34 protein-coding genes and 1 pseudogene are annotated in these 57,671 nt (G+C 69.7%); 15 read left to right on the top strand and 20 right to left on the bottom strand.

Annotated features, from left to right (window positions below):
- Positions 1–335 precede the first annotated feature (335 nt).
- Positions 336–845: a hypothetical protein gene (locus VFZ09_RS22345; RefSeq protein ID WP_329729671.1), complete on the bottom strand. Its 510-nt coding sequence runs from the start codon at positions 843–845 to the stop codon at positions 336–338.
- Positions 846–913: 68 nt separating this feature from the next.
- Positions 914–2,254, bottom strand: coding sequence for a short-chain fatty acid transporter (locus VFZ09_RS22340; RefSeq protein ID WP_329729670.1), 1,341 nt, complete (start codon positions 2,252–2,254; stop codon positions 914–916).
- Between the two features lie 195 nt (positions 2,255–2,449).
- On the opposite strand from VFZ09_RS22340, the gene VFZ09_RS22335 reads away from it, so the two are divergent.
- From VFZ09_RS22335 to VFZ09_RS22315, 5 genes are all read left to right on the top strand, one after another.
- Positions 2,450–2,782, top strand: a complete 333-nt coding sequence (locus tag VFZ09_RS22335) for a hypothetical protein (protein WP_329729669.1) — start codon at positions 2,450–2,452, stop codon at positions 2,780–2,782.
- 523 nt (positions 2,783–3,305) lie between these two features.
- The gene (locus VFZ09_RS22330; RefSeq protein WP_329729668.1) at positions 3,306–5,189 is read left to right on the top strand and encodes a protein kinase domain-containing protein; all 1,884 of its coding nucleotides are present in this window, start codon (positions 3,306–3,308) and stop codon (positions 5,187–5,189) included.
- 13 nt (positions 5,190–5,202) lie between these two features.
- Complete coding sequence (locus VFZ09_RS22325) at positions 5,203–6,513, top strand: AarF/ABC1/UbiB kinase family protein (protein WP_329729730.1); 1,311 nt, start codon at positions 5,203–5,205, stop codon at positions 6,511–6,513.
- 136 nt (positions 6,514–6,649) lie between these two features.
- Positions 6,650–8,194: a Tox-REase-5 domain-containing protein gene (locus VFZ09_RS22320; RefSeq protein WP_329729667.1), complete on the top strand. Its 1,545-nt coding sequence runs from the start codon at positions 6,650–6,652 to the stop codon at positions 8,192–8,194.
- A gap of 12 nt (positions 8,195–8,206) precedes the next feature.
- Positions 8,207–8,947 (top strand): Imm52 family immunity protein, encoded by a 741-nt coding sequence (locus VFZ09_RS22315; RefSeq protein ID WP_329729666.1) that lies wholly within the window; start codon positions 8,207–8,209, stop codon positions 8,945–8,947.
- Here VFZ09_RS22315 and VFZ09_RS22310 read toward each other — a convergent pair.
- A complete protein-coding gene (locus VFZ09_RS22310) occupies positions 8,944–9,351 on the bottom strand; it encodes a response regulator (RefSeq protein ID WP_047854956.1) in 408 nt (135 codons plus the stop codon). The two genes, VFZ09_RS22315 and VFZ09_RS22310, sit on opposite strands and share 4 nt — an antisense overlap.
- Positions 9,352–9,540: 189 nt before the next feature.
- Positions 9,541–11,664, bottom strand: a complete 2,124-nt coding sequence (locus VFZ09_RS22305) for a PAS domain-containing protein (RefSeq protein ID WP_329729665.1) — start codon at positions 11,662–11,664, stop codon at positions 9,541–9,543.
- 119 nt (positions 11,665–11,783) lie between these two features.
- On the opposite strand from VFZ09_RS22305, the gene VFZ09_RS22300 reads away from it, so the two are divergent.
- Both VFZ09_RS22300 and VFZ09_RS22295 read left to right on the top strand, forming a co-directional pair.
- The gene (locus tag VFZ09_RS22300; RefSeq protein WP_329729664.1) at positions 11,784–12,080 is read left to right on the top strand and encodes a hypothetical protein; all 297 of its coding nucleotides are present in this window, start codon (positions 11,784–11,786) and stop codon (positions 12,078–12,080) included.
- 166 nt (positions 12,081–12,246) lie between these two features.
- The gene (locus tag VFZ09_RS22295) at positions 12,247–12,930 is read left to right on the top strand and encodes a response regulator transcription factor (protein WP_329729663.1); all 684 of its coding nucleotides are present in this window, start codon (positions 12,247–12,249) and stop codon (positions 12,928–12,930) included.
- A gap of 172 nt (positions 12,931–13,102) precedes the next feature.
- Here VFZ09_RS22295 and VFZ09_RS22290 read toward each other — a convergent pair whose 3' ends face one another.
- The 5 genes from VFZ09_RS22290 to VFZ09_RS22270 form a co-directional block, all read right to left on the bottom strand.
- Positions 13,103–13,504 (bottom strand): response regulator, encoded by a 402-nt coding sequence (locus tag VFZ09_RS22290; RefSeq protein WP_329729662.1) that lies wholly within the window; start codon positions 13,502–13,504, stop codon positions 13,103–13,105.
- Positions 13,497–16,427, bottom strand: a complete 2,931-nt coding sequence (locus tag VFZ09_RS22285; RefSeq protein WP_329729661.1) for a response regulator — start codon at positions 16,425–16,427, stop codon at positions 13,497–13,499. The genes VFZ09_RS22290 and VFZ09_RS22285 overlap by 8 nt, the downstream gene beginning before the upstream one ends.
- 3 nt (positions 16,428–16,430) lie before the next feature.
- Entirely contained in the window at positions 16,431–17,591 is a 1,161-nt protein-coding gene (locus VFZ09_RS22280) for an FIST signal transduction protein (RefSeq protein ID WP_329729660.1), read from the bottom strand.
- Positions 17,592–17,623: 32 nt separating this feature from the next.
- Positions 17,624–19,441 carry a cytochrome C gene (locus VFZ09_RS22275; RefSeq protein ID WP_329729659.1) on the bottom strand — a complete coding sequence of 606 codons (1,818 nt, stop codon included), beginning with the start codon at positions 19,439–19,441 and terminating at the stop codon, positions 17,624–17,626.
- Between the two features lie 297 nt (positions 19,442–19,738).
- On the bottom strand, positions 19,739–20,707 hold the full coding sequence (locus VFZ09_RS22270; RefSeq protein ID WP_329729658.1) for a HAMP domain-containing sensor histidine kinase: 969 nt from the start codon (positions 20,705–20,707) through the stop codon (positions 19,739–19,741).
- Between the two features lie 235 nt (positions 20,708–20,942).
- On the opposite strand from VFZ09_RS22270, the gene VFZ09_RS22265 reads away from it, so the two are divergent.
- On the top strand, positions 20,943–23,981 hold the full coding sequence (locus tag VFZ09_RS22265; protein ID WP_329729657.1) for a helicase-related protein: 3,039 nt from the start codon (positions 20,943–20,945) through the stop codon (positions 23,979–23,981).
- Between the two features lie 38 nt (positions 23,982–24,019).
- Here the strand turns inward: VFZ09_RS22265 and VFZ09_RS22260 are convergent, their stop codons facing one another.
- Together VFZ09_RS22260 and VFZ09_RS22255 are read right to left on the bottom strand one after the other, a co-directional pair.
- Positions 24,020–25,042 carry a PAAR domain-containing protein gene (locus VFZ09_RS22260; protein WP_329729656.1) on the bottom strand — a complete coding sequence of 341 codons (1,023 nt, stop codon included), beginning with the start codon at positions 25,040–25,042 and terminating at the stop codon, positions 24,020–24,022.
- On the bottom strand, positions 25,039–26,289 hold the full coding sequence (locus VFZ09_RS22255) for a tetratricopeptide repeat protein (RefSeq protein WP_329729655.1): 1,251 nt from the start codon (positions 26,287–26,289) through the stop codon (positions 25,039–25,041). The genes VFZ09_RS22260 and VFZ09_RS22255 overlap by 4 nt, the downstream gene beginning before the upstream one ends.
- Before the next feature lie 525 nt (positions 26,290–26,814).
- Here VFZ09_RS22255 and VFZ09_RS51685 point away from each other — a divergent pair.
- Positions 26,815–27,105 (top strand): annotated as a pseudogene (locus VFZ09_RS51685) (WD40 repeat domain-containing protein); the annotation flags it as partial.
- A gap of 69 nt (positions 27,106–27,174) precedes the next feature.
- On the top strand, positions 27,175–28,659 hold the full coding sequence (locus VFZ09_RS22250; RefSeq protein ID WP_329729654.1) for a WD40 repeat domain-containing protein: 1,485 nt from the start codon (positions 27,175–27,177) through the stop codon (positions 28,657–28,659).
- Positions 28,660–28,662: 3 nt separating this feature from the next.
- Here the strand turns inward: VFZ09_RS22250 and VFZ09_RS22245 are convergent, their stop codons facing one another.
- Both VFZ09_RS22245 and VFZ09_RS22240 read right to left on the bottom strand, forming a co-directional pair.
- Positions 28,663–29,223, bottom strand: a complete 561-nt coding sequence (locus VFZ09_RS22245) for an SMI1/KNR4 family protein (protein WP_329729653.1) — start codon at positions 29,221–29,223, stop codon at positions 28,663–28,665.
- Between the two features lie 55 nt (positions 29,224–29,278).
- The gene (locus VFZ09_RS22240; RefSeq protein WP_329729652.1) at positions 29,279–32,806 is read right to left on the bottom strand and encodes an RHS repeat-associated core domain-containing protein; all 3,528 of its coding nucleotides are present in this window, start codon (positions 32,804–32,806) and stop codon (positions 29,279–29,281) included.
- Between the two features lie 557 nt (positions 32,807–33,363).
- Here VFZ09_RS22240 and VFZ09_RS22235 point away from each other — a divergent pair.
- Positions 33,364–35,937, top strand: a complete 2,574-nt coding sequence (locus VFZ09_RS22235) for a type VI secretion system Vgr family protein (RefSeq protein ID WP_329729651.1) — start codon at positions 33,364–33,366, stop codon at positions 35,935–35,937.
- A gap of 419 nt (positions 35,938–36,356) precedes the next feature.
- Positions 36,357–37,859, top strand: coding sequence for a PAS domain S-box protein (locus tag VFZ09_RS22230; protein ID WP_329729650.1), 1,503 nt, complete (start codon positions 36,357–36,359; stop codon positions 37,857–37,859).
- Between the two features lie 3 nt (positions 37,860–37,862).
- On the opposite strand, the gene VFZ09_RS22225 is transcribed toward VFZ09_RS22230, so the two are convergent.
- The 3 genes from VFZ09_RS22225 to VFZ09_RS22215 are packed head-to-tail and all read right to left on the bottom strand — an operon-like array spanning position 37,863 to position 39,498.
- On the bottom strand, positions 37,863–38,432 hold the full coding sequence (locus VFZ09_RS22225; protein ID WP_329729649.1) for a hypothetical protein: 570 nt from the start codon (positions 38,430–38,432) through the stop codon (positions 37,863–37,865).
- A 3-nt stretch (positions 38,433–38,435) separates the two neighbouring features.
- A complete protein-coding gene (locus tag VFZ09_RS22220; RefSeq protein WP_329729648.1) occupies positions 38,436–39,200 on the bottom strand; it encodes a hypothetical protein in 765 nt (254 codons plus the stop codon).
- A 55-nt stretch (positions 39,201–39,255) separates the two neighbouring features.
- Positions 39,256–39,498 (bottom strand): hypothetical protein, encoded by a 243-nt coding sequence (locus VFZ09_RS22215; protein ID WP_329729647.1) that lies wholly within the window; start codon positions 39,496–39,498, stop codon positions 39,256–39,258.
- A gap of 177 nt (positions 39,499–39,675) precedes the next feature.
- On the opposite strand from VFZ09_RS22215, the gene VFZ09_RS22210 reads away from it, so the two are divergent.
- The gene (locus tag VFZ09_RS22210; protein ID WP_329729646.1) at positions 39,676–40,341 is read left to right on the top strand and encodes a hypothetical protein; all 666 of its coding nucleotides are present in this window, start codon (positions 39,676–39,678) and stop codon (positions 40,339–40,341) included.
- 57 nt (positions 40,342–40,398) lie between these two features.
- Here the strand turns inward: VFZ09_RS22210 and VFZ09_RS22205 are convergent, their stop codons facing one another.
- Complete coding sequence (locus VFZ09_RS22205) at positions 40,399–42,162, bottom strand: ABC transporter ATP-binding protein (RefSeq protein WP_414640729.1); 1,764 nt, start codon at positions 42,160–42,162, stop codon at positions 40,399–40,401.
- Positions 42,163–42,301: 139 nt separating this feature from the next.
- On the opposite strand from VFZ09_RS22205, the gene VFZ09_RS22200 reads away from it, so the two are divergent.
- Both VFZ09_RS22200 and dnaJ read left to right on the top strand, forming a co-directional pair.
- The gene (locus VFZ09_RS22200) at positions 42,302–42,745 is read left to right on the top strand and encodes a hypothetical protein (RefSeq protein WP_329729644.1); all 444 of its coding nucleotides are present in this window, start codon (positions 42,302–42,304) and stop codon (positions 42,743–42,745) included.
- A gap of 145 nt (positions 42,746–42,890) precedes the next feature.
- On the top strand, positions 42,891–44,021 hold the full coding sequence (gene dnaJ, locus VFZ09_RS22195; protein ID WP_329729729.1) for a molecular chaperone DnaJ: 1,131 nt from the start codon (positions 42,891–42,893) through the stop codon (positions 44,019–44,021).
- 73 nt (positions 44,022–44,094) lie between these two features.
- Here dnaJ and VFZ09_RS22190 read toward each other — a convergent pair whose 3' ends face one another.
- The 3 genes from VFZ09_RS22190 to VFZ09_RS22180 all read right to left on the bottom strand — a co-directional run.
- The gene (locus VFZ09_RS22190) at positions 44,095–45,600 is read right to left on the bottom strand and encodes a hypothetical protein (protein WP_329729643.1); all 1,506 of its coding nucleotides are present in this window, start codon (positions 45,598–45,600) and stop codon (positions 44,095–44,097) included.
- A gap of 47 nt (positions 45,601–45,647) precedes the next feature.
- Positions 45,648–47,297 (bottom strand): cyclic peptide export ABC transporter, encoded by a 1,650-nt coding sequence (locus VFZ09_RS22185; RefSeq protein ID WP_329729642.1) that lies wholly within the window; start codon positions 47,295–47,297, stop codon positions 45,648–45,650.
- A partial coding sequence (locus VFZ09_RS22180) for a non-ribosomal peptide synthetase (protein WP_414640728.1) occupies positions 47,294–57,671 on the bottom strand: 10,378 nt, incomplete at its 5' end. The genes VFZ09_RS22180 and VFZ09_RS22185, both read right to left, overlap by 4 nt.

Raw genomic sequence — 57,671 nt, 5'->3', positions numbered from 1 at the left:
CTCGCCGGGAAGAAGAGGGGGTGTCGAGGGGTTGGCCGCCTGCGGGCGGGGGTCCGCACGCCGACGCTTCAGCACAGCCTCGCCCTTCAGGGCCGGAGAGCACGCCTGAAGGCGGCCCGCGTGTACCACGGCCCCGGTGGGGAAGTCGAATTCCCGTGAGAGTGATTGTCGCGGGAAGCCCCCCCTCCGGGAGCGGGACGGGGGGCGGGTATCGGGATCAACGGGGTTCAGCCCTCTCCCTCTGGGAGAGGGGAGGCGCCTTATCCCACAGGTAAGGTGGGCTTCTCGGGAAGACCCTCACCCCCACCCTCTCCCAGAGGGACAGGGAGTGCGGCTCAGAGCACCTTCACCTTGATGCTCTTGAGCTCCTGCTCGCCGCGCATGATGGTGACGGTCCAGTCACCGGCCTTGTTCAGGCGCACGCCGGTCCACTGGCGGGAGCGCCAGCCCTCGCCCTTGATCTTCACGTCCTTGGTCTCGCGGACCACGTTGCCCTGCTTCACCTGGACCATGAGGTCCTCGATGCTGTCGCCCTGGGGAACCAGGTAGGACTGCCACAGCATGACGTTGGTGCCGGCCTTGACGCCATCCGGGCTGGCCTCGACGGTGCACTCGAACTTGTTGGGGCCGTCCTTGGCCACCTCGGTGCAGAGCTTGGCGTCCACGAGCACGGGGCCCTGGCCCTGGCCCTTGTAGAAGTACTCCCAGGTGGTCTTCACCGCGTCGGCGGACGGGACCTTCACGGGCTCGTGGGCCGGGGCGCTCTCCACCGCGTCCTGGGCCATCGCCACGCCGCCAAACGCCACCACCGCGCACATCGCCAGCTTCTTCAGATTGCCTGCCATGGTGTCTCCCCCTCGATTCGGGCTGATGTGGGGCCAGCGCTCGCCGCCGGCCCGCTGGGGGCGAGTGTCTACCACAGGAAGAAGGCGAGGGTGACGAGCGGCAGGTACACGAAGAAGGCCACCAGCAGGAAGCCGAGGATGTCCTTGAAGTCGAGCCGCGCCACCGCCAGCAGGGGCAGGGCCCAGAAGGGCTGGATGAGGTCGGTGGCCATGTCTCCCCAGGCGTACGCGAGCACCACCTTCTCCGGCGCCACCCCGAGTGTCCGGGCCGCCTCCAGCAGGTAGGGCGCTTCAATGGCCCACTTGGAGCCGCCCGAGGGCACGAAGTAGTTCACCACGCCGCTGTACAGGTAGACGATGGCGGGGAACGTCTGCGGGGTGGAGAGCGAGACGAAGAGGTGGCCGATGCGCTCGGTGAGGCCGGTGGCCTTGAAGATGCCGTAGATGCCGGCGTAGAGCGGGAACTGCAGGACGATGCCGTGCAGCACGCTGGCGGCCTCCTCGCTGGCCTTGAGCAGCCGCGCGGGCGTGCCGTGCAGCAGCACCGCCAGCGTGAGGAAGAGGAAGTTCACCACGTTGAGGTTGATGGCCTTCCAGCCGCCGTTGAGCCACAGGTGGCGTCCGAACCAGAGCAGGCCCAGTGCGCCGAAGACGACGTTGAGCAGCGGGGAGAAGTCCATCCACACCGCGAGGCTCTTCTCGCGCGGGCGCACGGGCGGCTCGAAGTCCTCGAGCTGCTCCAGGATGGCCGGGTCCACGCGCACCGCCGCCCCGGGCCGCGGGTGCAGCGCCCAGGCCAGCAGCGTGAGGCCGCCCACCACCGCCACGGTGAGCCCGAGGTTGAAGGGGGAGAAGAGCGTGCGGTCGATGGGGATGAGGCCGAGCTGCTTCTCCAGGAAGTGGCCGGGGGTGGCCACCAGCAGCGGCGCCGAGGCGGACAGGCCCGCGTGCCAGGTGGCGCCCAGGCCGAAGTACGCGCAGGCCACCAGCAGCCGGTAGTCCACGTCCGGTTGCCGCCGCACCACGAAGCGCACCAGCATGGCGCTCGCCACCAGGGACAGGCCCCAGTTGATGTAGGCCAGCCCCATGGACACCGAGGCCATGAGCACCACCGCGCCCCGGGGGCTTCGCGCCAGCCCCGCCAGGTGCTCCAGCACCGCCCTCACCGGCCGCGTGAGCGCCAGCAGGTACCCGGTGAACATCACCAGCGCCATCTGCATGGAGAAGGTGAGCAGCTCCCAGAAGCCCCCTCCCCACGCGTCCACCACCTTCCCCGGCGGCGCGTCCGCCCACCCCATGGCCAGCCCCATGGTGAGCAGCGACAGCAGCACCGCGATGGCGAACGAGCTGGGCACGAAGCGCGCGGAGAAACGCCCGAGGGCCTCCGCGATGCGTACGAGTGTTTCCACGGCGCGCATCTGAACACGGAGCAGCACGCCTTCCGAGAAATCCGGCACGGGCTCGGGTTTCCACCGCGGCCTTCCGCGTGACCGGTGGCGCACACTTCGGGCGCTCCAGGTGTCGTGAATCCAGCGGAATGGACCCGTGGGACAGCCCCACGTGTCAGGGAATGCGCAGCCCCCCACTTGTCGGTCGCAAGTGCAATGGCCATCTGGCTCCCCATGGCCTACCGCGTCCATATCCCCGTGGAGCTGTGGAGCACCTTGAAAGCGCTTCCACCCGCACTCGTCGAACGGGTCCACCGCCGCATCGAGGACATCGCCCAGCTGGCCGAGGTGGCTCCTCCCCTCAACCCGCTCTGGTTCAAGCTCGGCGCCACGGACAGGCCCCTGCTGCGCTGCATCGTGGATGGCTACGCGCTCCTCTACGAGGTCGACGAGTCCTGCCGCACCGTCTCCGTGCTCGACGTCGAGCGCGAGGACACCGAGCTGGCTTCCCTCTCCTCGGACCTCCTGGCCGCCAACGGCCGTCACTGACGCGGCTTTCCCCCGTCGCCCGTTGCACCCTCGCCCCCACGGGAGAGGGGATGTGGATTCACCTGGTGCGCAGGACGCCGTACGCCGTCATCGCCCCCCTCGGCGATGATGCCCCGCACCCAGACGGCCCCCCCCGCCATCCCCAGTGCTCGCCGCGCGTCCCTCCCGGACGTAGCCACCGCTTCGCGCTCCTCGCGCCGGGGCGGGAGGACCCTCCGGTGCCGGGCTCGCGCAACGGGTCCGATTGTCGGACCAGTTGAGGACGTGCGCGTCCGGAGCGGGCCGCGCGCAGCGGCAGTGGATCATTCAGAGGTGGACTGGAAAGAGGCGGCGGAGCGGTAGAAGTTTCAGCCCGTCCGTGGTGCTTTTTACAGGCCTCCGAACGGTTGTCTGCACCTGGGAATGAGGGGATGCGCGCCGATAGTGTCCTACAGGCAGGGCACTTCAACCACTTCGCGACGTAGCAGGTGTGCGGACCCTGGTGGAAGGCGACGGCACGAAGCTGGCATGGCTTGGGGGGGCCGTGGAACCCGACTCCCGCCCGAACTGCGCCTGCCACCCTCCGCACCCGGAGCTGGCGGAGTGCCCCACCGTCGTGCGGCCTCCCGAGGCCCGCGTCTCGGCTCAGGTGACCCTGCCGCCCTCGGGCGAGCGGGGCGAGCGGTTCGTGGGCCAGCGCTTCGGCAGCTTCATGGCCCTGCGCGAGCTGGGCCGCGGGGGCATGGGCACGGTGCTGCTCGCCGAGCACGTCCTCATCCCCAAGCGCGTGGCGGTGAAGGTGCTCCACCGCCACCTCGCCGATGAGCCGGAGCTCGTCTCCCGCTTCCTCGCCGAGGCGCGGGCCATGAGCCTCGTGCAGCACGAGAACGTCGTCACCGTGTACGACCTCGACACGCGCGAGGGCCGCCCCTACTTCGTCATGGAGTACCTGGAGGGCCAGAGCCTCGCCGCCTTCGCGCGCGGGCCGCTCGAGCCGGCGCTGGCCGTGGAGCTGCTCGCCCAGGTGTGCGACGCGCTCGGGGCCGCCCATGCCCGCGGCATCGTCCACCGCGACCTCAAGCCCGCCAACGTCTTCCTCGTGCCGGGCCACCACGGGCGCCACCGGGTGAAGCTGCTCGACTTCGGCATCGCCAAGCGGCTCGTCCGGCTGGAGGGGGAGACGCCCACCCGCACCGGCGTGCTCATGGGCACGCCCGAGTTCATGGCCCCCGAGCAGTGTGGCGGCAATGACGTGGACGCGCGCACGGACCTCTACGCGGTGGGGGTGCTCGGCTACCTGCTGCTCACCGGCACCACGCCCTTCAGCGGCAGCAACGCCGCCGAGATTCTGGTGGCCCACCTGCAGCAGGCCCCGCGCCCGCCGCACGAGGTGCGCCCGGGGATTCCGCCCTCGCTGTCCGCGGTGCTGCTGCGCGCGCTGGCCAAGCGGCCCGAGGCGCGTTACGCCACCGCCGCCGAGCTGCGCTCCGCCCTGGAGGCCTCCATCACCCCGGCGCGCACGCCCGCGCCGCTGCCCGCGGCCGGCTTCTTCGCGCGCGTGCCGGTGCATGGCTCGCTGGGCATGCGCGAGTACCCGTGTGAGCGTGTGGGCCGCACCGGCCTCTTCGTGCGCACCGGAGACGAGCCACCTCCCGTCCTCTCGGACGTGTCGCTGTTGCTGCGGCTGCCCGGGGGCGAGCTGCCCTGCACCGGCAAGGTGGTGGGCCACGTGACGGCCGAGCAGGCCCGGGCGTGGAACATGGTGCCGGGCTTCGGCGTGGAGCTGCGCGACGCCACCGCCGCCTTCCAGCAGACCTTCGCCCGGCTGCTCGCGGGGGAGAAGACCCCGGAGCCCACGCCGCCCACCGCGCCCCAGGACGACGCCCGCGCCGAGCCCGTGCTGCGCGAGTTCCGCCAGCGCCTCGCCGGGGACCACTACTCGGTGCTGAACGTGCCCCGGACCGCCGATGCCGACAGCGTGCGCGCCAGCGCCCGTGACTCGCGCAACCGGTTGGAGCCCCTGCTTTCTCTTCCGCTCTCTCCCGGCCAGCGGGCCCTCGTCCAGCGGGCGCTCGGCAAGGTGGCCGAGGCGCTCCTCGTGCTCGGCCACCTGGAGCGGCGCGTGGAGTACGACGCGGAGCTGCGCAACCTGGAGGGGGTGGTGCGCTGCCTGGCCGCCGGCCTCACCGTCACCGCCCTGGAGGCGTGCCGCCGGCGCTTCCTCGCCCGCCACCCGCGGACCGAGGGCCACTCGGTGCTGCACCTGGCTTCCGGGGATGCCTTCCGCTCCGCTGGCCGCCTGCCCGAGGCCCTCGCCGCCTACGAGGCCGCCCTCCGGGTGGATCCGCTCCACCTGGAGGCCCTCAAACGCTGGCACGCCCTCCGGGTGAGGATGCGTGACCATGCGTCCTCCGCGCCCCCCCGTTAGTATGGGCGCGCCCATGGCCTCCGACCCCTCCGACTCCGATGACAAGCTTCCCCTGCAGGGGCGGTTCAACCGCTTCCGCAAGCTGGCCGGCCTCTCGGCGCAGATCAGCGCGGATGTGCTCAAGAATGGAGCGAAGCGGCTCGCGGGGCAGGATCCGGAGTTCCTGACCAAGGCGACGGCCGAGAAGCTCGTCTCCACCCTGGGAGAGCTCAAGGGCGCGGCCATGAAGCTGGGCCAGGCGGTGTCCATGGACACGGAGCTGCTCAGCCCCGAGGTGCGCCAGGTCATCGCCCGCCTGCAGAACGAGGCCCCGCCCATGCCGTGGGAGGTGGTGTCCCGTGTCCTCCGCGAGGAGCTCGGGGACGCCCCGGAGGCGCTCTTCCGCGAGTTCGAACAGAAGCCGCTCGCCGCCGCCTCGCTGGGCCAGGTGCACCGCGCGGTGCTGCACGATGGCCGCAAGGTGGCGGTGAAGGTGCAGTACCCCGGCATCGCCGAGACGCTCACCGGCGACATGGACAACCTGGGCCTGGTGGTGAAGACCGTGTCGAAGGCCTCGCGCCTCACGGACGGCACCGCCTACTTCCAGGAGCTGCGCGAGGAGATGTTGCTGGAGACGGACTACCTGCGCGAGGCCGAGCTGTGCACCGCTTTCGGCCGGGGCGCGGCGCGGCTGCCGGACCTGAAGGTGCCCGAGGTCATCCCCGAGCGCACCACCCGGCGCGTGCTCACGCTGGAGCTGCTCCAGGGCCGTCCGCTCAAGGACTGGGTGGTGTCCGGGCCGTCGGCCGAGGAGCGCTTCCGCGTGGCGCGCCAGCTCATCCTCGCCATCTACGGGCCTTTCTTCCTCAGTGGGGAGCTGCAGGCGGATCCACACCCGGGCAACTTCATGGTGCTGGAGGACGGGCGGCTGGGGGTGCTGGACTTCGGCTCCATCAAGCGCTTCACCCCGCGCTTCGTGGACGCCAACCGGCGCATGTTCCAGCACGCGGTGCGGCTCGAGTCCATGGACGTGATGGGGCTGAGCCGCGAGGTGGGCTTCACCTCGGAGCTGCCGGACGCGGAGGCGGCGCCGCTCATCCAGGAGGTGCTGCACATCGCCGGGCGGCCCATGCGCATCACGCCGTACGACTACGCCACGTGCCAGATTCCGCGGGACATGAAGCTGCACTTCGCACGCAACGCCCCGCGCTTCCTGAAGATCCGCCCGCCCGCCGAGGCGGTGATGTTCTTCCGTTCCACGGGGGGACTGGCGCAGAACCTGAAGCTCATCGGAGCACGGGGCGACTTCCGCGGCGTCTTCCTGGAGGTTGCCTCGTTGCTGTGAGCGGATGCCCCCTCTCCCTTTGGGAGAGGGTCGGGGTGAGGGTCTTCCCGCCCTGGAGTGACTTGACCTCCCCCATGACCGCCCTCTGAACTTCAGGGGGTCACCTGTCAGCCCATGCGGCTGGGGGAGGTGGGGCGTGTCCACGCGTCGTGTTGGTGCGTTCCCTCCGGGGGCGCGGCTGTTTCTGGCCCTGGTCCTGGCCGTGCTCCTCGGCGGGTGCGCCACGGGCCATCCGCGCGCGAGCCTGACGAGCGGCTTCGGGCTCCAATCGAGGCCCGCTTCGCGACTCGCTGTCACCGCCGTGCTTGGAGAGCTGGAGGGTGCCGCGGGCGGCTTCCCCGAGCAGACGGAGGACTTCTTCCAGGTGGTGCAGGAGGCCAGTGGCCTCGGGGAAGAGGCGCGTCACCCGGCGGGTGCGGCGCTCTACGTGGAGCAGGCGCGCCACCTGCTGAGGCAGCTGGCGAAGACGCCGGTGACACAGCGCAGCTTCGCTCCACGCCGGGCGCTGAGCTGGCTGCTGCGCGAGGTGCTCGAGGGGGGCGAGCGCGTGGAGTACGCGGACTTGAAGTGGCGCGCCGAGCGCTTCGTGTGGCTGGTGATGGTGCGTCCGGACGGCTACCTGGTGGCCGCGCTCGATGGCACGCCTCTTCAGCGCCGGGGACCCCTGAAACTGGTGGAAGGAGAGTGGACGGTGGGCCGCCTCGTGGTGGGTGGCTTCTACTTCTCACATGGGGGCGTCTTCTACCCGGTGACCGAGGCCCTGCGGCGCGAGGACAGCGAGCCCCTGGCCGAATTGGGCCTGGGGAGGGACCCGCTCAACGCCGCGCTGGATGGGGCCCAGGAGGCCCTGGCGGAGATGACGCTGGCGCTGGCGCACTCCGTCCTCAACCCCATCCGCACGCTGGAGGACCTGGGGCAGTTGCCCACGACGGTGGCGTACCTGATCGCCACCTCGCCCGAGTACTTCGCGCACTACGGGGCCATGTCGCGGGAAGACCAGATACGCGAGGCGGCGCGCCTGTCCACGCACCTGCTCCTGTTGCTCGGAGGCGCGAGGGCCATGGTGGGGCGCATGGGCGGGCTGGGGGCGGAAGTGTCAGGGTTGTCGCTCACGGCCAGGGGAGAGTTGGTGCTGGGGGAAGCCGTGGTGGCGGGCGCGGCGGGCACGGCGGGCGTGGACCTGAGTGCCTTCTCCATCCTCCACATGGCGGGGAAGGGCCGGGGCGGCAACACCGGGGGCGCGAGCGGCAAGGCGGGGAAGGCGTCCCAGACGGCTCCAGCGCGGAATCCCGGCAGGTGGACGTACAAGAAGCCCACCAATGAGTCCAAGCGCTCCCAGGACTACCAGGAGCAGGTGACGGGGCGGCCCGCGTGGTGGGTGTACATGATTGGGAAGGTGGAGTTCGACGGCATCAAGCTGGGAGAACTGCTGGAGGCCAAGGGCCCCGGCTACTGCTCCTTCTTCGAGGCGGATGGCTCGCCCAAGACCTGGTTCAGGAGGTCTGGCAAGTTCGATCAGATGATGGAGCAAGCCGAGAATCAGTCGAGGATGGCCCAACAGTTGGGAATGCCGCTGAGCTGGCATGTCGCCGATGCCAAGGTGGCGAAGTACCTTCGCAAGGTCTTCAAGGAAAACAACTGGACGAACATCACCGTCCACCACACGCGACCCGTGCAGTAGAAAGGGGCACGCATGCAAGAGGACTACTACGTCGGGGCGTACTGGGGACCGCGACAGGAGACGGCGCTGGAGTGTGCGCGGCGCGCGGAGCTCTTCTTCCACATGCTGGCGCGGTGTGACCCGGCGTTCGCTCAGTGGTACCGGGCGGGCCGTGGTTCACCGCGCGAGCTGCCAGGCTGGCCCGTCCGCCCGGAGATGAAGGAATTGGAGACCCTCCTCCTCAAGGGCAGGCTCCGCACGGACGTTGGCAGGGAGGTCATGGAGGACATGGGCTTTCGTCAGATGGCGTGGAACGCCAAGAAGGAGGCCATCATGCTCCGCTTTATTTGTGGCAAATACTCACCGTGGGGAGGGCCCAATTCGTGTGTGCTCAGCCCTCTTGGGAAGAGCGCCGTCTGGGAGCGATTGGTCCGCTCGCCCGTGCCGGCCGAGGTGCTCACCAGTGTGGCCACGGCGTGGGACCCCGACTACGCCATGGCCAGCTCCTCGCAGATGGTGGATCTCATCGAGAAGCGGAAAGGGGAGGTACGGGTGGGCTGGCTCACGTACCTGTCGCGCCGCCTGGGCCACCTGCCGCCGCTGCCCGCGCCCGTGCGCATCGAACCGGTGGGAACGCTGGGCTGGCTCCTCGTGCTCTCCCCCGAGCCCATGTCGGCGAGCAACCCCGAGCACGTGGCCTTCACCGCCCGCATCCGCGAGCTGCTCGACCGGGCGGGGCTCATCCAACGGCCCCAGCCCGGTCCGCCCGCCTAACGCGCTCCCGCCGCCGGCAGCCGGCTCTTCTTGTAGATGCTGATCAACTTCCTCGCCAACGCCTCGCCCTGGATGCTCTTGCTGATGTAGCCGTCCGCTCCCGAGGCCAGTGCCAGCGAGCGCAGCTTCGACTCGTCCGACGCCGAGTACAGGATGAAGCGCGTGGTGGCCGGCGCCTGGTTGCGCGCCAGTGCCAGCACCTTGTCCCCGCTCAGCGCCGGAATGTTCACATCCAGCAGCACCAGGTCCGGCATCGCGTGGCGCACCAGGTTGGACACCCCCAGCGAGGAACGGTGCGTCCGCACCTCGAAGCCGTAGGCGTGCAACGACCTCTCCAGCAACATCAGCTGATCCACATCATCGTCCACCACGAGGACACGAATCTTGTTCTCGCTCTCGGACATGGGCTCCCCTTGGAGGCTTGGCAAGATGATCTCCAGGATACCGCCTCGGGCTGCCCCTGGGAGGCCCACCCCCCCTCCCGGACGCCACCGAGGCCACAATTCCCCCCTCCTCAGCCCCGCGAGATGTGCAAAGCCGGTAAGTGTTCATGGACTCGAGTCCAGTGACCCGGGCAAAGCCCGGAAGACGGCTCACGCGCGCCGGGACGCCACCCGCGGCAGCCGGACGGTGAACACCGTGCCCTCCTCGCGCGTCGAGCGCACCTCGACGCCTCCCCCGTGCGCGGTGGCGATCTGCTGGACGATGTAGAGCCCCAGCCCCAGGCCCGCCGTGGAGCCGCCGCCGCGCGCCTGCCCCCGGCGGAACGGCTCGAAGAGGCCGGGCAGCACCTCCGCGGGAATGGGCTCGCCCTGGTTGCGCACCTCGAGCCGCACCCGCGCTCCCTCCCCGTGCAGGGCCAGCGTGATGGGCGTGCCCCCGGGGCTGTAGTCCACGGCGTTGCGCAGCAGGTTGCCGAGCAGCTGCGCCAGCCGGTCCTGATCCCACTCGCCCTGCAGGTCTCCCCGGGCCTCCAGCCGCAGCTCGCGCGCCGGGTGCGCCACCTCCAGCTCGCTCACCACCCGGCGGCCCAGCGTGCCCAGGTCGCACGGCGCCGGGGAGATGGGGATGCCGCCGCCCAGCCGCCCGCGCGTCAGGTCCAACAGGTCTCCTATCATCCGCGTCATCTGCTCGGCGTTGAGGGAGATGCGCTGGGCCAGCCGCAGCGCCCGCTCCGGCAGCGTCTCCTGGCGCAGCAGCAGCGTGGCCGACAGGGTGATGATGCTCAGCGGGTTGCGCAGATCATGGCTGACGATGCCGAGGAAGCGCTCGCGGAACTCGGCCGTCTGGCGCAGCTGCTCCTCGAAGCGCTTGATGTCGGTGATGTCCACCACCGCCGCGGCCACCATGCTGGGGGGGCCCTCCCTGTCCTTCACCGGGGCGTAGCTCACCAGGTAGTGGCGGGGGGCTCCTCCCGGGTGGGGGGAGGGAAGGGTGAGCTCCCCGTTGAGCTCCGGCTCGCCGGTCTCCAGGATTCGCCGGTAGATGGGCTCGATGTGGGGGGCGATGTGCGGGATGACCTCCCAGACGGTGCGCCCGAGCGTCTGTTCCACGGGGACGCCGTTGATGGCGGCCAGGGTGGGGTTGATGCGGACGTAACGCATGTCCCTGTCCAGGAAGGACAGGCCCACCGGCGCGGTGGCCAGCAGCGTGTCCAACAACGCCACGGCCTCCTCGCGCTCCTGCGCCAGGGCCCGGCGCAGCGCGATGTCCCGCGCGGAGAACACCGCTCCCGCTGGATTGCCATCGGGCCCACGCAGCGGCCGGGCCGTGACGGAGACGGGCAGCCGCGTGCCATCCGGCCGGTTCAGCCACAGCAGCTCGTCGCGCACCTGCTCGCCCTGGAGCGCGCGGTAGAGCGGCACCCGCTCCAGCGGCAGCGGGCGGCCCTCCTCGTCCGACAGCCCGTACGTCTCCACCCACTCCTCCGGGCCCACCTCCTTCAAGGGCACGCCGTGCTGGCGCTCGGCCTCCGCGTTGAAGAGGCGCAGCACGCCCTGGGCATCCGCCACGATGATGGCATCCCCACTCTGGGTGATGACGCCCTCCAGCAGGGCCCGCTGGCGCTCGGCCTCGGCGTGGGCGGCGCGCTCGCGCTCCAGCAGCGCCGTGCGCTCCTCCTCCGCCTCGCGGCGCTCCTCTTCCCGGCCGAGCTCGGAGTCGGCGACGGCATCCCCCATGGCGAGGTCCAGGCCGCGGTGCAGGACCCGCTGCTCGGAGAGGACGATCACCCCGCCGCTCTCCTCCAGCAACCCGAGGATGCAGTCGCGCACGATGCCGTACTCGCGGACGATCTGCGTGACGTCGTAGCCGAGCGCACGCCGCTGGGCCCGGTGCTCGCGTGCCGTCTGGCGCATCTGGTCGCGAATCGCGGACGGGGACTCGCCGCTGGCGAGGGCGCTCAGCAGCTCGCCCAGCTCGTCGAGCAGCTGCGGGAGTGTATCGCGGATGACGGAGCGCGGCTGATCGTCCACGGGGAAACGGGCGCGCACCTCGCGCTCGAACCGCTGGAGGATGTCCTCCCGCCGCTTGGCGAGGAGGTCGGCCAGTGCACCCATGGCCGTACAGCTAGACACGGTGGCGGCTCGCATGCCAGTGCGGCCACCGTCTTCCTGACGGGCATTGAGCAGGGGTCCGGGGCGCGCGGGGTTGGGCACATGGCGCACCTTCTCGAGGATGGCTTCGCGCTCGCTGTCCCGGGTCTGACGTGAGGCCATGACGTGTGGCGTAGCCCAGCCCAGGGGGGCGGGCAAGGACGCGAGGGGCCGGGACAAGCGCGGCCTCGTTCATGGGTACAATTCACTTTCCCCGCACTCCTGAGGACAGTGAATGGCAAATGTCCTTCTCCATTCACATCGACCAGCCCCTGGCTCCCCTGCTGGAGGAGTTGCCCCCGCCAGTCCGCGTCTCCCTCGAGGCCCACCTCCAGCGCATCGCCGAAACCGCTGAGTTCCTGCTTCCGGAGGACCCTCGCTGGGAAGACATGGTCCAGCCGGACGGAGACGGCCTGCGCACCTACGTGGCGGGCTGCTGCGTCCGCCTCCACCTGCTCCCGCGCCGCCGCGAGCTGGTGGTGGAGCAGATCGGCCGCGTCCGCATCCGCCTTCCCGACTCCCTGGCGCTCGCCCGGTAGGTCCACCTCCCCGCGAGCGGGCGGGTCGTATCCGGTTCCCTGCGCCCATCTGACGCCTGGAAGACAGAGTGGCGGGACAGGCTCACTCCAAAGCTGCACGCCCGGTCCTAGAATCCCCTGCGAGCGCAGCGGGTTCAGTAAGGGGTCGGGACGTGAGGAGTCACCTATGACTGGACGGATTCGAATCGGCATCCTGGAGGACCAGCAGGTCTTCCGCGAGAGTCTGATCGCGCTCTTCCAAGGCGCTGGCATGGACGTGGTGGCCCAGAGCCGGGAGGCCGAGGGCTTCCTCGCCCAGGTGCGGGAGGCGAAGCCGGACGTGGTGGTGGTGGACATCCGGCTCGAGCGCCCGGACAGCCATGAGGTCGGCGACGGCGTGAAGGTGGTGGAGGCGCTGCGCGAGCAGCTGCCGCGGACGCGCGCGCTGGTGCTGTCCTCCTACCGGGAGCTGCCGGTGATGGAGCGCTGCTTCCAGGCCGGGGCCGCCGGCTTCCTGTGCAAGCTCACCGTGACGAGCGCCGAGCTGGTGGCCGCCGTGGAGCAGGTCTCCCGGGGCGAGTGGGTGGTGCCCGCGGACTTCATGAGCCCGGTGCAGTCCGCCGCGAGCACCGAGCGCGCCGCCACGCCGTTGGACAGGCTCACGCTGCGGGAGCGCGAGGTGCTGAGCCTGGTGGCTTCCGGCGCGGACAACCTGCAGATCTCCGCCCGGCTGGGCATCACCGAGCGCACGGTGAAGGCGCACGTGTCCAACCTCTACCGAAAGTTGGGCGTGCAGAACCGGGTGGAGATGGCGATGATGGCCTACCAGACGGGCCTGTCCACGCCGGCGGACGCGCAGCACCACCCGTAGCGCGGCGGGACTCCCTGTACGCAAGTCCCCTGTACCGCGGCACACTTTCCGCCAGGGCCCCGCGGACGCATGCTCGAGGGTGGCACGGTACCTCCCTCTGTCCGTGCCACGGGTTGTCCAAGGTCCCCCAGGCCGGGGCAGGGCCGTCCCACTCTGCCCCGGCCGTTTTTTCTCAGGCGGGGACGGTCTGGTCCTTGTCGCGGAACGCGGTGAGCCGTTGGATGAGCTCCGCGCCCTGGACGCTCTTGGACAGGTAGCCATCCGCCCCGGAAGCGCGCGCGAGCGAGCGCAGCCTGGACTCGTCCGAAGCCGAGTAGAGGATGAACTTGGTGGTGCGGGGCGCGTAGCGGCGCGCCAGGCTCACCACCTGGTCGCCCTTGAGCGCGGGGAAGTTCACGTCCAGCAGCACCAGGTCCGGCTCGCTGTTGCGCACGAGGTTGGACACGCCCAGCGCCGAGTGGTGCGTCTGCACCTCGAAGTGCGGCGACAGGGTGCGGCGGACGAGCTCCAGCAGGTCCGGGTCATCGTCCACGACGAGGACGCGGACCTTGGGGGGGACGGCTCCATCAACCATGACTTCTCCCGAGATGCTTGCGAATGGTCTCGAGCAGCTGGTCGCGATCGAGAGGCTTGGTGAGGTACCCGTTGCAACCGGCGGCCGAGGCCTTCTCCTGGTACTCGCGCCCGGCGTGGGCGGTGACGGCGATGACGGGGATGGAGGCCACGTTGGGCAGCTGGCGCAGGCGGCGGGTGGCCTCCCACCCGTCCAGCCGGGGCAGGGACAGGTCCATGAGGACGAGGTCCGGCGTCTCCTTGGCGGCGCGCTCCACGCCCAGCTCCCCGTCCTCGGCCTCCAGCACCTCGAAGAGGCCGCCGAGGTAGCGCCGGACGATGTCGCGGTTCTGCGGGTTGTCCTCGACGTAGAGGATGCGCGGCAGGCGGCCGGCGCGCTGGGCGCTGTGCTTGAGGAGCAGGCCCTTGGCCTGGCCGATGACCTCCTCCAGCGCATGGCCGCCCTTCTGGACGAAGCCGGCGAAGCCGTCGCGCAGCACGGCCTGCTCCTCGCTGGAGAGCGTCTTGCCGGTGAGCACCACCACCGGGACGTGGAGCTTCTCGGCGCGCAGGCGGTGCAGCACCTCGAAGCCGTCCAGGTTGGGCATCATCAAGTCGAGCACCACCAGGGTGGGCGGGGAGACGCGGGCCTTGAGCAGGGCGTCCTCGCCGTTGTGGGCCTCGTTGGTGGAGAAGCCCGCGCGGCGCAGGGAGCGGCTGACGAGCTCACGGGTGGAGGCATCGTCGTCCACCACCAGCACCTCGCCCGCGCTGGTGGCCCCGCCGATGTTGCGGCGCACCACGTCCACCAGGTGCTCGGGCTCCACGGGCTTGATGAGGTACTCGCACGCGCCCAGGGAGAAGCCGCGCGCGCGCTGCTCCTCCACGGAGATGATGATGACGGGGATGCGCGCCAGGTCCTGCTCGCCCTTGAGGGTGGACAGCACGCTCCAGCCGTCCAGGCGCGGCAGGTAGATGTCCAGCACGATGGCGTGCGGGCGCAGCTCCCGCGCCTTCTTGAGCGCCTCCAGCCCGTCCGACGCCGTCACCACGGTGAAGCCCGCGGGCCCGAGCTGGCCGGCCACCAGGTGCTGCACGAGCGGATCATCATCCACCACCAGCACGGTGCCACCCTGCACCCGGTGCGCGTGCTCGCCCCCCACGTCCCGCGGGGCCACCGGCTTGTCCAGCTCGCGCGAGGTGCCCAGCGCATCCCCCTCGAGGATGCCGGTGAGCCGCACCGTGAAGGTGGTGCCGCGGCCCAGGGTGCTCGTCACCTCCACGCCGCCGCCGAGCACCTTGCTCAGCTCCTTGACGATGGCCAGCCCCAGCCCGGTGCCGCCCACCGTGCGCGTGGTGGAGCCGTCCACCTGGCGGAACTTCTCGAAGATGAAGGGCAGCTGGTCCCCGGGGATGCCGATGCCCGTGTCCTCGACGATGAAGACGGCCTCGTTGCCCTCCGCGCGCGCGGTGAGCGACACCTCGCCGGACTCGGTGAACTTGGCCGCGTTGGACAGCAGGTTGAGCAGGATTTGACGCAGCTTCAGCGCGTCCGTGCGCACGTACGCCACGCGCTCGTCGATGTCCGTGCGCAGCTCCACGTCCTTGCCCTTGAGGTACTCCTTCACCGTGGCCGTGCACTCCTCGGCCAGCTCCTGCATGTCCACCCGCTCCACCACGACTTCCACCCGGCCCGCCTCGATTTTCGACAGGTCGAGGATGTCGTTGATGAGCGCCAGCAGCGTCTGCGCGTTCTTCTTCACCACGTTGAGGTCGCGCCGGCCGTGGGGCGTGAGCCGGCTGCCCTCCTCGCGCATGAGCAGGTCGCAGTAGCCGATGATGCCGTTGAGCGGCGTGCGGATCTCGTGGCTGAAGTTGGCGAGGAACTCGCTCTTGAGGCGGGCGGCGGCCTCGGCCTCGCGGGCGCGCTCCTCCTCGTTGCGCTTGGCCAGGGACAGCTCCGTGGCCAGCCGGTCCAGGTCCTCGTTCTGCTGACGGATGATCTCCATCTGCAGGGCGCGCTGCTGGTAGCTGGCCAGCGTGCGCGCGGACACGGCGCGGCTCTTCTTGAGCTCCTCCAGGTTCTCCGCCAGGCGCTTGTTGGACTCCTCCAGCTCGGCCTTGGAGCGGCGCAGATCCTCCTCGGAGGCCTTGCGCTCGGTGACGTCCTCGGTGATGCCCAGCACGTAGCGGGCCTCGCCGTTGTCATCCAGCAGCGGCAGCTTGCGCGTGGCGTAGATGCGGTCCACCCCGTTGGTGCGCGCCACCTCCTCGAAGGCCTTGAGCCGCTTCGTCTCGAGGATTTCCGTGTCGATGGCCACGAAGGAGTCGGCCTGCTCCCGCGGGAAGTAGTCGTGGTCCAGCTTGCCGAGCAGCCACTGCTTGGTGACGCCGAAGGCATCGGCGAACGTCTTGTTGACCACCTGGAGCCGGCGCTCCTCGGCGTCCTTCACGAAGAGGACGAAGGGGAGGCTGTCCACAATCCGCTCCAGCAGCCAGCGCGAGCGCTCCTGCTTCGTCTCGGCCTCCTGGTGCTGGCGGCGCTCGACGGCGCGCCGGAGCTCGCGGCGGATGATGGGCACGAGCACCGCCATGTGCTCCGGGTCGATGTAGCTGCTGGCGCCGGCCGCCTCCATGGCCTCGCTCATCTCCGCGTCGTCCCACTTGGAGGGGATGACGAGGAAGGGCAGCTGGGGTGCCTTCTGGCGCAGCAGGGGCGCGGCCTCGCGGAAGTCCAGCCCCGGCAGCTCCGCGCCGCACACGGCCAGCTCCCAGGGCGAGTCCAGGGCCCTGGCCAGCTCCTCGCGCGAGGACACGCGCCGCGCGGTCACCTTCAGCTCCGCGCGCCGCAGCCGCTCCAGCACGCGGGCGCACTCCCCCTCACCGCCCACCAGGAGCAGCCGGGGCGTCTCACTTCCGGGCACCGCCGGAGCTGGAGCGCTCATGTGTCAGTTTCCCCCGAACGCCAGGACCGTCAGCGTCGTGTTGATGTGGAACCCCGAGTAGATCTCGAAGTGCACATTCATTCCAGCCGCCGCCGGTGCGTGGCGCAAGGTCTCGGCCAACTGGGGGACAGTGCCGGTCGCGCCAGCGTACCACATGCGCCCACTGCAATGGAAAAGCAGGGAGGCCTGGGGGTTGGAGACGCGGCGGGGGAGCTCCTCCTGGAAGAAGGCACGGGTGAGGCCGGCCATGTCTCCCATCTTCATCAGCTCCAGCTCGGTGCCCTCCTCCAGGAGGTTGGCGAAGAGGATGGAGCCGTCGGGCAGGGGCTTCCACGGGGAGCGGATGAAGTACTCGCGGCCCACCTTGAGGGCGGTGGGGTGGACGGCGAAGCCCCGGGGCTTGCCGAACTCCAGCTCGTCCACGGGGACACCCAGGAGGTCCGCGTAGCGCTCGGCCGCCGGCTTGCCGTCGATCTCCAGGGCGCGGGTGGCGCTGTCATCCACGCGGGTGATGGTGAGGCGCTCACCGGTGGGCAGGTACCAGTGCGAGCGCAGGGCGGCCCAGGGCGCGCTCGTCTTGAAGAGGGCCACTAGCACGGCGTCCGTGGCCACCTCGCCGTCCACGTGGAGCAGGGCGGACTGCTTCGTGGGGTCCTGCTCATGGTCCGCGGCGCCTCCACCCACCAGCACCAGCGTCTGGTTCTTCTCGAGGATGCCGAGCAGCAGCTCCTCTTTCTTGTAGCGGAAGCCGTCGTCGATCACGAGGCCCACGTACTGGCGCGGGTCGATGTCCTGCTGGCGCACGCCCAGGTCCTGCGCGGCGCGTTTGATGGCGGTGGCGCCCGCGCCCACGGCGTCCACGGACAGGCCGGTGCCCAGGCCCAGGCCCACCTCGAAGTCACCGGAGAGCGCGCCCAGCACCACGCTGCCCGAGTGGATGCCCTGGTTGTCCAGCTCGCCCGCGGTGGTGGCGCCCACCAGCCGCGTGCCCTGGGGCAGCCGCTCGCGCACGGCGCGGTTGAGGGCCAACTGGTCTCTCTCCCGCGAGGCGAACAGGGTGACGAGCTTCGGGGTGTCTCCCTGCAATTGCCTGAGCAGGTCCTCCGCGGCGGCGACGGGCTCGGACCGCGTGGTACGGGCCGTCTGCATCTTCACTCGAGCCAAGGAGGACCTCCGGAGGTGGGGGGGCCGCGGCGTTAGAAGCCGCTCCCCGGGTGGGTTTTATGGCAGGCGCCGGTGCACTGCTGGAAGGACTCGCGTCCGCCGCCGACGTACATGCTCTCGATGGGGCCGAACTTCTCCACGTGCGAGTCGGGGTAGCTCTTGTGGCACGAGAGGCAGGCGGCCTTGCTGGTGCGCTGCGTGCTCTCCGGCGTCAGGTGGCAGGTGGCGCACTGCTGCTTGGGTGCGTCGAAGCGGTCCGAGCGCGAGTGGAGGAAGTGGGTGCGCACCACGATGGGGCCCTCCAGCTCGAAGCCCAGCGGGGCGTGGCAGGCGGCGCACGCGGCGCGGTTCTCGTTGCCGTGCAGCACCTGGGAGAACTCACCGCCCTCGGCGTGGCACGTCTTGCAGGAGCCCGTGGTCAGCTTCGCCTGGGTGCGCTCGGGGCTGCCCACCTGGATTTCGATGGTGCGGCTGGCGGGCACGTCCTCGCCCAGGTAGACGCGGCGGCCCTTCACCGTCACCAGGTAGGTGCCGGGCTCGGCGTTGGCCGGAATCTGGTACGTCCACGAGGTGCTCACCGCCGCGTCCCAGCCGTGCGTCTCCGGGAAGAAGGCCCCGCCGAAGAGCTTGTTGGACGGCGGGAAGGTCTGGAACTGGGCGTAGACGCCGTCGCGCTCGAAGGTGGCGATGGTCTGCACGTCATCCGGGCCGAGGAACGCGTCCAGCTCCACGATGCTGCGGATGGGCTGGATGCGCTGGGCGGGCCCGATGATCTGCGTCATCAGCATGCGCTCCCGGTGCTTGCGGCGGTAGTACGTCGTGGAGGGATCGATGAAGGCGAAGGCCCGGTAGTACTGGATGCCCGGCTCATTCTGCCCGAAAGTCACCTCGTTGTAGGAGGGCAGGTGGCCCTCCGGGTGGAGGCGCTTGCCGGCGCCGTCGCGCAGCGCCAGCTGGAAGGTGATGGCCGAGCCGGGCGCATACGTGCCATCCGCGCGCGCCGGGGTGACGGCCTTCACGTCGATGGAGAAGCCATAGGAGTACGTGGGCTGGGCCACCTGCTCCACGGGGATGGTGTACGGGGAGCCGGGGCGCAGCGACCAGCCCAGCCGCAGGGCCCGGGTGTCCGGCGAGAGCGTGAAGGTGGCGGCGCCGCTGCGGGCGTTGCGCACCTCGACGAGCGCCTCCTCGGAGAAGCTCTTCGCGCCGGTGCAGTCCGTACCGGTGCGGCAGTCGTACGCCCACTGGATGGCGCGCAGCCGGCGGATGAAGAAGTCGTCGTTGCTCTTGAACCGGTCATCCTTGCCGATGTTCAGGCGGATGGCCTTGCCGGTGGGGCGGCCCGCCGCGTCCACGGGCTGCACGGTGAAGACGCTCGGCTGCTCCATCCACTGCGCGTCCCGATAGAAGCGGCGGCGGGTGAAGGTGCCGTCCGGGTTGGGCAGGGGGATGGGCTCCTCGTCCGCCAGCCGCACGCCCTGCCAGGGCAGCTGCGCGAAGTCCCCCGCGCGCCGCAGGCCGTCCACGCCCTCGTCCCGCGAGGCGGTGATGGCGGCGCGCAGATCGATCTGGTTGATGAAGAAGCTCTGCCCGGCCTTCACCTTGAGCGGGATGCCCGTGCCTCCATCCACCTCGAGCGCCAGTCCGACGGGCGCGGCGGCCGGAGCCGGGCGCGCCTCCGCGGCCTCGGTGAGCGCCTGGTTCAGGCTCATGGGCGCCGCCGTGGGGGTCTCCTGCTCCGCGCAGCCTCCGGCGAGCAGCGCGAGCGCCATGAACCACAGCCCCTTGCCACGGCCCTGACTGCGGACACACGACTGCGACGGCACGTAGAGTGCTCCCATTCCGCTCATGGCGGCCCCTCCTCTTGGCGCTTGGGCTTCGGGCGATGGCACACCCGGCCCGGGTTCTCGACACCGGCCTCCGCTCCCTACCTGTGAGGTGGGCGGCCGGTGCTGTCTCGGCTGCTCCCCGTTGGCCAGGGAACAACTCGATTTGAGCCTCGACAGAATAAAGTGATTCGGCCTGGAATTTCAACTTCTATGGGAATTATTCAGTTTCCCACGAAGTCCGTTTTTGGGGGTTTCTGTGAGGTGTTGTGGGTGACGTGTGTGGTTGGGTGAGAGGATGCGTCGCGTCACCCATGGCCATCAGGACGGGGAGTGGGAGGAGGGCAGCTCGACGGTGAAGGTGGCGCCGCTGCCCGGGAGGCTGGAGACGTGGATGGTGCCGCCGTGGGCCTCGACGAGCTGGTGGACGATGTAGAGGCCGAGTCCGGTGCCGGGCCGTCCGGTGGCGCCCAGGCGCTCGAAGCGGCCGAAGAGGCGGCCCTGGGCGTCCGCGGGCAGGCCCACGCCATGGTCCTTCACGGCGAGCCGGACGCGGTCTCCGTCGGCGCGCACGTGCACCTCGACGGGTTGGCCCTGGCCGAACTTGAGGGCGTTGCTGAGCAGGTTGGTGGCCACGCGGTCCAGGCGTTGGCGGTCCCACCGGCCTCGCACGGGGCCGGGCGCGTGCACCACCAGGGTGCTGCCCGCGGCGGTGGCCTGGTCGGAGAAACGCTCGGCCACCTCCCGGGCGAGGGCGGCCAGGTCCAGCTCCTCGAGCTCCAGGGTGAGCCGGCCGGCGGACAGGCGCGAGAGGTCCAGCAGATCATGCACCATCAGGCCCATGCGGCGCGCCTCGCGCTCGACGAGGGCGAGCCCCTCCTGGGCGCGGGGATTCTCGCGCGTCTGGGTGCGCAGCCGCTGCAGGCGCAGCTGGAGCGCGAGCAGGGGATTGCCCAGGTCATGCGCGGCCACGCCCACCAGCTCGAGCGCCGCCTGCACCTCGGCGCGCAGGCGCGCGTTCTCCCGGGCCAGCGCGTCCAACGCGGACTCCGGCCCGGAGGCGTCCGGTTCCTCGGGGTGGAACGTCTGGCGCAGCGTCCAGCCGAGGGCACACCCCACGGCCAGCCCCACGAAGCCCGTGGCCATCACCAGCACGCGCAGGCCGCCCGCCTCCCCGCCTCGGAGGGGCAGGGGCCCCGGGGCCAGGAGCAGGTAGCCCACCAGGAGCAGGGCGAAGGCGAACAGGTTCACGCCCGCGCGCAGCGCGGCCGTTGGATGATGCGGCGGCATGTGGCTCTCCCCCCCAGCGGCCCTGGACTCCAGGCGCGCAGGTCCGCGGCACCTTGCCTGGAGTGGGGGGGTGGAGGAATCGCCCGGATGGGCAGGGTGCTGTCGAATGGATGACAGCGGCATCGCCCCGGGGTACGAGGCCGGTCCTGAATTCGAGGGGTTCGCGGGATGGCCGAGGGGGCGGGCCGGGGTTATGAGCGAACCCCCTTTCCACGTTGAGGGTCCGTTTCCGACCATGTCCTTCGTTCCTGGCAACAAGGTCCGCTATCTCCCCCAGCCCGAGTGGGGCGTGGGGCATCTCCTGGAGCTTCAGGATGAGGGCGCCAAGGCGCTCGTCCTCTTTCCCGCCCGGACGGGGGAGCCGGTGCTGGTGTCCACCAAGGGCGGGGCGCTGGTGCACCACCCGCTGACGAAGGGCGAGCCCGTGCAGACGGCCAAGGGCCGGCGCGCCACGGTGCTGGGCGAGGAGGAGGGCGGACGGGGCCTGCGCCGGTACGTCCTGCGCTACACGGACACGGGCGAGGAGGACGAGCTGCCCGAGTCCGAGGTGCACGCGCTCGCGCCGCGCTCGGATCTGCTGTCCACGCTGCGCGAGGGGCGGGTGGGGGACTCGCGCGCCTTCACGCTGCGCAAGCAGGCGCTGGTGATGGATGACGAGCGGCGGTGTGACGCGCTGGGCGCGCTGCTGGCCAGCCGGGTGATGGTGAAGCCGCACCAGGTGGGCGTGGTGCAGCGCGTGCTGAGCGCACGCCGGCCGCGCTTCGTGCTCGCCGACGAGGTGGGCCTCGGCAAGACGATTGAAGCGGGCATGGTGTTCAGCGCGCTGCGGCTGTCGGGCCTGGCGCGTCGCGTGCTGGTGGTGGCGCCGAGCCACCTGACGGTGCAGTGGCTGGTGGAGCTCTTCCACAAGTTCAACCAGCTCTTCACGCTGATGGACTCGGAGCGCTACGCGCAGTCGCTGAAGGAGATGCCGGGGGTGTCGCCGTGGGCGCGCTTCCCGCTGGTGGTGACGAGCCTGGAGATGCTGGCGCGCGGCGAGGAGCACCGTCGGTCGGTGGCGGGCGAGGACGCCTTCTGGGACCTGGTCATCATCGACGAGGCGCACCACTTGAAGGGCGAGAAGGCCTTCGAGGCGGCCGAGGCGCTGGCGGGCAACAGCTGGGGCCTGCTGCTGCTGACGGCCACGCCCATGCAGTTGGACCCGGCCGAGTACCACGGGCTGCTGACGCTCATCGACGCGAGCACGGCGCCCACGGTGGAGGGCTTCGAGCAGCGGCTGGCGCGGCAGGAGGAGCTGAGCGCGGCGGTGCGCGGGCTGCTGGAGGGCAAGGACGCGGCGGGGGCGGTGAAGGCCCTGGCGGCGCGCTTCCCGGACGACGCGAAGCTGAAGTCGCTGAAGGAGCGGGACGCGCTCCTGCAGCACCTGGCGGAGACGTACAGCCTGTCGGACCGGCTGGTGCGCAACCGGCGCGCGGTGGTGGGCGGCTTCTCCACGCGGCGCCTGCACCGGCACCCGGTGAAGCTGTCGGCCGAGGAGCTGAAGACGCGGGACGCGGCGCTGGCGGCGCTGGCGGAGAGCAACCTGCGGGGGGCGCCGCTGGGCAACCTGCTGCGCCGGCTGGAGTCGAGCCCCGCTGCGTTCGGCGAGGCCCTGCGCACGAACAAGGCGCTGGCGGGCGTGGCGGGGAGCCTGAAGCTGCCCACGCGCGACGCGAAGTTCGGCGCCTTCCTGGAGGTGCTGCGCGGCCGCATCTGGGGCGCGGAGCCGAACGCGAAGGTACTGGTGTTCACGGAGAGCCGGGACACGCTGGAGGCGTTGCGCACGGAGCTGGGGCGCGAGGGCGTGGAGGCGCTGGCCTACCATGGAGACCTTCCCATGGTGGAGCGGGACCGGCAGGTGGCGCGCTTCCGCGACCCCGAGGGCCCCAAGGTGCTCTTGTGCACGGAGGTGGGCGGCGAGGGCCGCAACTTCCAGTTCGCGCACCACCTGGTGCACTACGATTTGCCGTGGAGCCCGTCCACGGTGGAGCAGCGCATTGGGCGCCTGGACCGTATCGGGCAGAACCACCCGGTGGAGATCCACGTGTTCGATCCGGCGGGGACGCTGGCGTCGGACGTGCTGATGCTGCTGGCGGACGCGGTGGGCGTGTTCGGCGAGACGGTGGGAGGCCTGGACGCGGTGCTGGAGGAGGTGGAGGAGCGGCTGACGGAGATGGCGCTGCTGCCGCGCGAGTCGCGGGTGGCGTACGCCTCGGAGCTGAAGGAGCGGGTGGAGAAGGCGCGGGCGCAGGTGAAGCGCGCGTATGACCCGCTGCTGGACATCCGCTCGTTCGACAAGGACGCGGTGGCGCGGCTGGTGACGCGGGCGCAGGAGCGCATCGGGGTGGAGGCCGACGAGGAGGAGGAGCAGAGCCTCGAGGAGGGCCTGTGGAGCGTGGCGAGAGACCTCGATGAGAAGCTCGAGGAGACGGTGACGGAGCTGGCGCGGCGGGTGGGCATTGGCGTGGACACGGACGAGCAGGTGGATGCGTTCCAGTGCGCGTTCCAGTTCGGCCATGCGCTGAAGGTGGAGGGCCTGCCGGGAATCGACATCAACGAGGACCGGACGGTGCTGGGCACCTTCTGGCGGGACACGGCGGTGGAGGCGGAGGAACTGGAGTACTTCGCGACGGGCCACTCGATCGTGGAGGCGCTGTTCGGCTTCCTGAGGGACGGGCCGTACGGGCGCAGCGGGGCGCGCTTCATCGAGAAGCGGGGGCCGCTGAAGGCGAAGGGGGTGGAGCTGCTCTACCACGTGCAGATGCCGGAGCCGGAGGACACGTCACCGGGAGCGCGGGTGCCGAGCCGGCAGATTGCCCGCTTCCTGGAGCGCACGCTGGTGCACGTGGCGGTAGTGGAGGGCCCCACGGGCCCGAAGGCGGACACGACGGTGCTGGCGGCGCTGGAGGCCGAGGGCAAGGGGCTGAAGGGCGACGAGTGGCTGCGCATCTTCCCGGGCTTCGGAGCGTTCGTGGAGCAGGGCATCCCGGTGGCGCAGAAGGCGGCCGAGGCGGAGATGGCGAAGCTTCAGACGCGGGCGCGCAAGGCGATCGAAGCCGAGCGGGACGGGGCGCTGGAGCGGATGAAGCTGTCGCTGACGCACCAGGGGCTGGAGGCCGAGGCGGTGGAGGCCCAGCTGTCGGCGGAGCGCACGCACTACGAGCGGTTGCTGACGGCCCTGGCGGGCGCGAAGGTGGTGCTCGACTCGGCCTGCGGCTTCGTCATCAACCGCTGAGCTCGAGGCAGGGGCGGAGGTCGTGCTCGCGCCTGTGCTCACGCACAGTTCGAGCAGGACTGCCGCCCCTGTTTGCGTCCGCCGCGCTTGCCCCCGCGGAGGCCCTTCACCAGCTTCATCAGCCCGTTCGCGACGTCGCTCATGGGCGGCATGGGAAAGCCGCCGATGAGCACGTTCGGCTGTCCCGTCACGAGGGCTCCGATGCCTGGGATGAGCCCCGGGTCCTTTCCAACCAGCATGGACATGGCCATGGCGGCGGCATCGGCGGCGAGCTGGGCCGCGGCCATTCCCGCCGCCAACGCCTGCCCGGACGCCGCGGCGGCGTTCGCGGCCGCGGCGTCAGCGGAATCCGAGGGCGCGGCACTCGAGGCCGCTGCATCCATGAGGTTGGTGGCCACACTCAACGCTCCCGCGGCCATTCCCGCTCCCACCATCACTTTCGCCAGCTTGGACATCGGGCCCGCCGAGGGCGTGCAATGCTTGGTGATGTCTCCCATGCGGGCGGCCCGCGACCCGCCGATGAACACCTTGCTCGAGCCGGTGTAGATCTCCAGCGGTGGAGTGAAGGTGCCGCAGGTGACGGAGATGCCTACGTCTCCAGCGCGCGCGGCTGGCAGGCCGTTGATGAGCACGGAGACACATCCGCTGAGCAGCACGGTACCAATGCTTGGCAGTGGAATGGGCGGGGCCGGAGGGATGAGGCTGGGGGGATGGGCGTGGGGGTGCGGCATCCCCACATGCAGGGCCGTGAGCGTGGCCGCGGGCAACGCGGGCAGCATGGCCGACACGGTGTTAGTGGCCAGCGCGAAGCCCGTGTTGAGCAACTCCACTGGGGCGCCAATGACTCCGAGCACGCCGGACAGCGCCTGGGAGATCTGCCCCACTGCGCCCTGATGAGCGGGGGGCGCGTTCTGGAAGGGCGCGGCCGTGCGATTGACCACCGCCGCGAACGAGTCGAGCACGACGTTCTCGCCCGTGGGCTGCAGCAGCGGCTTGGGCGCACTGGGGGGGTGCTGGGCCTGTCGCACCGCCTGGTGGGCCGTCGTCGAGCCTGGAGTCATCGTGCCTCCTCGCGTGAGGACAGGGTTCGCAGCTCCGTCAGACACTGCTGCCGCTCCTGCCGCATGCCTGCATTCTCGTAGAGCCGGGCCATGTGCTCCAGCACAGAACGCAGCCGCTCCGGATACCCGACGCTTCGACACAGCGTCGCCGTGTCCCTCCAGGCCCGCAGTGCTCCTCCCGTGTTCGTCCGGCCCTCCCGGGCGCGTCCCAGCTTCTCCAGCGCGTCCGCCTTGGCGTGGGCGTTGAGCGCCTTGGCGGCCACTTGGTCCGTGATGTCGAAGTAGCCCTCGGCGTCCGGGTACTGCTTCAACTCCAGGCAGACGTCACCCGCAGCCATGGCGAGATTGAGGAGCACGGGCAGCGCCTTCGTCTGGATGGCCAGCGCGAGCCCCTGCTGGTAGCGCTCCAGGGCCTTCTCGGGTTTGCCAAGCTGCCGCAGCACATCCCCCGCCCCCTGCAGGCAGAGCGCCTGCATCTCCTTGGCGCCATGCTCCGCGTAGTAGTCGTGCAGCAGGCCGTACTTCTCCAGGGCCTGCGGGTAGCGCCGGTGGGCGTAGTCCAGCGCCGCGAGCTGGACGAGCGCCTGCATCCGTTGCGCGACGGGCCTGCTCTCGTCCACGGCATCCTGGGCAAGTCCATCCGTGAGCGCTCCGGTGCTGAAGTCCACCTCGTAGAGGAGCACTCCCGGTGCCTTCAGCTTGTTCAATGTGGGCCCCAGGAAGGGCTCCGCCCGGTCATCCCGGACGATGATGCGCAGCGAGCGCATCCACGGCTCGTAGCCCTTGAGGGGCAGCAGCTGGCTGACGAGCTGCGCGAAGCCGGCGCGATCCTTCAGTTTCGGCGGCAGCAGGCACCAGACGAGCCGGTGGTCCTCCTCGGCTGGCATCAGCGAACGGATGTGGATCATCGCGGACCGGAGCCGCTCGGCGGGGGGAAGCCGCGTGTCCTGGCCTTGTGCTGGCAGAGGCGCCCAGCGAGGCTCTCCCTTCGCCTTGCGTGCGGTATTGGCTACTTCGATCTGGGCCGCGACGCCCGCATTCACCGCCGTCGCGTACTGTGCCACCGGACCTGCTTCCTGGTTGCACACCAGGAAGAGGTCCGCGTCCATCTCCTCGTCGAGTCCCTGGAGCGTCTTCAGCACCCAGGCCATCTCGTCATCGTGGGCGCTCACCACGAGGATGAGGAAGTCGCGCTGGTCAACGAAGTTGCGCAGGGTTTCCTGCAACTCTTGGAGTTTGCGTTGCATGATGGGAGCAATTGCGGAATGTAGTGTTGGCGGGGAAGGACGTCAAAAGCGGATGATCTACCTGGACCACGTTTCCGCAACACCTGTGAGGACTACCTGTGCTGCTCGCACGCGGCTCTCCGCTGGGCGCCGAGTGGCACGGTGGCGTTGGGTCACGCACTCCGCTTCGCGTTGTCGCACACGCGGGGCCCAAGCTTCTCCAGCCGCCTGGAGCACTCGGCCCTCCGGGGACCTGTCGAGGAGGTAGCCCGGCAGGGCTGCGAGGTGCGGTGGCTGCCGTTGCCGGCGGGAGAGCTAGAGGTGTCACGGGCGGTGGCGCTCCTTGAGGGAGCGGAGGTGGTGGCGCTCTCCGCGACGAATCACGAGCTGGGCACGGCGCCGGGCCTCGCGCCACTGCTGGCTTTCGTGCCCAGGGCTTGTTGGGTGATGGACGCGGTGCAGGCAATGGGCTTGCTCCGGTTACGTGAAGCTCAGCAAGAGACCCGTCCCCTCTTCTTTGGCGCTTGGTGCTAGCTTCCCGACGTCATGTTTTCTTCCAGCCCCAAGTTCCTGCATCAGTTCCGGGAGCAACCGGGAACATCCAACCGCGTCCTGCTGCGGAGCTTCGAGGGGCACACCGAGCGCGTGGAAGCACTCGCCGTGCACCCGGATGGCCGCCATGCCGTCTCCGCGAGCCTGGATGGGTCACTGCGTCTCTGGGAACTCGGGACGGGGCAGTGTCTGCGCGTATTCTCTGAGCACACACGCGGCGTGAAAGACGCCGCGCTGCTCACGGACGGGACGCGCATGGTGTCCGCCGGGCGCGATGGGGACCTCAGACTGTGGAGTCTTGAGACGGGTGCATGCCTCTGGGTGCTTGAGTCCAGCTGGCCTGAGTTGAGAGGCGTGCGACTCCATCCGGACGGGGAGCGCTTCCTGCTCTGGGGATACGACGAGCGGGTGGAGCTGGGCTCGCTCGAGACAGGCGCCACGCTCCAGACCTTCCGTCGCCAACAGGCCCCAGTCAGCGCGGCGGCGATTTCCCCCAACGGACAACACCTCATCACCTGGGGCTACGACGACACGGTCCAGGTGCTCTCACTCGAGCAGGGCGAGCTCCTGGCCACTTTCGATGGTCCGGGCTCCGAGGTCATCTCGGCCGTGCTCCACCCCCATGGGCATCAGGCGCTGGCCTCGTGTTCTGACGGCGCGCTGCGCATCCTTGATCTCCAGACCGGGACATGGCGTGTGCTGGGGCTTCATGCGTACCCCGCCCTCGCGGTAGCCATCTCGCCAGACGGCAGCAAAGTGGCCTCGGGAGGGCTGGACGATGCCGTCCGGCTGTGGGATCTGGCGTCCGGCACCGCCGAAGCCACCTACGCCAGCCGAGCCTCGGGAGAGGGGAGTCTCCCCGAGGCGCACCGTCTCGCCGTGTCCTGTGTGGCATTCCTGCCCGATGGGCAGCACCTGCTGTCGGGCAGCCATGATCGCACGCTCCGGCTGTGGAGCACGGTCTCACCGGTGCAGGAGGCACCTCCGCGCCACAAGCGGCCTGTCCGCCTGCTTGCGCTTTCCTCCGACGGAGAGCGGCTGCTCAGCGGGGAGGACGAGCGCTGGCGGCTGTGGACCATGGCCTCCGGCTCACCCATCAAGAAGTTCCGGCCCCCCCCTGGCTCCACCCAGGCCATTGCGCTCCTTCCCGATGAGCGCAGCGTCCTCGCCGGGAAGAACGACGGCCCTCTCGAGCTGTGGGGGCTGGAGCCCCCCGGAGTGCTCGCACGCCTCGAGGGGCACATGAGCGGGACGCTGGCCGTGACTCTGCTGGCTGGTGGACGTGAGGCCCTCACGGGTGGACGGGACAAGAGGGTCAGGCACTGGAGCCTGGAGCGGGGCACCTGCCTGCGTACATTCGAGGGGCACACGGGCGTGGTGATGGCGCTCGCCGCCCTTCCCGACGGCAAGCGCCTGGTGTCCGCGAGTGGCGACATGACGCTTCGGGTGTGGCGCGTGGACACGGGGGAATGTCTGCGTGTCATCGAGGGCCACACCGCGACCGTGACCTCCGTGGTGGCGCACCCGGATGGCCGCCGTATCCTCTCTGCCAGCAAGGACCAGGTGGTGGCCGTGTGGGACGTGGAGAGCGGAGACTGCCTCTTCAGCTTCGAGGGCCACACGGGACCGGTGCATGCGCTTGCCCTCTTCGCGGATGGGGAGGCGGCGCTCTCCGCGTCCGAGGATGGGACGGTTCGCCGGTGGGACCTCGTCCGTGGCACCGCGCACGGGCTCTGGAAGCCTGCCGCCAAGCCCAGAACCCTCGCCATCTCACCCAGGGACGTCATCGCCGTGGGGTTGGACTCCGGCGAGGTGCTCTTCCTCACCTGGCGTGACTGACCCCTACACGGTCTCGAAGGAATGGGGTGAGAAGGTAGCGGGTAGATGGGTTTGCATCCGCTCCAGCATACCGCCCAGCCCCGGCTCGAGCGTCTTCGCCAGGAACACGGCCAGGTTGGGCGCGGCCCGGTACACGCCACCCGCTCGCATCGAGACGAGATAGAGCCACAACTCCCCTCCGCCGCTGGGTGCCGCCGGGTCCCACGCCACCACGTCCCCGTTGACGCTCTCCCCGAAGGGAACGAGCCGGCGGACGAGTTCCTGTGTTCCATCCGGGTGGACATTCAAGGGTTGCGATGCATCCATCTCCGCCAGCTCACCGGACAGCTGTCGCGAGACCTCGAGGAGCCCCGCGCAGCCGGGGGTGGCACCTGCGGGCACCGGGACGTGGACCACGAACATGCCGCTGACCGCCCCGAAGCCGTAGCGTTTCGCGAACTCGCGGTACGAGGCGGGCAACCTCAGGCCGAGCGCCTCGCTCGCGGTGTCGAGCAGCGCGTCCGAGACGGTGAAGCGCTGGGCTCCGAGCACTTCGAGTTCGGGCAGCTGCGTGGGGCTCCTCATTCGTCTTCTCCTGGTTCCCGACCTGCGGTGCGGATACCGGCCAACGAGCACCCCCTTAATGGGTGCAGGCCCCTTTGTTGTAGCGCTTCTTGTGAATGCCGTTCTCGACGTTCGCTTCGACGACGACGGCCCCGGTGACAGCGTCCTGCGCCAGGTACGACAGGCGCGTGGGAATGTTGGACTCCCCGTCGTAGTGCGGCGTCACCAAGACGACCACGGGATTCTGCGTCGCCTTGATGTGGCGCACCACCGTCTCCTCGTGGCCATACATGACCGGGTGGTTGGAGCCCGCGGTCAGGATGCAGATGTTGCGCATGTCCCCTCCGTCCCCGCCCAGGTTGCGCCCGATCATGTGGGCTCGCTCGTGGTGGTCCGGATGCTTGGGGTTATAACCCCTCGGCACAGTGGAGGGGCCTGTCCCCGTGCCGATGTCCGAAGGGTAGATCTCCGCATAGACGGAACCGGGCCGGTCGAGCTCGGTGTTGTAGGGGTCGTATTCGACATTGATGAGTCCGAGCGGGTCGATCGCCCTGAGCGGGTTGGTCGAGTAGCCATAGGCCCCGTTCGGGTCATCGAAGAGCCGCAGCGGATCCGGCGACAGGTACTGCGACGTCCAGGGCGCGTAGTAGCGGTAGCGGTTGTAGGAGAGGCCGCTCTCCTCGTCCGCCCACTGTCCCGGATAGCGGAGCGCGCACCGGTCGAGCACTGCCACCTCCTGCCGCGGCTCACCGAAGGGCGCGAGCTGCACGGCCCACCCGACCATTCCCTCCCCGGTGACGAGCTCTCGCGGCGCGCCCAGGTGATCGGTCACCGCGAAGAGAGTGGGCCCCTTTCCCCGCTGGGCGACGAGCTCCTGCCGCTGCGGGAGGTGGTCCCACGTGGTGAGCCCGGAATGTTTCTGGGCGTGGACGAGCGCGTCACCATCCCAATGGAACACCGTGCGCCCCTCCGGGCCCTCCTTCGAGAGGCGGCGGTTGAAGGGGTCGTACGTGTAGCGCCAGACGGCTCCATCGGGCCGCGTCACCGACTCCAGCCGGCCGCGGGTGTCCCAGGCGTAGCGCCACACTCCAGCGGTCTTGGGGGAGCGCTGGTCCATCATCTGGGTGAGACGCCCCCAGGCGTCGTAAACGTAGGCACACCCCTCCTGGGCGAGCAGGCGCCCACCCGGGCCCAGGCGCCTCACATCCGCCCTGGTCACCGCGGGCTGCACGGTGCGTTGCAGCCAGGCCGCGTCATCCGACTCCACGCGCACGAGGTGCCCCGCGGCGTTGCGCACGTAGCGCTCGCGCCCCAACGCGTCGGTGCAAGACGTCAGCCAGCCCGCGGCATCGTACGTGTACTCGGACGCCTCCCAGCGCCGGTCGGCGACCAGGGTGAGCCGCCCCTGCGCGTCGTACCTGCACTGGCGGTCCACGGTGGACGTGGTCTGGCCGGGAATGCGGACCTCCGTGCTCGCGAGGCGGTGCAGTGCGTCGTATGACTTGAGAATCTGCGCACCACCGGGCAGCAGTCGGCGCGTTTCCCTGCCGAGCGCGTCCCGCTCGAACCTCAGCGCCTGCCCGCCCACCACCATGGAGACGAGCTTGCCGTCGCCGTCGTACGCGTACTGCGTTTCGTGACCAATGCCGGTCTTCCGGCGGACGACCCGGCCCATGGCGTCGAACTCACGCTCCACGATGAAATCATTTGAGCGTTCGACTACGGGATGGCCGCAAGCGTCGCGCACGTAGGTGAGCTCGACCTCTCCATCCACGACGCGTGTCAGCCGCCCCGCGGCGTCGTACGTGATGTCGACCCTGGAGCCGTCCGCATAGGTGACGCGCGTTGGCAGCCCGAGGGGGCCATAGCTATAGCTCACCGTCTCGTCGGCCTCGGTTCTCTGGACGAGGTTTCCTCCTGCGTCGTAGGCGTAGTGGATCTCCCTGGCGTCGGCAGTGGTCTCGCTGACGAGGAGGTTGTCCTCGTCGTACTCGAACCGATGGCGCTCGCCCGTCGCGCTCACCACCTCGGCGAGCAGAGAGGGCTCCTGGGTCCACTGGTAGCGGGAGACGTAAGCCCCCTCGCTGAACTGAGTGAGCCGCCCGCTGCACCCGGAGCGGCGGAAGACCAGGGTGGAACCATCCGGGCGGACGGAGCGCAGCAGGAGCCCACCGGCGTCGTACTCGAGCCTTGTACGCCCCCCATAGGGGCGCTCGATGCTGACGAGCAGGCCACGCGCGTCATACTCGCGCCGCGTGATGCCCCCGAGCGGATTCCTGGACTCGAGCAGCTCCCCCAGCGGGCCGTAGGTGTACGTCCACGTTCCACTGGTGGAGCTCGACTCGGAGTGGAGGTCTCCGTTGGCCGCGTGCATGAAGCGGCGCTGGCCGCCGTCCGGGTAGTCCAGGCGTGTGAGGTCCCCTCGCTCGTCCCACGTGAACGTCCAGCGGTGGCGCAGCGGGTTGATGATGGCGGTGAGCCTGGCCTCGGGGCTGTATTCGCGCTGCCACGTACTCCCCAGCGCGTCGGTGAAACGGATGAGCTGGTGGTGCGCGTTGAAGTCGTAGTGCGACGTGCCCTGCGGCGTCGTCATCGCCTTGTAGTGTCCGAGCTCGTCGTACTCGAAGGTGCGTGCAGTCCCGTTCGGGTCACAGGCCATCGCCGTGCGCCCCAAGTCATCGTACTGGACGAACCACACGCGGCCGAGCGGCGAGACCGTCCGCTCCACCTGACCTGCCGCGGAGTACTGATATGTCCAGGTGGAGTTGCGGCTGTCGGTGACGCGGGTGGTGCGACTGGCTGGTACATACTCGAGCGACTTCTCGTCGAACCCATCCTGTCCACGTGCGCGGGTGCAGCGGCCTTGAGAGTCGAACTCGAAGTTCCAGACCGCCCCGGTGCGCGTCACCTCGCGCACCATCCTGCCTGCGGAGTCATACGCGTATGCGCTGACATGGCCGGCTGCGTCCACGACCTCCGAGAGCCTGCCGGTATGGTCGTAGCGGTAGCGAACCAGCGGAGCCCTTGAACGGGCCGCGTCCGCATGGAGCGCGGCCAGTTGGCCAATCGCGTCGTAGGCCAGGAAGAAGGAGCGCCGGCTGCGCCGCTCCTGGAGCGCCACGATGCGCCCTCGCACATCGTGCACCACGTCCACGCCCTGACCCGCGACGTCCTGCACGCTCACCAGTGGGGACCACTGGCCATCCGTGACGTCGCGAAAGTGGTAGCTCACCACGCTGCGGCCGTCGGGCGTCCAGGAGGTAACCTGCAGATGCCCATTCTGGCGTCGCAACTCCATGTAGGCACCCAGGTTGCGCACGGCCTGGCCCCTGGAGAGCTGTTCCTGGGGGTCAGCGAAGGTGAACTCGGATTCACCGTCGCGGAACAGCATGCGGTAACCGTCGAGGTCGCGCCGGATCCGCATCTCATAGGGAGATGACCACCCCGGGCCAAACATGCCGCCCGCCGCGGGGCGCATGGCCGTGCTGTAACGCCGGCTGAAGGGGACCCGCACGCGGCCGACAAGGACGCGGTCGGTCATTTCATGGAAGAGGACTCCCGTGACAACGTCGATCGGGTGTCCGACTGAGATCCTCTGTGTCATCCCGCACCGTTTTTCTCTGAAGGAGATGTGTATGGCGCCTGGAGTCCGATACGATTCCGGACTCAGGGCCGTGGCTGCTGTCTCTCTCCGGCATGAACTACGCCAGTCGGAATCCGACCTGGTCTTGTTGCCTTCCACGCTCGATAAGCACGCGGCGTCTCTTCACCCTATGTCAGGGTGGGCCTTGCCTGGAAGCTGGAGTCTGCCGTGGGTCAATGAAGCGAATGGTTGGAGAAGAGCCGCCCAGGCGCGGCTGCATCGCTCGGGAGGAGATCTCGCGAGTGAAAAGTTCTCCGGTCCGCGTTGTAGCGGAAGGAATAGACAGCTCCGCTGCACCGTGCTTCCGAGACATTCGCCCACTGCTGTTGTACGCGAAGGTGGCCACCTCGCTCAGCCGGCGCGCAGCTCCAATTGGTTTTGAGGGGAGCGGATCAGGCCAGTGCGCGAGAACTGTCCATCGACCTTGAAGGCCCCCATTGCGTCAAGCATGCTTTTGCTGGTTTGGATGCGATACCTCCGTTTATCGTTGCCCGACCACGGCGGGGAGGAAGAGACCCATGTCGGACTGGAAGAAGCTGCTGACTGATGCCGGGCAGGCCGTCCAGACGGCCCAGAACGTAGCGGGAGCCGCGAGTGCCGTGACGGGCCATTCCGCCGGGCAGGCCCTCCAAACAGCCCAGAAGGTGGCGGGGGCGATGAGCGCCGTCACGGGCGTGGAGGAACTGGGCCTGTTGGGCCAGGCGGCGGGTCTGCTGTCGGATGCGCTCCGGCTGGAGAGTGTCCGCTTCGCCTTCGAGTCCGCAGGGGACCCGGCCCGCTCCTGGCGCGTACTCACCTTCCGCCTCAACGAGGGCCTCTCCGAGCCCTATTCGTGCGTGGTGGACCTGGCCAGCGAGCACCTGTTCGCCGATCCAGACGCGCTGCTCGGGCTCTCGTGTACCCTCTCCGTCTCGCGCGACTCCCGCACGCGCCTGGTCCACGGCATCGCCCACCGTGTGGAGCACCTGGGTCGCAAGGATGGCAACGCCCTGGCGCGCGTCCATGTCGTCCCGGCGCTCTGGGCCCTCTCCCAGCGTGTCGATTCCTACATCTTCCAGGAGATGACGGTGCCGGAGATCCTCTCCGAGGTGCTCAAGGAGAGCCTCAATCCCTTCAAGCGTGACGTCCGGCTCGAGCTCACCCAGCAGTACCCCAAGCGCGAGTATTGCGTGCAGTACCGCGAGAGCGACCTGGACTTCGTCCTGCGTCTCATGGAGGAGGAGGGCATCGCCTTCTACTTCGACCACTCGGGCGAGGCGGAGGATCTGGTGCTCATCGACGCCAACGAGTGCTGCCCCGCGCTGAAGACGATGGACGGGCTGCCGCTGGGCATCCATGGGCCAGAGGCGGACACCGCGGGCACGGAGTCCATCCGCTCCTTCGGCTTCACCCGGGAGCTCCAGCCCAACCGGGTGGTGATTCGCGATTTCGACTGGAGCCGCATTCCAGAGGACGCCGAGAAGCAGCCGCTCCACGAGGAGGAGAACGGAGAGAGCTCCAATCTCGTGGCCCTGGAGCGCTACGAGCACCAGTCTCCCATGACGCTGAGCGGCTATGACGCGGGAGCTGGCGCCTACACGGAAGCGGATGGCAAGCGTCAGAGCAAGCTGCGCCTCCAGGCACATGCGGCGCGTGAGCGCCAAGGGCAGGGACACGGCAACGTCATCGGCATGTGTCCGGGCCTGACCTTTGCCTTGTCGGGGCACGGCAGGTCGGAGCTGGACCAGCGGTATCTGCTCACCCGGGTCGAGCACTTCGGCCGGGCACCCGAGGAACTCACCAGCCATGTCCTGGAGGAGTCCGAGGTGCAGTCGCGCGCCGAGCGCTACCACAACCGCTTCGAGTGCCTGCCCGCCAGCATTGCCTTCCGTCCGGAGCGCCGCAGGTCCCGCCCGCGCATCTTCGGCGTCCAGACGGCCACCGTGGTGGGCCCGGCCGGCCAGGAAATCTTCACGGACACGCACGGGCGCATCAAGGTCCAGTTCCACTGGGATCGCGCTGGCAAGCGCGATGCCCGCAGCTCCTGCTTCCTGCGCGTGGTCCAGGGGTGGTCCGGCGGAATGTGGGGCACCTTCTTCCTGCCCCGCATCGGCATGGAGGTCCTGGTCGACTTCATCGAGGGCGACCCGGACCGGCCGCTGGTGGTGGGCTGCGTCTACAACGGGCAGAACCTGACGCCCTACGAACTGCCCAAATATCAGACGCGCAGCACCATCAAGACGCGCAGCTCGCCCCGGCCCAAGGATGACTCGAAGGAGCCTGGCTTCAACGAGCTGCGCTTCGAGGATCTCGCCAACGAGGAGGAGATCTTCTTGCACGCCCAGAAGGACTTCAACGAGGTGGTGCTCAACATGCACAACACCTCGGTGGGCGCGGACCAGACGAACTCGGTTACGGGCAACCAGACCGAGACCATCGACAAGGACCAAGCGCTCACCGTCCACGGCAACCGGACCCGCACCATCGACAAGAACGAGACCGTCACTGTTCACCAGAATCGCACCAAGACGGTGGACCAGGACGAGACCCGCACCATCCACGGCTCGCGCACCACCACCATCGACAAGAACGAGACCGTGACCATCTCCGGGGAGCGTAAGGAGACCGTCACTGGCAAGGAGACGATCACCCTCCAGAACGAGCGCGTGACGAGCATCACGCAGAACGATCAGCTCTCCGTCAACGCCGACAAGAGCACGCAGGTGACGGGCAGCTACACCATTGCTGTCGGACCCAACTACGTGGTCACCCAGGGTGGGACTACCCTGGCGCTGTCCGAAGGCCACGCCGACCTCCTGGCGGAGAAGAGCCTCCGGACACACAACCCCTCGGGGGCGCTGGAACTGGCGGAGAGTGGCGGCGTCGTCCGGCTCGTCGCCAATACCACGCTCGAGCTGGTGTGCGGCAATGCCAGCATCGTGCTCGATAAGAGTGGCACCATCACCATTTCGGGCACCAAGGAAGTGTCGTTGGGCGTCCAGCAGAGCACCGTCAAGCTCGAGCCCCCCGGAGTGACTGTGTCCGGTCCGCAGATCACCTCCTCTGCGATCGGCATCCACGAAATCACTGGCGCGCTCATCAAGATCAACTGACGAGCACGGGTTGGAGGCAAGGGCGCAATTGTCCGGCAGGTGAGAGGATCGCTCAAGCTTGGCTGCTCCCGCCCTTGAGGGTTGGAGCGGCCCTATGCCACGAGTCCGAAATGTCCGAGAAGGGGCACCACCGTGTCTACCACACAGGAGACACAGCGATTGCTTGGCTGCCCGCTTGGCCGCGAGTGCTCAGGAAGAGACGCGGGGAGGCGGGCGTATTTTGTTTGGGACATAAACGAGCATCAACAAGACAGGTTTACGCGAGCCCCGGCGCGGTACACCTCTCGAGAACCGCACCATGCACGGACACCCACTGCGCGACGACCGCTTCGAGCCCTGCCCCCGCCGGAGTGGCCGAGGCCTGCCGCGCACTTCTTCCCGCCCTGGCCCGAGTGCCAGGAGCTGAACGGGGAGACGACATGCTCGAACGGAACTCGCAGGTGGTCCTGGAGTTGGTGGACGCGCGGGACGATCAAGCCCAGCGGCTCATCGACAGCCTCCACGACTACGCCATCTTCATGCTCGATCTGTCGGGGCGGGTGAGGAGCTGGAACAGCGGCGCGGAGCGCATCAAGGGCTACACCCGGGAGGAGGTGCTCGGGAAGCACTTCTCCCTCTTCTACCCGCCCGAGGAGATCAACAGCGGCAAGTGCGAGCGCGAGCTGCGGATCGCCACGGCGGAGGGCCGCTTCGAGGAGGAGGGGTGGCGCGTCCGCAAGAGCGGGGAGCGCTTCTGGGCGAACGTGATCATCACGGCGATGCGGGACGCGAAGGGCCGGGTCATCGGGTTCGCGAAGGTGACGAGGGACCTGACCGAGCGCCGGAAGGCCGAGGAGCAGCTGAGGCACAGCGAGGAGCGCTTCCGGGTGCTGGTCACGAGCGTGAAGGACTACGCCATCTTCATGGTGGGGCCGGACGGGCACGTGGAGAGCTGGAACCTGGGGGCGCAGCGCATCAAGGGGTACACGGCGGAGGAGATCATCGGCCAGCCCATCACGCGCTTCTATCCGGAGGAGGCGGTGGCGCAGGGCAGGCCCTGGGCGCTGCTGCACGAGGCGGCGACGGTGGGGCACGTGGAGGACGAGGGGTGGCGTGTCCGCAAGAATGGGGAGCGCTTCTGGGCGGACGTGGTCATCACGGCCGTGCGCGACGAGAGCGGGCAGCTGCGGGGCTTCGCTAAGGTGACGAGGGACCTGACCGAGCGCAAGCGCGCGGAGGACGAGCGGCTGCGGCTCGCGCAGGCGCAGGAGGCGATCCGGTTGAGGGACGAGTTCCTCGCCATCGCCTCGCACGAGCTGAGGACGCCGCTCACGGCGCTGCAGCTGCAACTGCACAGTCTTCAGTTGCGCGGTGACTCGCTCGAGCCGGGGGTGGCCGCGAAGATCGACCGCGCGGTCCGAAGCACCGAGCGGCTGTCGGGCCTCATCGAGACCCTGCTGGACGTGTCCCGGCTGAGCACGGGCCAGCTGACGCTCAAGCCGGAGCGGATGGAGTTGCTGACCACGGTGAAGGACGTGGCGGAGCGGCTGCGTGAGGCGGCGGCGCAGGCGGACTGTGAGCTCCTGGTGCGCGAAGGGCCTCTTGTGGAGGGAACGTGGGATCGCCTGCGCATCGAGCAGGTCATCTCGAACCTGCTGTCCAACGCGTTCAAGTACGCGGCGGGGAGTCCGGTGGAGCTCTCGGTGACGCGGGAGGGCGCGGAGGCGGTGCTGGTGGTGCGGGACCGGGGGCCGGGCATCCCGGAGAAGGACATGGCGCGGCTGTTCCATCGGTTCGAGCGGGCCGCGCCGATGCGGCACTACGGTGGGCTGGGCCTGGGGCTGTACGTGGCCCGGGAGATCGTCGAGGCCCACGGCGGGCGCATCTCGGTGGAGAACCCGCCGGAGGGTGGGGCGCGCTTCTCGGTGCGCCTGCCTACGTGAAACTCAGACGCGCAGCTTCTCGCGCAGTGCCTTGGCCCGGCTCTGCATGTCCGGATCCAGGCTGGTGATCTCAATGCCTTTCAGGCGCTGATCCAGGCTCTTGGGCACCTTCGTCTTCACCAGCTTGCCCTCGGCCTCCAGCCCCTCCAGCTTGCCCAGTGCCTTGTCGACGATCCGCTCGCGCGGATGGCCCAGCAGGCTGTCCAGGAAGTACGGGTCCTCGGGCAGCTCGGGGTACTTCTCCAGGTAGTCCAGCACCCCCTGCGCCCACGCCCGCGGATCCTCGGCGGACTCCATCAGCTTCTGCATCGCCTGCTTCTGCGCCTTGCGCTTGCCCTCCGGGTCAAAGGTCTTCGCCAGGCCCTCGGGCAGCTCGCCGCCCGTGAAGAGCGCGTCCGCCGCCGCCTTGTACTTCTGGTAGGACGCACTGCGCTCGATGCGCTGCTGCGCCGGATCATCCTGCCGCGAGGTGTGCCCCCGCCCCTTGCCGCGCGAAGCGTCGATCTCCCGCCAGCTCTTCGTCCGTTTGCCGGAGAAGCCCCCACCATCCCGATCGTCCTTGTCACGTGCCATTCTTCACTTTCCCTTCCGAGCACTCCACAGCGCCGCCAGGCCGCGCTTCACCAGGGGGCGTGCTGTCGCCAGCTCCTCGGGTGACAGGGGGTGCTCCTCGTCCTGCTCCGCCTCGAACAGCGCCTCGTCCGCGTATGCGGTCAGGGCCGTGGGCACTGGCGAAGTCTCCATGCCCGGTGTCTCCAATGCCGCGGGAGCCACGCTCGCCAGTCCCTGCGGCCAGCCAAGCTCCAGCATGGCGTGCAGCTCGAAGAGCAGGTGACGGGCAACACCGTATCCTTCGTCCGACAGCCCCGCCGCGTCAAGCACACCCAGCAGCGCGTCCTGCTTGTTTTCGAACGCATCGTTCAGCCGGGTGCGCGCCTTCTCGTCGTCTTCCAGATAACGCCAGGCCCCCTCCACGAATGCCGTGTCCGGCTCGCCCGGCGCGAAGGGCCTCGGCGGCTCCGTCTTCTGCTTCTTCGGCCGGGGCGGGCGAGGGCCGTCCTCCAGCCGCACCTGCTTGCCTTCCTGCACCAGGTCCCACAGCCCCAGCAGGTTCTGGAAGAGGCGGCGCGCCAGCTCGGGGGACTCGAAGCGCGGCTCCTGCCCGAAGAGGCTGGGAATCACCTCCTGCGAGGGGCGTCCCTCGGCGTGGGCCTGACGCATGTGCGCCAGCACCGTGAGGCTGTCATGCGAAGTGCCCGCGAGCTCCAACAGCCCGTCGAGCACCTGTGCGCCCTCGAACTGGCGCACGAACTCCATCTTCTTGGTTCGGGAACGGCTCATGGGGTGCACACCGTAGCGCCCGGACGGCGGAGAGGCACGCGGCTCGGTATGGGGCTCAATGCGGAGTGGGCTCCCACTCGCCCATCAGGTCGTCCTGGTGCTGCTTGGGGTTGGTGGGCCATTCGTAGTCCTCGGGCATGTGGCCCCCGCCCTGCTGCGCCGTGCCAATCCAGCTCACGTCCGGGAAACGTGGATCGTAACCGGGGTAGCTCGGCTCCGGCTCGTCCGTCACCTCGGTGCGGTGGGGGGGCACCACGAAGGGGGCCTCGATGGGTTTGTCGGGGTAGATGATCGCCATGGGCGGGCTCCTCCACCCCAACCATGGGGATGACCCCTCCCGGAGGCCCGTCCCTTCCCGGGGAGACCGGCCAGGGAGCCAGCGGCATGCCCGACCCGTCCTGTTCTGGACGAGACCCGTTCCACCCCTTTGTGCCTTCCGTTTCCTCCCCTCCGACCCTAGTGTGACGCCCCGTCCATGAGTGATCCGTCCGCCGAGAGATTGAAGGCCGCGGTGCTGGCGCTGTACCAGGCGCGCCCGGTGGAAGGGCCTCCCGGTGATGACGGCCAGCGCTCCGTCTGGCACCTGTCCACCCAGGGGGCGGAGCTGCTGTCCTTCGTGGACCCCGAGGGCCGCGTGCAGCGCCAGGAGCTCACGTTGCTCGACGAGCACTGCGTGTGGTCCAGCGGCGTGGGCCTGCGCACCGGCCGGGTGGAGCAGGACGGCGCCGCCCGCGCCGAGACGAGCGTCGTCCACCCGGACGCCCAGCCCGTCCCCGCACGGCTGCTGCGCGCCGCGCTCGCCCTCGAGCACTACCAGGGCGACGACCGTTACATCCAACACATCCAGCGCGTGCTCGCGCTCGCGCGCCAGGGGCTCGTGCTCTCCGGGGGCTCCGGGGCCGTGCCCGCCGCGCCCACCGCTCCCGCGCCCGTGCCCTCCACGCCTCCGGCGTCCAACACCGCCGCGCCCGCGGCCACGCCTCAGGGGGCCTCGGCCGAGGCTCCGCCCCCGCGGCCCCTCCAGCTTCCCGCCGTGGACCCCGTCATGCTGCGCAGGCAGAAGACGGAGGGCCTGACCATGCTCATCGTCCTCGGGCTGGCGCTCCTGTTCAGCGTGTTCCTGCTGTACTGGCTCCTCTGAGGACAGCGGGGGGAAGACCCTCACCCCCCGCCCAGAGGGAGAGGGCGCATGCGCACCTCAAGCGGCGACGGCGCCCTCTCCGAGCAACTGGGCATAGCGTCCACCCCGGGCCGTCAGCTCCGCGTGGGTGCCCGCCTCCACCACCCGACCCGCCTCCAGCACGACGATGAGGTCCGCGTCCCGCACCGTGGACAGCCGGTGCGCGATGACCAGCACCGTGCGCCCCTTCATCAGCTCCGCCAGGCCCGCCCCCACCGCCGCCTCGCTCCGCGCGTCCAGCGCGCTCGTGGGCTCGTCCAGCAGCAGCACCGAGGGCCGGCGCAGGAAGGCCCTCGCCAGGGCCAGCCGCTGCCGCTGTCCTCCCGACAGCCGCGCGCCCCGCTCACCCACCGGCTCGTCCAGGCCGCCCGGCAGCGCGCCCACGAAGTCCTCCGCGTGCGCCAGCCGCAGCGCCTCCCAGAGCTCCGCATCCGTGGCCTCGGGCCGCCCCAGCAGCAGGTTGTGCCGCACGCTGCCCGAGAAGAGCACCGGCTCCTGCGGCACCCACGCCATCTGGGCCCGCACGCTCGAGGGCTTCAGCCGCGATAGCGGCGTCCCGTCCCACGTCACCGAGCCGCCGCTCGGGGGCACGAAGCCCAGCAGCACCGAGAAGAGCGTCGTCTTGCCCGCGCCCGAGGCCCCCACCAGCGCCACCCGCGCTCCCGCCGGCACCGTGAGGTCCACCCCGCGCAGCGCCTCGCGGCCGTCCGGGTAGGTGGCGCGCATGCCCTCGAGCGTCAGCGCCTGGGTGAGGGGCCCTGCCTCCGCTCCCTCGTCCGGCGGCACCGGCGCGTCCGCCACCGCGAAGAGGCGCTCGGCCGCCACCATTCCGATGATCACCTGCGACAGCGTGCCGCTGAGCGACTTCACCGGCTGGTAGAGCAGCAGCACCGCCGCGAGGAAGGACAGCAGCCGCCCGGAGAGCGACGGATCCGCGGAGATGGCCCGCGCGCCCCAGGCCACCGCCAGCGCCACGCCGACAATCCCCATCACCTCCACCGTGGGGCTGTACGCCCCGCGCAGGAAGAGCGAGCGGCGCATCTGCCCGAGGTAGCGCTCCGACTCGGCCTCGAAGGCCTCCAGCGCCCGGGGCGTGCCCCCATAGGCCTGCACCACCGGCAGGGCCTGCAACTGCTCCGCGGTGAGCGCGGTGAGCGCGCCCAGGCTCGTCTGCGAGCGGTTGGCCACCTTCTTCAGCGAGCGCGCGAAGCTGCGCACCGGCAGCACCGTGAGCGGCATCACCACGAAGGTGATGAGGAAGAGCTTCGCGTCGATGAGCAGGCACGTGACGAGCAGCGCCAGAATCTGCAGCCCGTCCCTCACGTACGAGGACAGCGCCTGCGTCACGGAGAACTCCACCAGCGGCACGTCCGCGGTGAAGCGGGTGAGGAGCTCGCCCGAGTGCTGCCGCTCGAAGAAGGCCGGCGGCTGGGAGAGCAGCCGGGCGTACAGGAAGGCGCGCAGGTCCGCCATCACCCGTTGCCCCAGCCGCTGCATCCACCCGCCCTGGAGGAATCCCGCCGTGGCCTTCACCGCGGCCATGGCCACGACGAGCAGGGGCAGCACACCGAGCAGTTGCCTGCCCGGCAGCGTGAATCCCGCCAGCACCACGGGTGTTCCCGTAAGGACAGCGTGTAGCAGCGGCCCCACCAGCCAGGCGTACCCCGAGGTCGCGGCGGCGGCGGCCAGCGAGGCGCTCACACCGCACACCAGCAGCCTCCGATACGGACGGAGGTATCCCAGGAGGCGGCGGTAGACGTGCGGAGAAGGACGGGGGGCCACGGCGGAGCGCGCACTCTCTCACTGAGAAGCCTCCCCGGCAAAGGCCCATGCCCGCCTGCTCGTCCCGCGGCCGGGTATCCGATCCATGTGGGAGCTTTCATTGCCCCTGCGGGAAGCGGCGGACAGGTTTCCGCTAGCCATGGACAACACCAACACTGGGAAAGAGGCGCTGTTCAGTCCGGGCTGTGAGCCCGTGGTCGATGATGAGGAGCGCCGTCGGCTCTTGTGGCTGATGGCGGAGTACTTCCGCACCATCGGCTGCACGGACCTCAAGGCCCGGCTGCCCGGCTTCATGCCACCGCCCATTCTTTCGGGCACCATCGAGGACCACCGGCCAGACTTCACCTGCCGACAGTCCGATTCGGCTCGCACCCCCATCATCCTGGAGATCGTCACCCCGGGCATGGTGGAGGACCCCACCACGGAGAATCGCTGGAGCCTCCTGTCCAGCGCCGCGAAGCTCTACAACGCGGAGCTCCACTTCGTGGTCCCCAAGTGGGCACCCAGGGGCGCGGTCGACCCGGTTCTCAAACGGCGGCTCGCTCGCATGGAGCTGACGGCCAACCGCGTCTGGACGGTCTGAGCCCCCCGTTTCGAGCGTTCCTTCCGAGGCGCCCGCCCCTCCCAAAGGGGGCGGGCGCGGATTGCCGGACCTCCTGCCTGCGTTATAGTGATTTCGAAGAGTACGCGGGCTTTGAAAGTCCAATAAATCCAGGGGTTTGAACGCGATGCCAGCGGCGGCGGGCCAGAAGCGCGACTACTACGAGGTACTGGGGGTCCAGAAGAACGTCTCGGGGCAGGAGCTCAAGAGCGCGTTCCGCAAGGTGGCGTTGCAGTACCACCCGGACCGGAACCCCGGAAACAAGGACGCCGAGGAGAAGTTCAAGGAGGCGTCGGAAGCCTATGAGGTGCTGAGCGACCCGGAGCGGCGGGCCCGGTACGACCGGTTCGGCCACGCGGGCGTGGGCGGCGCGGCCGGGGGAGACCCGTTCGGCGGCGGCTTCCAGGGCGTCAACATCAACGACATCTTCGGGGAGATTTTCGGAGACATCTTCGGGGGACGCGGTGGCCGCGGCCGGGTGAGCAACCGCGGCGCGGATCTGCGCTTCAACCTGGAGATCTCCTTCGAGGAGGCGGCGTTCGGCTGCCGTCCGAAGGTGCCGATTCCGCGCCCGAAGAAGTGCGACACGTGCAGTGGCTCGGGCAGCAAGAGCGGCGCGGCGCCCAAGCCGTGCGGCACGTGCGGAGGCTCGGGCGAGCTGCGCTTCACCCAGGGCTTCTTCGCGGTGAGCCGGCCGTGCACGGACTGCGGCGGCACGGGCGCGGTGGTGCCGGACCCGTGCGGCAAGTGCCGGGGCTCGGGCAAGGTGCCGTCCGAGGAGGTCATCGAGGTCAACATCCCCCCGGGCGTGGACAACGGCACGCGGGTGCGGCTCGGCGGCATGGGCGAGCCGGGGGACCGGGGCGGGCCTCCGGGAGACCTGTACGTGACGGTCATCGTGCGGGAGCACTCGCTCTTCCAGCGCGAGGACTACGACGTCTTCTGCGAGGTGCCCATCTCCTTCACGCAGGCGGCGCTGGGCGCGAAGATCGACGTGCCCACGCTGGACGGGAAGGTGAAGATGACCATTCCCGAGGGCACGCAGTCGGGCAAGGTGTTCCGGCTGAAGGGCAAGGGCATTCCGCACCTGCACAGCGGCCAGCGGGGAGATCAGCACGTGCGCGTGGTGGTGGAGACGCCCACGGGGCTGACGCAGAAGCAGCGCGAGCTGCTCGAGAAGTTCGCCGACTCCAGCGGGGAAGAGGTGCACCCGCAGTCGAAGAACTTCTTCGAGAAGGTGCGCGAGCTGTTCGGCTGAGCGGAAACACCGCTCGGTGGTGAGGGTGCCGCGGACCGCGAGTCCGGGCACCCTTTTCCTTTTGTGGAGGGCCCTACGGCACGGTGACGATCTCCGAGAGGGCCTGCGCACCCGTGATGGGGACGGGGACGCGGAACACCTGCCGGAGAAGGCCACTGCCCGGGGTGGTGTTCACGTCGAAGATGAAGACATACGCGTTGCCCGGGGACAGCAGTCCGGGAGGCAGCCGCACCCGGGTGTCCTTCGTCCGGAGGGAGCCCACGAAGCGGCTCACCGTCGCGGGGCTCTGCACCGTGAGCTGATGGATGAAGACGATGTAGTTGTAGCTCACGTCCTGCTCGGTGGAGGGCGCCGTCCAGCTCAGCTCGGGGGTGGTGGTGGTGAGGGTGACGGGTTGCCGCGCGTCCATGCCCTCGATGAGCGGCTGCCGCACCGGACCGAAGGGCGGGGCAATCGTCCTGGAGAGGAACGTGGAGAGCGTGTCCCTGTACGAAACGCTTCCGGAGAGCACGGCGGGCGTCGTCGTCCCGGGCAGCTGGTAGGGCACCTGGAAGCGGGACTCCGTGACGCCGATGGGGTTCCAGCTCGAGGGGTACGGGTTGGCGTAGACGAAGTCGGCGCGCATGTCGCCCGCGGTGGGCGGCTGGATGAACTCGACGAGCTGTGGCACCGCGCTGATGGCTCCGTAGTCGAGCGGCGTGGGCAGCACGTCGAAGACCATGATCTGCGAGAGCACGGTGGCGCGCGGGTTCACCGCGCTGGCCAGGTTCCTGTACGCGGCCAGGTCCCAGTGGATGGGGGCCGTGAGCGCGGGGGGCTCGCTCATGGTGCCGGAGATCGTCTGCGCCTCCCCGGGCCGCGTCTGGAACTCCGGTGCCTCGAAGGAGCGGCTGACGGAGCGGTACGTCACCGTCTCGCCACCGCCCTCGAGCGTGGTGGTGCGGGTGGTGAGCTGGGTGAGCAGGGCGCGATCTCCCCGGGCCGGGTCGATGAGCGGCTGCCCGGTCCGCACCGTATAGGTGAAGGTGCCCGAGGTGGCTCCGGCCGTGGCGGTGGGCGTGAGCCGGAAGCGCGCCACGTTGGCGTTGGCGGAGAAGAGGGTGATGCCGTCCGTGCTCTGGTACGGATGGAGATTGCCGAGCTCGAAGGCCACCGCCGCGCTGCCCGCGCCCATCGGCAGGAGCGCGACATCCGGCCGGCCCAAGGCCCCCGAGGTGAGATCCACCTCGCGCGCGTCCGTCACCACGAAGGTGGTGGGGTCCACACCCAGGTAGTACGTGCCGGCGGGGACGTTGGGGATGGTGAAGGTGCCGTCCGCCCTGCCCACGCCCTCGTGGGTGACGAAGGTGCCCCCCTCGAAGACGAGCGCCCTGGGGGCGGAGGCCGAGAGATCCACCGGGCGGCGGACCTCTCCGGACTGCGTCAGGGTGAGCACGGCCCGCTGTCCGGTGACGCCGGGCGGCACCCCCGCGTCCGTGCCCGCGTCGGGAGGGGACGGCTCCTGGGACGGGCATCCCACCGTCCCCAGGGAGAGTGCCAGGCATGACAGCAGGCAAACCAGGGTCCGGCTCGAGCGCATCGTCCACCTCCGTGGGTACACGAGCCCCCCGGGATGGGGGGCACTGCCTAAGAGGCCGCGCGCTGGGCGTCGGGGGCGGACTCCGGCGCCACCAGCCGGCCCGAGTCCAGCCGCACGAGCCGATCCGCCACGTGGAAGTAGCGATCGTCGTGGCTGATGACGAGCACGGCCTTGCCCGCGCGCTTCATCTCGGGGAGCAGCTCCTCGTAGAAGATCTGCTTGAAGACCGGATCCTGGTCCGCGGCCCACTCGTCGAAGACGTAGACGGGGCGATCCTCCAGCCACGAGGCGAGCAGCGCCAGGCGCTTGCGCTGGCCCAGCGACAGCTCGGTGGTGGAGAGCTTCCCGTCCGTGACGCGCACCTTCTGATCCAGGTTCAGCCGCTTCAGGTAGTGCGCCACCTTCTCGGACTGCTCGGGCGGGGCCAGGCCGAGCAGGCTCTCGAAGAGGTGGAAGTCCGAGAAGACGGTGGAGAAGAGCTGGCGGTAGGCGTCGCGCGTGGCCTCGGTGACGGGCTGGCCATCCAACCGCACCTCGCCGGCCTCGGGCGTGTAGAGGCCGGTGAAGATCTTCGCCAGGCTCGTCTTGCCGCTGCCGTTGCCGCCCACCAGGAAGAGCAGCTCGCCCGGCTCGATGCTCAGGTTGATGGGGCCGAGCGTGAAACGGCCATCGTCATTCTCGCGGTGGTACGTATGGGTGACGTCCACCAGCTCCAGCTTGCGGAAGGCGCGCGGCGCGGTGCTGGCGGGCAGGGTCTTGGCCGTCTCGGCGGTGGCCTCCAGGGACAGGCCCATCTCCTCCACCTTCTTCAACGCCACGTCCGCGCGCGCCAGGAAGGGCACGAACTCGGTGAGCGTCTGCAGCGGCTGCTGCAGGTAGAGCACCGTGAGCGAGTAGCCCGTCAGCTCGGCCAGGCTCAGCGTGCTGAAGGAGGGCATGGCGAAGATGAGCAGGCCGATGACGACGAAGAACAGGAACATGCCCCAGCTGCTGCTGGCCGAGTAGATGTTGAGGCTGCGCGTGTACAGGCGCCGCAGCGCCTCCGCCGTGCCCTCCAGCTGCTCGCCGAGGAAGACCTCGCGGCGGCCGCTGTTGAGCTTGAGCTCCTTGATGCCGTCGGTGAGCGAGCGGAAGTGCTTGAAGAGCACGTCCTGCGTCTTGCGGGCCTCGCCGAGCCCCTTCACGGCCAGGCTGCTGAAGAAGGAGAACGACAGCACGCCGAGCACCATGAAGACGATCATGCCCAGGAAGAGCTTCCAGGACAGCCACGCCATCCACACCAGACAGCCGAGGAGGATGGCGGCGTTGACGACGATCAGGGGCAGCAACATCAGCCCGCTGCTGACCGTGACGATGTCGTCGGTCAGCGTGGCGGTCATCCGGTGGGCCCCCAGCTCCTCGAAGCGGCGCAGGGGCGCCGAGACGATGCTGCGGCTGAGCCGCAGACGCATGCTGTAGAGCGCTTGCTGCTGCATGCCGTTGAGCAGCACCTGCGAGATGATGCGGGTCACCAGCGCCAGCAGCATCAGGCCGATGAAGCCACCCACCAGGGTGCGCTCCGGAATGTCGGTGCCGGTCAGCTTGCGGTTGATGAGCGCGATGAGCGCGGCGCTGCTGCCTCCGGAGATCAGCCCGCAGAGGGCCGACAGGAGGACGCTGCCCCGCGAGGCGCGTAGCAAGAGGGCCAGGAGTTTCATGGGGTCCTTTGGATCTCGGTGGCCTGCCGCTCGTGGGCGCGCTCCAGGTACTCGCGCAGCCGCTCGGCCACCGACTGTACATAGGGTTGCTTCAACAGCTCGAAGTGTGCTCCGGGTACCTCGTGGATGTCCAGCCTGCCCGAGGGAGGCACCAGGGCCGCCCAGCCCCGGTCTTCCGTCTGGCCCTCCGCCGCCTTGGCGGCGCGCAGCAGGGTGAACTGCTCCCCCACGTAGGTCGTGGGCTTGTAGTACCAGCTGGCACGCAGGTTGGCCTCGAAGACGTCCCGCAGGCCACGCACCTGCTCGATTCCCACGTCCGGCAGGGCGAGGTTGGTCTGGCGGGCCGTCTCCATGATGACCTGGAGCAGCTCCTCGCGGTCCAGCGACTTCACCAGCTCCTCGGGCACCTTGAAGCCATTGCCGACGAACTCCTCCACCAGGCCCACGAAGGCCTGCTTGAGGGCCTCTTCCTCGTTCGTCACGTGCGCGGGGCGCCCGTTGGGCACCTGCGAGTCGATGAGCATCAACACCTCCACCTGCTCGCCCTGGCGCAGCAGCTGCTGGGCCATCTCGTAGGCGATGACGCCGCCCATGGACCAGCCGCCGAGCAGGTAGGGCCCGGACGGCTGGAGGGTGCGGATGGCCTCCACGTAGAGGGCCGCCATCTCCTCGATCGTCTTGAGGGGAGGCAGCGAGCCGTCCATGCCTTGCGACTCGAGGGCGTAGACCGGCTGCTTCGGACCCAGCTGACGCGCCAGCTCGGAGTACCCGATGACGGTACCGCCCACCGGGTGGACGACGAAGAGCGGACGGCGGGGGTCATCCTTCTCCCGGGGCACGAGCGGCACCAGGGGCGTCCAGGCCCGCTGCTCCGAGCGCAGCAGCTGCGCGAGCTTCTCCACCGTGGGCGCCTGGAAGAGCGCGGCCAGGGGCAGGGTGCGGCCCGTCACCTCGCGCAGCCGGCCCATGAGGCGCACGGCGAGCAGCGAGTGGCCACCCAGGTCGAAGAAGTTGCTGTGCGCGCCCACCGGGTGCACGCCCAGCACGTCCTCCCAGATGCGCGCGATCTGCAGCTCCAGGGCATCGCGCGGCGGCACGAAGGCGCCCGCCACCTCGATGCGGCCCTGATCCGGCGCGGGCAGGGCCTTCCGGTCCACCTTGCCACTGGAGTTGAGCGGCAGCTTCTCCAGGGCCACGAAGGCGGAGGGCACCATGTACTCCGGCAGCTTCTTGCGCAGGGCGCCGCGCAGCTCGGTCAGGTCGAACGTCTGACCCTCGCGGGCCACGAGGTAGGCCACCAGCCGCTTGTCTCCGGGCGTGTCCTCGCGAGCCACGACGGTGGCCTGCTGCACGCTCGGGTGGCTGGAGAGCACCGCTTCGATCTCCTCCAGCTCGATGCGGAAGCCGCGCACCTTCACCTGGAAGTCCACGCGGCCCAGGTAGTCGATGCTCCCGTCCGGCAGGTAGCGCACCAGGTCCCCGGTCCGGTACAGGCGGGCGCCGGGCTGCTGGCTGAACGGATCCGCCACGAACTTCTGCGACGTCAGCTCGGGACGGCGCAGGTAGCCGCGGGCCACGCCAGCGCCGCCGACGTACAGCTCGCCGGGGACACCCACGGGCACGGGCTGCATGCGCGCATCCAGCACGTAGCCGCGCACGTTGGGCAGCACCCGTCCGAGCGTGGGCCTGGGCCAGTCCCGCACCTCGCACGCCGTGGTGTCCACCGTGCACTCGGTGGGGCCGTAGACGTTGAAGAAGCGGGTGCGCGGGTGCTGGGACAGCGTGGTCCACAGCGCCTCGTCCAGGGCCTCGCCACCCACCAGCACGCGCGTGGGCACGTTCTCGGTGCGGGTGGCCAGGCCCGCGCTCAGCAACAGCCGCAGGTGCGAGGGCGAGCAGTCCAGGACGTCCACCTGGTCGCGCGCCAGCAGCGCCAGCAGCGCGTCCACGTCGCCACGGGCCTGGTCGGGCACCATGCACAGCGCGTGGCCGTCCAGGATGCGCACGAGCTGCTTCACCGACGCATCGAAGGACAGCGGCGCGTTGAGCGACACCCGCTGCGGCGCCTGGACGTCGGCGTACACGGTGCAGGCCAGGGCGTGGCGCAGGTTGAGCACGGAGCCCTGCTGGATCATCACGCCCTTGGGCACGCCGGTGGAGCCCGAGGTGTAGATGACGTAGGCCAGGTCCTCGGGACCGTTGACGTGGGGCGGGTTCTCCACGCTCTCGCGGGCAATCTGCTCCGCGTCCGTGTCCAGGCAGATGACCTGGGCGGAGGGGGCCTGGAGCCGGGAGAGAAGATGCTGCTGGGTGAGCAGCACCGGCGCCCGCGAGTCCTCGAGCACGAGGGCCAGTCGCTCCTGCGGGTAGTTGGGATCCAACGGCACGTAGGCACCACCGGCCTTGAGGATGCCGAACACGGCCACCACCTGCTCCAGCGAGCGCTCCAGGCACATGGCCACCAGCACGTTGGGGCCGATGCCCCGCGCGCGCAGCAGGTGGGCGAGCTGGTTGGCGCGCTGGTTGAGCTCGCGGAAGGTGAGCCGCGAGCCCTCGAACAGGAGGGCCAGGGCGTCCGGCGTGCGCGCCACCTGGGCCTCGAACGCGGCGGTGAGCGACGGCTCGAAGGGGAAGTCGCGCCGGGTCTCGTTCCACTCCACGAGCATCTGCCGCCGCTCCGCGTCGGAGAGCAGGGACAGCAGGCCCAGGCTCCGCTCGGGGTCGGCGACGGCTCCCTCCAGCAGGACGCGCAGGTGTCCCACCAGCCGCGCGGCCGTCCGCGCCTCGTACAGGTCCGCGTTGTAGCGCAGCACACCGGCGAGGGCTCCGGCCTCCTCGGCGAAGGTGAGGCCCATCTCGAAGCGCGCCGTCTGCGTGTCCACCTCCAGCGGGCTCAGCTTCATCCCGGGAGACTCCAGCGCCTGCACGGGCGTGTTCTGGAAGGTGAGCATCACCTGGAAGAGCGGCGTGCGGCTCAAGTCACGCTCGGGGTGCAGCTCCTCCACGAGCTTCTCGAAGGGCAGCTCCTGGTGGGCGTAGGCGCCGAGCGTCGTCTCGCGCACCTGGGCCAGCAGGGCGCGGAAGCTCTGCTGGGGCGAGAGGCGCGAGCGCAGGACGAGCGTGTTGACGAAGAAGCCGATGAGGCTCTCCACCTCCGTCCGCGTGCGGCCGGCGATGGGCGAGCCCACGGAGATATCGTCCTGCCCCGAGTAGCGCGAGAGCAGCACCTGGAAGGCCGCCAGCAGCAGCATGAAGGGCGTGACACCCTCGCGCTTGCAGAGCTCGAGCAGGGCCCGCGACAGCTCCGCGGGGAACACCACGGGCTGGGCGGCGCCGCGCAGGGTCATCACGGGAGGCCGGGGCCTGTCCGTGGGCATCTCCAGCGCGCGAGGCGCCCCCTCGAGCTGCTGGCGCCACCAGCCGAGCTGCTTCTCGAGCACCTCGCCCTGGAGCCAGCCGCGCTGCCACGCCGCGTAGTCCGCGTACTGCACGGGCAGCTCCGGCAGCGGCGAGGGCTTGCCCTGGTTGAAGGCCTGGTAGAGCGCCGCCACCTCGCGCACCAGCACGCCCATGGACCAGCCATCCGAGATGATGTGGTGCAGGGTGACCACGAGCACGTGCTGTTGCTCGGACAGCCGCACCAGCAGGGCGCGCAGCAGCGGCCCCCGCTGGAGATCGAACGGCCGCATCGCGTGCTCGGTGGTGATTTTACGCACCTCGGCCTCGAGCTCCGCGGGAGGCAGCGGTTGCGCCTCCACCTTCTCCAGCGTCAGGGAGCTGTCGGGGGAGATGACCTGCACGGGCTCGTTCTGCTGGAACTGGAAGGTGGTGCGCAGCGACTCGTGGCGCCGCACCAGCTCGGTGAGGCTCTTCTCCAGCGCCACCACGTCCAGCTCGCCCTCCAACCGCACGGCGGTGGGTACGTTGTAGAAGGAGTTGCCCGGCTGGAGCTGGTCGAGGAACCACAGGCGCTGCTGGGCGAAGGACAGGGGCAGGGCGCCCTCGCGCGAGACGCGGACGAGGGGCGGCGTCTGGACACCCTGGCCGGAGCGGATGGCCGCGTCGAGCCTCCCCGCCAGCGTGGCGACGGTGGGGGCCTCGAACAGGTCTCGCAGCGGCAGCTCCACCTGGAAGGCGGTGCGGATGCGCGAGCGCAGCTGCGTGGCCAGCAGGGAGTGGCCACCCAGCTCGAAGAAGTTGTCGTGGGCGCCGATGCGCGGCGCCTTGAGCACCTCGGACCAGAGCTGGGCGAGCATCTGCTCGGTCTCGTTGCGAGGGGCCACGTACTCCTGGCTCGTCTGCAGCTGATCCGGCACGGGCAGGGCCTTGCGGTCCACCTTGCCGTTGGGGTTGAGCGGCAGCTTGTCGAGCACCATGAGCGCCGAGGGCACCATGTACTCGGGCAGGCTCTGCTTGAGGAAGGCGCGCAGCTCCATGGCCACGAGCGTGTGCCCGGGCTGGGCCACGAGGTACGCCACCAGGCGCTTGTCGCCCGGGGAGTCCTCGCGCGCCACCACCACGACGTCGCGCACGCCCGGGTGGGCCCGGAGCGCCGTTTCGATCTCCCCCAGCTCGATGCGGAAGCCGCGCACCTTCACCTGGTTGTCGATGCGGCCCAGGTACTCGAGCTGGCCGTCCGGCAGGTACCGGACCCGGTCGCCGGTGCGGTAGAGGCGCTCACCGGGCGTGGAGGAGAAGGGATTGGGGACGAAGCGCTCGGCGGCCAGCTCCGGACGGTACAGGTAGCCACGGGCCAGTCCCGCGCCGCCCAGGTAGAGCTCGCCCGGCACGCCCACCGGAACCAGCTGCATGCTGGCGTCCAGCACGTAGCCCTGGGTACCCGCCAGCGGCTTGCCGATGGTGGGCTCGCGCTGGGAGTCCCGGGGCACGCGCACGAAGGTGGAGTAGGTGGTGTCCTCCGTGGGGCCGTAGAGGTTGTAGAGGGCCTCCACGTGGGGCAGCTCGTGGATGAGCCGCGCGAGGGCGCCGGTGAGCGGCTCGCCCGCGAGGTTGACGGTGCGCACCGACGTGGGCACGCCCTGGCCCCGCACCAGCTCCGCCATGGCGGAAGGCACGGTGTTGACGAGGGTGACCTCGTCGCGCGCCTCGAGCGTGGGCAGCGCGAGCGCGTTCTCGGCCACGATGACCGCGCCGCCGCGGCTCAGGGGCGCGAAGAGCTCGAAGACGGAGAGGTCGAAGTTGAGCGAGGTGGCCGCGAGCACACCGGAGAGCTGCTCGCGCGAGAAGACGCCCAGCGCCCAGTGGATGAAGGCCACGGAGTTGCGGTGCTCGAGCGAGACACCCTTGGGCCGGCCGGTGGAGCCGGAGGTGTAGAGCACGTAGGCCAGGTTGCTGGGGTGCACCGGGGCCCGGCTCCGCCCGGCGGGCAGCGAGTCGAGCTGCGCCTGGGCCTCGTCCAGCATCAGCACGTGGGCCGGGTGCTCCGGCAGGGAGCCCGCGGCGCGCTGCTGGGTGAGCAGCACGGGCACGCCCGTGTGCTGGAGCATGTAGCCCAGACGGTCCGACGGGTAGGCGGGGTCGAGGGGCACGTAGGTGCCGCCGGCCTTGAGCACGCCCAGCACGGCGATCACCAGGAGCTCGGAGCGCTCCAGGCACACGCCGACCTTCACCTCGGGACCCACGCCGAGCTGGCGCAGGCGCGCGGCGAGCTGGTTGGAGCGGCGCTCCAGCTCCCGGTAGGTGAGGCGCCGGGTGCCGGAGATGACGGCGACGGCGTCCGGGGTCCGGTCCACCTGCGCCTCCACGAGGTGGTGGAGGCAGGTGTCACCCACGGGCTGGGGCAGCGGCTCGCTCCAGTCCACGAGGAGCTGGCGGCGCTCGGCCTCGCCCAGCAGGGACAGCTGCCAGAGCTCGAGCTCGGGCGTGGCGGCGATGCCCTCCAGCAGCACGTGCAGGTGCCCCAGCATGCGCTGGAGGGTGGGGGCCTCGTACAGGTCGGTGTTGTACTCCAGCTCTCCCGCGAAGCCCTGCTCCGTCTCCATGAAGCCCAGGGACAGGTCGAACTTGGCCGTGTCGCCGGGGAGCTCCATGGGACGCAGCGTCAGGCCGGGCAGGGACTGCTCCGGCATGGGCGCGTTCTGCACGGTGAACATGACCTGGAAGAGCGGCGAGCGGCTCAGGTCGCGCTCGGGCTGGAGCGCCTCCACCAGCTTCTCGAAGGGCATCTCCTGGTGGGCATAGGCGCCCAGGGTTGTCTCCCTCACGCTCGCGAGCAGCTCGCGGAAGCTCCGCTGGGGCGAGAGCTGGGAGCGCAGGATGAGCGTGTTGACGAAGAAGCCGATGAGGCCTTCCACGCCACCCCGGTTGCGGCCAGCGATGGGCGAGCCGACGGAGATGTCGTCCTGTCCCGAGTAGCGGGACATGAGCACCTGGAAGGCCGCGAGCAGCAGCATGAAGGGCGTGGCGCCTTCCTTCAGGGCCAGGCTCTTGAGGGCGCGGGAGAGCGGGAACGGCAGCTGCGTGCGCAGGGTCGCGCCGCGGTGGGTCTGCACGGGAGGCCGGGGCTTGTCCGTGGGCAGCTCCAGCGCGTGGGGCGCGCCCGCCAGCTGCTGGCGCCACCAGCCGAGCTGCTCCTCGAGCACCTCGCCCTGGAGCCAGCCACGCTGCCAGGCGGAGTAGTCGGCGTACTGCACGGGCAGCTCGGGCAGGGGCGAGGGCCGGCCCTGGGAGAAGGCCTCGTAGAGCGCACCCATCTCGCGCACCAGCACACCCATGGACCAGCCGTCCGAGATGATGTGGTGCATGGTCAGCAGCAGCACGTGGTTCTGAGCCTCCTGCCGCAGCAGCAGGGCGCGCAGCAGGGGCCCGCGGCTGAGGTCGAAGGGCTTCATCGCGTCCTCCGCCGCCAGCCGCCGCAGCTCGGCCTCACGCTCGGAGGGCGGCAGCGACTGGAGCTCCACCACCCGCAGGGGCATGACGCCCTGGGGCGCGATGAGCTGCACCGGCTGGCCGTCCGCGTCCTGGCCGAAGGTGGTGCGCAACGATTCGTGGCGCTGGAGCAGCTCCTCGAAGCTGCGCTCCAGGGCCGCCACGTCGAGCTGTCCCTCCAGCCGCACCAGCATGGGGATGTTGTAGAAGGCGCCGCTCGGCTGCAGCTGCTCCAGGAACCACAGACGCTGCTGGGAGAACGAGAGCGGCAGCGAGCCCTCGCGAGACACCCGCGTCAGTGCCGGAGCCCTGGACAGGGCCGTGCCGCGCGAGGCGTCGATGCGCATGGCCAGCCCGGCCAGCGTGGGCGCGTCGAACAGCTCGCGCAGGGGCAGCTCCACCTGGAAGGACTCGCGGATGCGCGCCACCACCTGCGTGGCGAGCAGCGAGTGGCCGCCCAGCTCGAAGAAGTTGTCGTGGATGCCCACGCGGGGCATGCGGAGCACCTCGGACCAGAGCGCGGCCAGCCGCTCCTCGGTCTCGTTGCGCGGGGCCACGTACTCCTGGCTGGCCGCCGGCTGCTCCGGCACGGGCAGCGCCTTGCGGTCCACCTTGCCGTTGGGCGAGAGCGGCAGCGTATCGAGCACCACGAATGCCGAGGGCACCATGTACTCGGGCAGGCGCTGCTTCATCCAGGCGCGCAGGTCGCTGGCCTCGGGAATGGCGTCGTTGGCGACGACGTAGGCCACCAGGCGCTTGTCGCCAGGGACGTCCTCGCGCACCACCACCACGGTCTCGCGCACCTGGGGGTTCTGGGCGAGCACGGACTCCACTTCACCCAGCTCGATGCGGAAGCCACGCACCTTCACCTGGTTGTCGATGCGGCCGAGGAACTCGATGCGGCCATCGGGCAGGTAACGGGCGAGGTCTCCGGTGCGGTAGAGGCGCCCACCGGGCTCGGAGCTGAAGGGGTTCGGGACGAACTTCTCGGCGGTGAGCTCGGGGCGATTGAGGTAGCCGGAGGCGAGGCCGTCACCACCGGTATAGAGTTCGCCAGCCACGCCGGCGGGCACCGGCTGCATCCACGCATCCAGCAGGTACACCTGGGTGTTGGAGATGGGCGTGCCGATGGACACGGTGTGGCCCACCTGCGACACCTCGCTCATGGGGTAGCAGCAGGTGAAGGTGGTGTTCTCGGTGGGACCGTAGCCGTTGACGAGCAGGCCACCGTGGGAGAGCCGCTCCTTCACGCGGCCCACGGGGAGAACGTCACCACCGGCCAGCAGCTGACGCACGCCGCGCAGGGCGTGGGGCTGGGTGGCCTGCATCTGCTCGAAGAGAGCGGCGGTGAGCCACAGGGTGGTGATGCCGGAGCGCACCAGCGCCGTGCCCAGCTCATCCAGCGATGGAGTGCCCGCCGGGTAGACGACGAGCTTCGCGCCATGGAGCAACGCGCCCCACAGCTCAAGGGTGGAGGCGTCGAAGGAGATGGGAGCCAGCTGGAGGAAGACCTCCTGGGGGCCCATGTCGATGAAGGTGCTGCCCTGGACCAGACGCACGACGCCACGGTGAGGCACGCACACGCCCTTGGGCCGGCCGGTGGAGCCGGAGGTGTACATGATGTAGGCGGTGTTGTCGGCGGAGGGGCCCGAGGAGGGATTGCTCTCCGGGTGTGCCCGCACCTGCTCCCAATCCGCATCGAGCCGGATGAAGAGCGCGTCCCGGGCGGGGAGGGCGTTGGCCAGGTGGGACTGGGTGAGGATGACCTTCACGCCGGTGTCCTGGAGCATGAAGGACAGGCGGTCGGCGGGGTAGGAGGGGTCGAAGGGGACGTAGGTACCGCCAGCCTTGAGGACGCCGAGGATGGCGATGACGAGCTCCAGGGAACGCTCCAGGCACAGGCCGACGCGGACCTCGGGACCGACGCCGAGCTGGCGCAGGTGGTGGGCGAGCTGGTTGGAGCGGGAGTTGAGCTGGCGGTAGGTGAGAGTCTGGCCCTGGTACTCCACGGCGATGGAGTCGGGAGAACGCTCCACCTGGGCTTCGAAGAGCGAGGGGACGGTGGACTCGCGCGGGTAGTTCACGCGGGTGGCGTTCCAGTCAACGAGGAGCTGGCGGCGCTCGGAGTCGTTGAGCAGGGGCAGCTCACGGACCTGGCGCTCGGGAGCGGCGGCGATGCCCTCCAGCAGCACGTGCAGGTGTCCCAGCATGCGCTGGATGGTGGAGGACTCGTACAGGTCGGTGTTGTACTCGAGGTCGCCGAGGAATCCCTGGTCCGCTTCCATCATGCCCAGGGACAGGTCGAACTTGGCCGTGTCGCCCGGGAGCTCTAGCGGACGCATCGTCAGGCCGGGCAGGGACTGCTCCGACATGGGCGCGTTCTGCACGGTGAAGAGCACCTGGAAGAGCGGCGAGCGGCTCATGTCGCGCTCGGGCTGCAGCTCCTCGACGAGCTTCTCGAAGGGCAGCTCCTGGTGGGCGTAGGCGCCGAGCGTCGTCTCCTTCACGCGCGCCAGCAGCTCGCGGAAGCTCCGCTGGGGCGAGAGCCGGGTGCGCAGCACGAGCGTGTTGACGAAGAAGCCGATGAGGCCCTCGACCTCGCCGCGGTTGCGGCCAGCGATGGGCGAGCCGACGGAGATGTCGTCCTGCCCCGAGTAACGCGAGAGCAGCACCTGGAAGGCCGCGAGCAGCAGCATGAAGGGCGTGACGCCCTCCTGCCGGGCCAGAGACTTGATGCTCTGTGAGAGCTCGGGCGGCAGCTGAATGCGGCGGGTGGCGCCGCGGTAGGTCTGCACGGGAGGCCGGGGCTTGTCCGTGGGCAGCTCCAGTGCGCGAGGCGCATCGGCCAGCTGCTGACGCCACCAACCGAGCTGCTGCTCGAGCACCTCGCCCTGGAGCCAGCCACGCTGCCAGGCGGAGTAGTCCGCGTACTGCACGGGCAGCTCGGTCAGGGGAGAGGGACGACCCTGCGAGAAGGCCTCGTAGAGCGCCGCCACCTCGCGCACCAGCACGCCCATGGACCAGCCGTCCGAGACGATGTGATGCAGGGTGAGCACGAGCACATGCTGCTGTTCGTCCAGACGCAGCAACAGGGCGCGCAGGACGGGCCCGCGGCCAAGGTCGAACGGCCGCAGCGCGTGCGCGGTGGTGCGCCGCCGAGCCTCGGCCTCACGCTCGGCGGAGGGCAGCGAGCGCAGATCCTCTACCTGAAGCGGGAGCGAGCCGTCGGCGGAGATGACCTGGACGGGCTGGCCCTGGTGGATGTGGAACGTGGTGCGCAGTGCCTCGTGACGCCGCACCAGTTCGTGGAGTGCACGCTCGAGCGCGGCGACATCCAGAGCGCCTTCCAGCCGCACGGCGGTGGGGACGTTGTAGAAGGAGCTGCCCGGCTGGAGCTGGTCGAGGAACCACAGACGCTGCTGGGCGAAGGACAGGGGCAGCGAGCCCTCACGCGAGACGCGGGTGAGGGGCGGGGCCTGGATGCCC

The organism is Archangium sp., from assembly GCF_036277355.1.
Classification (GTDB): Bacteria; Myxococcota; Myxococcia; order Myxococcales; family Myxococcaceae; genus Archangium.
Note: the sequence above shows the minus strand (reverse complement) of the source record. Positions and strands in the feature narration are given on the sequence as shown.

What these genes read in the sequence shown, in the direction of transcription:
- VFZ09_RS22255 (WP_329729655.1), bottom strand. Translation starts at nt 26,289, where the DNA reads ATGCAACGCAAACTCCAAGAGTTGCAGGAAACCCTGCGCAACTTCGTT.
- VFZ09_RS22240 (WP_329729652.1), bottom strand. Translation starts at nt 32,806, where the DNA reads ATGACACAGAGGATCTCAGTCGGACACCCGATCGACGTTGTCACGGGA.
- VFZ09_RS22210 (WP_329729646.1), top strand. Translation starts at nt 39,676, where the DNA reads ATGAGTGATCCGTCCGCCGAGAGATTGAAGGCCGCGGTGCTGGCGCTG.
- VFZ09_RS22235 (WP_329729651.1), top strand. Translation starts at nt 33,364, where the DNA reads ATGTCGGACTGGAAGAAGCTGCTGACTGATGCCGGGCAGGCCGTCCAG.
- VFZ09_RS22200 (WP_329729644.1), top strand. Translation starts at nt 42,302, where the DNA reads ATGGACAACACCAACACTGGGAAAGAGGCGCTGTTCAGTCCGGGCTGT.
- VFZ09_RS22290 (WP_329729662.1), bottom strand. Translation starts at nt 13,504, where the DNA reads ATGGTTGATGGAGCCGTCCCCCCCAAGGTCCGCGTCCTCGTCGTGGAC.
- VFZ09_RS22300 (WP_329729664.1), top strand. Translation starts at nt 11,784, where the DNA reads ATGTCCTTCTCCATTCACATCGACCAGCCCCTGGCTCCCCTGCTGGAG.
- VFZ09_RS22260 (WP_329729656.1), bottom strand. Translation starts at nt 25,042, where the DNA reads ATGACTCCAGGCTCGACGACGGCCCACCAGGCGGTGCGACAGGCCCAG.
- VFZ09_RS22325 (WP_329729730.1), top strand. Translation starts at nt 5,203, where the DNA reads ATGGCCTCCGACCCCTCCGACTCCGATGACAAGCTTCCCCTGCAGGGG.
- VFZ09_RS22285 (WP_329729661.1), bottom strand. Translation starts at nt 16,427, where the DNA reads ATGAGCGCTCCAGCTCCGGCGGTGCCCGGAAGTGAGACGCCCCGGCTG.
- dnaJ (WP_329729729.1), top strand. Translation starts at nt 42,891, where the DNA reads ATGCCAGCGGCGGCGGGCCAGAAGCGCGACTACTACGAGGTACTGGGG.
- VFZ09_RS22245 (WP_329729653.1), bottom strand. Translation starts at nt 29,223, where the DNA reads ATGAGGAGCCCCACGCAGCTGCCCGAACTCGAAGTGCTCGGAGCCCAG.
- VFZ09_RS22230 (WP_329729650.1), top strand. Translation starts at nt 36,357, where the DNA reads ATGCTCGAACGGAACTCGCAGGTGGTCCTGGAGTTGGTGGACGCGCGG.
- VFZ09_RS22345 (WP_329729671.1), bottom strand. Translation starts at nt 845, where the DNA reads ATGGCAGGCAATCTGAAGAAGCTGGCGATGTGCGCGGTGGTGGCGTTT.
- VFZ09_RS22275 (WP_329729659.1), bottom strand. Translation starts at nt 19,441, where the DNA reads ATGAGCGGAATGGGAGCACTCTACGTGCCGTCGCAGTCGTGTGTCCGC.
- VFZ09_RS22265 (WP_329729657.1), top strand. Translation starts at nt 20,943, where the DNA reads ATGTCCTTCGTTCCTGGCAACAAGGTCCGCTATCTCCCCCAGCCCGAG.
- VFZ09_RS22225 (WP_329729649.1), bottom strand. Translation starts at nt 38,432, where the DNA reads ATGGCACGTGACAAGGACGATCGGGATGGTGGGGGCTTCTCCGGCAAA.
- VFZ09_RS22295 (WP_329729663.1), top strand. Translation starts at nt 12,247, where the DNA reads ATGACTGGACGGATTCGAATCGGCATCCTGGAGGACCAGCAGGTCTTC.
- VFZ09_RS22335 (WP_329729669.1), top strand. Translation starts at nt 2,450, where the DNA reads ATGGCCATCTGGCTCCCCATGGCCTACCGCGTCCATATCCCCGTGGAG.
- VFZ09_RS22305 (WP_329729665.1), bottom strand. Translation starts at nt 11,664, where the DNA reads ATGGCCTCACGTCAGACCCGGGACAGCGAGCGCGAAGCCATCCTCGAG.
- VFZ09_RS22220 (WP_329729648.1), bottom strand. Translation starts at nt 39,200, where the DNA reads ATGAGCCGTTCCCGAACCAAGAAGATGGAGTTCGTGCGCCAGTTCGAG.
- VFZ09_RS22215 (WP_329729647.1), bottom strand. Translation starts at nt 39,498, where the DNA reads ATGGCGATCATCTACCCCGACAAACCCATCGAGGCCCCCTTCGTGGTG.
- VFZ09_RS22310 (WP_047854956.1), bottom strand. Translation starts at nt 9,351, where the DNA reads ATGTCCGAGAGCGAGAACAAGATTCGTGTCCTCGTGGTGGACGATGAT.
- VFZ09_RS22185 (WP_329729642.1), bottom strand. Translation starts at nt 47,297, where the DNA reads ATGAAACTCCTGGCCCTCTTGCTACGCGCCTCGCGGGGCAGCGTCCTC.
- VFZ09_RS22190 (WP_329729643.1), bottom strand. Translation starts at nt 45,600, where the DNA reads ATGCGCTCGAGCCGGACCCTGGTTTGCCTGCTGTCATGCCTGGCACTC.
- VFZ09_RS22315 (WP_329729666.1), top strand. Translation starts at nt 8,207, where the DNA reads ATGCAAGAGGACTACTACGTCGGGGCGTACTGGGGACCGCGACAGGAG.
- VFZ09_RS22270 (WP_329729658.1), bottom strand. Translation starts at nt 20,707, where the DNA reads ATGCCGCCGCATCATCCAACGGCCGCGCTGCGCGCGGGCGTGAACCTG.